The sequence below is a fragment of the Vibrio sp. 1167 genome, from assembly GCF_033340375.1.
Lineage (GTDB): Bacteria > Pseudomonadota > Gammaproteobacteria > Enterobacterales > Vibrionaceae > Vibrio > Vibrio alginolyticus.
Window position 1 is genome coordinate 1 of the sequence record NZ_JAWOWK010000017.1, and the last position, 57,671, is coordinate 57,671.

Annotated in this window: 51 protein-coding genes (1 of these 51 running past the window's edge); 18 read left to right on the forward strand and 33 right to left on the reverse strand. The window is 46.2% G+C overall.

Annotation, left to right across the window (positions count from 1 at the left end; genetic code table 11):
* Window positions 1-883: 883 nt before the first annotated feature.
* A complete protein-coding gene (locus R7Z78_RS21890) occupies window positions 884-2,455 on the forward strand; it encodes an ABC-F family ATP-binding cassette domain-containing protein (RefSeq protein WP_104975665.1) in 1,572 nt (523 codons plus the stop codon).
* Complete coding sequence (locus R7Z78_RS21895; RefSeq protein WP_104975664.1) at window positions 2,452-3,609, forward strand: MFS transporter; 1,158 nt, start codon at window positions 2,452-2,454, stop codon at window positions 3,607-3,609. Before R7Z78_RS21890 ends, R7Z78_RS21895 begins: the two co-directional genes overlap by 4 nt.
* 74 nt (window positions 3,610-3,683) lie before the next feature.
* Here R7Z78_RS21895 and fis read toward each other — a convergent pair whose 3' ends face one another.
* From fis to R7Z78_RS21940, 9 genes are all read right to left on the reverse strand, one after another.
* Complete coding sequence (fis, locus tag R7Z78_RS21900; RefSeq protein ID WP_000462885.1) at window positions 3,684-3,980, reverse strand: DNA-binding transcriptional regulator Fis; 297 nt, start codon at window positions 3,978-3,980, stop codon at window positions 3,684-3,686.
* Between the two features lie 23 nt (window positions 3,981-4,003).
* Complete coding sequence (gene dusB / locus R7Z78_RS21905; protein WP_005382505.1) at window positions 4,004-4,972, reverse strand: tRNA dihydrouridine synthase DusB; 969 nt, start codon at window positions 4,970-4,972, stop codon at window positions 4,004-4,006.
* Window positions 4,973-5,111: 139 nt separating this feature from the next.
* The gene (gene prmA / locus R7Z78_RS21910; protein WP_005382507.1) at window positions 5,112-5,999 is read right to left on the reverse strand and encodes a 50S ribosomal protein L11 methyltransferase; all 888 of its coding nucleotides are present in this window, start codon (window positions 5,997-5,999) and stop codon (window positions 5,112-5,114) included.
* 165 nt (window positions 6,000-6,164) lie between these two features.
* Window positions 6,165-7,508: an acetyl-CoA carboxylase biotin carboxylase subunit gene (gene accC / locus R7Z78_RS21915; protein WP_005382509.1), complete on the reverse strand. Its 1,344-nt coding sequence runs from the start codon at window positions 7,506-7,508 to the stop codon at window positions 6,165-6,167.
* Between the two features lie 14 nt (window positions 7,509-7,522).
* Complete coding sequence (accB, locus tag R7Z78_RS21920) at window positions 7,523-7,984, reverse strand: acetyl-CoA carboxylase biotin carboxyl carrier protein (protein WP_005386355.1); 462 nt, start codon at window positions 7,982-7,984, stop codon at window positions 7,523-7,525.
* A gap of 61 nt (window positions 7,985-8,045) precedes the next feature.
* Window positions 8,046-8,495: a type II 3-dehydroquinate dehydratase gene (gene aroQ, locus R7Z78_RS21925; RefSeq protein WP_005382360.1), complete on the reverse strand. Its 450-nt coding sequence runs from the start codon at window positions 8,493-8,495 to the stop codon at window positions 8,046-8,048.
* A 303-nt stretch (window positions 8,496-8,798) separates the two neighbouring features.
* Window positions 8,799-10,751: an acetate--CoA ligase gene (gene acs, locus R7Z78_RS21930; protein ID WP_005386359.1), complete on the reverse strand. Its 1,953-nt coding sequence runs from the start codon at window positions 10,749-10,751 to the stop codon at window positions 8,799-8,801.
* A gap of 237 nt (window positions 10,752-10,988) precedes the next feature.
* Window positions 10,989-11,618: a 3'-5' exonuclease gene (locus R7Z78_RS21935; RefSeq protein ID WP_005382363.1), complete on the reverse strand. Its 630-nt coding sequence runs from the start codon at window positions 11,616-11,618 to the stop codon at window positions 10,989-10,991.
* Between the two features lie 33 nt (window positions 11,619-11,651).
* Window positions 11,652-13,478 (reverse strand): DUF294 nucleotidyltransferase-like domain-containing protein, encoded by a 1,827-nt coding sequence (locus R7Z78_RS21940; protein WP_017821769.1) that lies wholly within the window; start codon window positions 13,476-13,478, stop codon window positions 11,652-11,654.
* A gap of 233 nt (window positions 13,479-13,711) precedes the next feature.
* Here R7Z78_RS21940 and R7Z78_RS21945 point away from each other — a divergent pair, with 233 nt between their 5' ends.
* Both R7Z78_RS21945 and R7Z78_RS21950 read left to right on the forward strand, forming a co-directional pair.
* A complete protein-coding gene (locus tag R7Z78_RS21945) occupies window positions 13,712-14,899 on the forward strand; it encodes a 3-phenylpropionate MFS transporter (RefSeq protein ID WP_042523701.1) in 1,188 nt (395 codons plus the stop codon).
* Window positions 14,900-15,043: 144 nt separating this feature from the next.
* The gene (locus R7Z78_RS21950) at window positions 15,044-18,475 is read left to right on the forward strand and encodes a PAS-domain containing protein (RefSeq protein ID WP_054577283.1); all 3,432 of its coding nucleotides are present in this window, start codon (window positions 15,044-15,046) and stop codon (window positions 18,473-18,475) included.
* Window positions 18,476-18,565: 90 nt separating this feature from the next.
* Here R7Z78_RS21950 and R7Z78_RS21955 read toward each other — a convergent pair whose 3' ends face one another.
* The 5 genes from R7Z78_RS21955 to R7Z78_RS21975 form a co-directional block, all read right to left on the reverse strand.
* The gene (locus R7Z78_RS21955; protein WP_104975663.1) at window positions 18,566-19,951 is read right to left on the reverse strand and encodes a class II fumarate hydratase; all 1,386 of its coding nucleotides are present in this window, start codon (window positions 19,949-19,951) and stop codon (window positions 18,566-18,568) included.
* A 17-nt stretch (window positions 19,952-19,968) separates the two neighbouring features.
* Window positions 19,969-20,346 (reverse strand): hypothetical protein, encoded by a 378-nt coding sequence (locus R7Z78_RS21960; RefSeq protein WP_005382370.1) that lies wholly within the window; start codon window positions 20,344-20,346, stop codon window positions 19,969-19,971.
* 199 nt (window positions 20,347-20,545) lie between these two features.
* Window positions 20,546-21,028 carry a hypothetical protein gene (locus R7Z78_RS21965; protein ID WP_005382371.1) on the reverse strand — a complete coding sequence of 161 codons (483 nt, stop codon included), beginning with the start codon at window positions 21,026-21,028 and terminating at the stop codon, window positions 20,546-20,548.
* A gap of 108 nt (window positions 21,029-21,136) precedes the next feature.
* Window positions 21,137-22,864, reverse strand: a complete 1,728-nt coding sequence (locus R7Z78_RS21970) for a sodium:solute symporter family protein (protein ID WP_005382372.1) — start codon at window positions 22,862-22,864, stop codon at window positions 21,137-21,139.
* A gap of 12 nt (window positions 22,865-22,876) precedes the next feature.
* The gene (locus R7Z78_RS21975; protein WP_005382373.1) at window positions 22,877-23,140 is read right to left on the reverse strand and encodes a DUF4212 domain-containing protein; all 264 of its coding nucleotides are present in this window, start codon (window positions 23,138-23,140) and stop codon (window positions 22,877-22,879) included.
* Window positions 23,141-23,660: 520 nt separating this feature from the next.
* Here R7Z78_RS21975 and R7Z78_RS21980 point away from each other — a divergent pair.
* Complete coding sequence (locus R7Z78_RS21980) at window positions 23,661-25,412, forward strand: potassium/proton antiporter (RefSeq protein ID WP_005382374.1); 1,752 nt, start codon at window positions 23,661-23,663, stop codon at window positions 25,410-25,412.
* On the opposite strand, the gene R7Z78_RS21985 is transcribed toward R7Z78_RS21980, so the two are convergent.
* The 4 genes from R7Z78_RS21985 to aspA form a co-directional block, all read right to left on the reverse strand.
* Window positions 25,409-26,038: a response regulator gene (locus R7Z78_RS21985; protein WP_005382375.1), complete on the reverse strand. Its 630-nt coding sequence runs from the start codon at window positions 26,036-26,038 to the stop codon at window positions 25,409-25,411. The two genes, R7Z78_RS21980 and R7Z78_RS21985, sit on opposite strands and share 4 nt — an antisense overlap.
* 193 nt (window positions 26,039-26,231) lie before the next feature.
* On the reverse strand, window positions 26,232-28,064 hold the full coding sequence (locus R7Z78_RS21990; protein WP_062730812.1) for a protein-disulfide reductase DsbD: 1,833 nt from the start codon (window positions 28,062-28,064) through the stop codon (window positions 26,232-26,234).
* A gap of 161 nt (window positions 28,065-28,225) precedes the next feature.
* The gene (locus tag R7Z78_RS21995; RefSeq protein ID WP_005382378.1) at window positions 28,226-29,533 is read right to left on the reverse strand and encodes an anaerobic C4-dicarboxylate transporter; all 1,308 of its coding nucleotides are present in this window, start codon (window positions 29,531-29,533) and stop codon (window positions 28,226-28,228) included.
* Window positions 29,534-29,709: 176 nt separating this feature from the next.
* Window positions 29,710-31,161 (reverse strand): aspartate ammonia-lyase, encoded by a 1,452-nt coding sequence (aspA, locus tag R7Z78_RS22000; RefSeq protein ID WP_005382379.1) that lies wholly within the window; start codon window positions 31,159-31,161, stop codon window positions 29,710-29,712.
* Window positions 31,162-31,591: 430 nt separating this feature from the next.
* Between aspA and R7Z78_RS22005 the strand changes: the two genes are divergently transcribed.
* Window positions 31,592-32,110 (forward strand): FxsA family protein, encoded by a 519-nt coding sequence (locus R7Z78_RS22005; RefSeq protein ID WP_005386383.1) that lies wholly within the window; start codon window positions 31,592-31,594, stop codon window positions 32,108-32,110.
* 70 nt (window positions 32,111-32,180) lie between these two features.
* Here R7Z78_RS22005 and trmL read toward each other — a convergent pair whose 3' ends face one another.
* The 4 genes from trmL to R7Z78_RS22025 form a co-directional block, all read right to left on the reverse strand.
* A complete protein-coding gene (trmL, locus tag R7Z78_RS22010; RefSeq protein WP_005382381.1) occupies window positions 32,181-32,660 on the reverse strand; it encodes a tRNA (uridine(34)/cytosine(34)/5-carboxymethylaminomethyluridine(34)-2'-O)-methyltransferase TrmL in 480 nt (159 codons plus the stop codon).
* A 136-nt stretch (window positions 32,661-32,796) separates the two neighbouring features.
* Window positions 32,797-33,405, reverse strand: coding sequence for a superoxide dismutase (locus tag R7Z78_RS22015; RefSeq protein ID WP_005382382.1), 609 nt, complete (start codon window positions 33,403-33,405; stop codon window positions 32,797-32,799).
* Window positions 33,406-33,579: 174 nt separating this feature from the next.
* The gene (cpxA, locus tag R7Z78_RS22020) at window positions 33,580-34,974 is read right to left on the reverse strand and encodes an envelope stress sensor histidine kinase CpxA (protein WP_054579327.1); all 1,395 of its coding nucleotides are present in this window, start codon (window positions 34,972-34,974) and stop codon (window positions 33,580-33,582) included.
* The gene (locus R7Z78_RS22025) at window positions 34,974-35,663 is read right to left on the reverse strand and encodes a response regulator (RefSeq protein ID WP_005382384.1); all 690 of its coding nucleotides are present in this window, start codon (window positions 35,661-35,663) and stop codon (window positions 34,974-34,976) included. The genes cpxA and R7Z78_RS22025 overlap by 1 nt, the downstream gene beginning before the upstream one ends.
* Before the next feature lie 190 nt (window positions 35,664-35,853).
* On the opposite strand from R7Z78_RS22025, the gene R7Z78_RS22030 reads away from it, so the two are divergent.
* The 3 genes from R7Z78_RS22030 to pfkA all read left to right on the forward strand — a co-directional run bounded on the left by R7Z78_RS22030 (window position 35,854) and on the right by pfkA (window position 38,632).
* A complete protein-coding gene (locus R7Z78_RS22030; protein WP_005386388.1) occupies window positions 35,854-36,366 on the forward strand; it encodes a CpxP family protein in 513 nt (170 codons plus the stop codon).
* A gap of 111 nt (window positions 36,367-36,477) precedes the next feature.
* A complete protein-coding gene (gene fieF / locus R7Z78_RS22035; protein WP_025768809.1) occupies window positions 36,478-37,386 on the forward strand; it encodes a CDF family cation-efflux transporter FieF in 909 nt (302 codons plus the stop codon).
* A gap of 283 nt (window positions 37,387-37,669) precedes the next feature.
* A complete protein-coding gene (gene pfkA / locus R7Z78_RS22040) occupies window positions 37,670-38,632 on the forward strand; it encodes a 6-phosphofructokinase (RefSeq protein WP_005381521.1) in 963 nt (320 codons plus the stop codon).
* Between the two features lie 90 nt (window positions 38,633-38,722).
* On the opposite strand, the gene R7Z78_RS22045 is transcribed toward pfkA, so the two are convergent.
* Window positions 38,723-40,105 carry an MATE family efflux transporter gene (locus tag R7Z78_RS22045; RefSeq protein WP_053303027.1) on the reverse strand — a complete coding sequence of 461 codons (1,383 nt, stop codon included), beginning with the start codon at window positions 40,103-40,105 and terminating at the stop codon, window positions 38,723-38,725.
* Between the two features lie 240 nt (window positions 40,106-40,345).
* Here R7Z78_RS22045 and R7Z78_RS22050 point away from each other — a divergent pair, with 240 nt between their 5' ends.
* The 3 genes from R7Z78_RS22050 to R7Z78_RS22060 all read left to right on the forward strand — a co-directional run bounded on the left by R7Z78_RS22050 (window position 40,346) and on the right by R7Z78_RS22060 (window position 43,238).
* Window positions 40,346-40,636, forward strand: a complete 291-nt coding sequence (locus tag R7Z78_RS22050; protein WP_005381516.1) for a co-chaperone GroES — start codon at window positions 40,346-40,348, stop codon at window positions 40,634-40,636.
* Window positions 40,637-40,713: 77 nt separating this feature from the next.
* Window positions 40,714-42,360 (forward strand): chaperonin GroEL, encoded by a 1,647-nt coding sequence (gene groL / locus R7Z78_RS22055; RefSeq protein WP_104975662.1) that lies wholly within the window; start codon window positions 40,714-40,716, stop codon window positions 42,358-42,360.
* A gap of 314 nt (window positions 42,361-42,674) precedes the next feature.
* Window positions 42,675-43,238: a VC2662 family protein gene (locus R7Z78_RS22060; RefSeq protein ID WP_005381507.1), complete on the forward strand. Its 564-nt coding sequence runs from the start codon at window positions 42,675-42,677 to the stop codon at window positions 43,236-43,238.
* A gap of 100 nt (window positions 43,239-43,338) precedes the next feature.
* Here the strand turns inward: R7Z78_RS22060 and R7Z78_RS22065 are convergent, their stop codons facing one another.
* Together R7Z78_RS22065 and epmB are read right to left on the reverse strand one after the other, a co-directional pair.
* Complete coding sequence (locus R7Z78_RS22065) at window positions 43,339-43,836, reverse strand: MgtC/SapB family protein (protein WP_005381504.1); 498 nt, start codon at window positions 43,834-43,836, stop codon at window positions 43,339-43,341.
* A 95-nt stretch (window positions 43,837-43,931) separates the two neighbouring features.
* Entirely contained in the window at window positions 43,932-44,954 is a 1,023-nt protein-coding gene (gene epmB, locus R7Z78_RS22070; protein WP_104975661.1) for an EF-P beta-lysylation protein EpmB, read from the reverse strand.
* Window positions 44,955-44,986: 32 nt separating this feature from the next.
* On the opposite strand from epmB, the gene efp reads away from it, so the two are divergent.
* Together efp and R7Z78_RS22080 are read left to right on the forward strand one after the other, a co-directional pair.
* Window positions 44,987-45,553, forward strand: a complete 567-nt coding sequence (gene efp, locus R7Z78_RS22075) for an elongation factor P (protein ID WP_005381500.1) — start codon at window positions 44,987-44,989, stop codon at window positions 45,551-45,553.
* A 267-nt stretch (window positions 45,554-45,820) separates the two neighbouring features.
* Window positions 45,821-47,224, forward strand: a complete 1,404-nt coding sequence (locus tag R7Z78_RS22080) for an SPFH domain-containing protein (protein WP_005386397.1) — start codon at window positions 45,821-45,823, stop codon at window positions 47,222-47,224.
* A gap of 102 nt (window positions 47,225-47,326) precedes the next feature.
* Here R7Z78_RS22080 and frdD read toward each other — a convergent pair whose 3' ends face one another.
* From frdD to frdA, 4 genes are read right to left on the reverse strand one after another with little or no spacing between them, the layout of a single operon-like run.
* Window positions 47,327-47,704 (reverse strand): fumarate reductase subunit FrdD, encoded by a 378-nt coding sequence (frdD, locus tag R7Z78_RS22085; protein WP_005381493.1) that lies wholly within the window; start codon window positions 47,702-47,704, stop codon window positions 47,327-47,329.
* A gap of 11 nt (window positions 47,705-47,715) precedes the next feature.
* Window positions 47,716-48,099 carry a fumarate reductase subunit FrdC gene (gene frdC / locus R7Z78_RS22090; protein ID WP_005381491.1) on the reverse strand — a complete coding sequence of 128 codons (384 nt, stop codon included), beginning with the start codon at window positions 48,097-48,099 and terminating at the stop codon, window positions 47,716-47,718.
* A gap of 2 nt (window positions 48,100-48,101) precedes the next feature.
* Complete coding sequence (locus R7Z78_RS22095) at window positions 48,102-48,860, reverse strand: succinate dehydrogenase/fumarate reductase iron-sulfur subunit (protein ID WP_085570086.1); 759 nt, start codon at window positions 48,858-48,860, stop codon at window positions 48,102-48,104.
* On the reverse strand, window positions 48,860-50,659 hold the full coding sequence (gene frdA / locus R7Z78_RS22100; protein WP_104975660.1) for a fumarate reductase (quinol) flavoprotein subunit: 1,800 nt from the start codon (window positions 50,657-50,659) through the stop codon (window positions 48,860-48,862). Before frdA ends, R7Z78_RS22095 begins: the two co-directional genes overlap by 1 nt.
* Window positions 50,660-51,094: 435 nt before the next feature.
* Here frdA and epmA point away from each other — a divergent pair, with 435 nt between their 5' ends.
* The 4 genes from epmA to R7Z78_RS22120 all read left to right on the forward strand — a co-directional run bounded on the left by epmA (window position 51,095) and on the right by R7Z78_RS22120 (window position 54,208).
* Window positions 51,095-52,066 carry an elongation factor P--(R)-beta-lysine ligase gene (gene epmA / locus R7Z78_RS22105; RefSeq protein WP_104975659.1) on the forward strand — a complete coding sequence of 324 codons (972 nt, stop codon included), beginning with the start codon at window positions 51,095-51,097 and terminating at the stop codon, window positions 52,064-52,066.
* A gap of 9 nt (window positions 52,067-52,075) precedes the next feature.
* The gene (locus R7Z78_RS22110; protein WP_104975658.1) at window positions 52,076-52,450 is read left to right on the forward strand and encodes a VanZ family protein; all 375 of its coding nucleotides are present in this window, start codon (window positions 52,076-52,078) and stop codon (window positions 52,448-52,450) included.
* A 21-nt stretch (window positions 52,451-52,471) separates the two neighbouring features.
* Window positions 52,472-53,107, forward strand: coding sequence for a TetR/AcrR family transcriptional regulator (locus R7Z78_RS22115; protein WP_005381480.1), 636 nt, complete (start codon window positions 52,472-52,474; stop codon window positions 53,105-53,107).
* Window positions 53,108-53,251: 144 nt separating this feature from the next.
* Complete coding sequence (locus R7Z78_RS22120) at window positions 53,252-54,208, forward strand: acetyltransferase (protein WP_104975657.1); 957 nt, start codon at window positions 53,252-53,254, stop codon at window positions 54,206-54,208.
* Between the two features lie 73 nt (window positions 54,209-54,281).
* Here R7Z78_RS22120 and R7Z78_RS22125 read toward each other — a convergent pair whose 3' ends face one another.
* From R7Z78_RS22125 to secB, 4 genes are all read right to left on the reverse strand, one after another.
* Window positions 54,282-55,427, reverse strand: coding sequence for a murein hydrolase activator EnvC family protein (locus R7Z78_RS22125; protein WP_169643939.1), 1,146 nt, complete (start codon window positions 55,425-55,427; stop codon window positions 54,282-54,284).
* A gap of 27 nt (window positions 55,428-55,454) precedes the next feature.
* Window positions 55,455-56,276: a serine O-acetyltransferase gene (cysE, locus tag R7Z78_RS22130; RefSeq protein WP_005381475.1), complete on the reverse strand. Its 822-nt coding sequence runs from the start codon at window positions 56,274-56,276 to the stop codon at window positions 55,455-55,457.
* Window positions 56,277-56,354: 78 nt separating this feature from the next.
* Complete coding sequence (gene gpsA / locus R7Z78_RS22135; protein WP_005381474.1) at window positions 56,355-57,392, reverse strand: NAD(P)H-dependent glycerol-3-phosphate dehydrogenase; 1,038 nt, start codon at window positions 57,390-57,392, stop codon at window positions 56,355-56,357.
* A 195-nt stretch (window positions 57,393-57,587) separates the two neighbouring features.
* On the reverse strand, window positions 57,588-57,671 hold the 3' portion of the coding sequence (gene secB / locus R7Z78_RS22140) for a protein-export chaperone SecB (RefSeq protein ID WP_005386410.1). It continues 381 nt past the right edge of the window; only the last 84 of its 465 coding nucleotides appear in the window; its start codon lies off the right edge, out of view — the gene reads right to left on this strand; the stop codon is at window positions 57,588-57,590.

The window sequence follows — 57,671 nt, forward strand, 5'->3', positions numbered from 1 at the left end:
ACCTTAAACCCACTTTCGTATTGAAACCTTGCATCGAGAGGCCGGCTTCCCTCTGGCGATGCTTTCTAAGCCCTGTTATGAGTGAAGTGGAACTCAGTTTTGTGTGGTTTCTACTGAACCGGGTCCTAGTATCGAGCGCTAGTTCTCAGCCCTTGTGCTTACTTACCAAAGCTTCCTTTATTATTACCTGGAAAATTTATTCACTAGGTTATGTTATTTTCGGGGGAGATTTCTCTGCTTTAGATGTTTTGATTTAGCCATAGGCGCTTATTAATATAAACTCAGCGCATTTAAAACTTTCCAAACATGGATTTTGTTTTGTCGACCTATTTAAGCCAGTGTCTTAAAGTATATTCGCTACTTCTTCCCTCTAACCCTCTCCAACCTTCAAAGCCACCACTACGTACGTATAACGTGAGCGGTATAGGTGCTTTCATAGCTGTGTTTGCTGAGTAAGCAGTTCACCTGGCACATTGACTGAGGAAAAGTCTTCTTTCTGTGGACCTTCGTGTAAGTCACGATAGTTTTAATAATTATCTGGTACTTTTTATTCTAAAGGTGTACGCTTCACATCGAATATTTTTTCGACAGTAAATCATGTTATATCTCTTGTTTAAAAGCTTTGTAAGAAGGCTGAACTCCGTGCAAAAAACGCGATGAAGTGTTGCTCGGAGTCTTAAATTAATCTTCATCAGGTGTTTTATGTGTGGGTAGCTTCGCTGAAGTTATACGCAGGAGCTTGTACACCTGATAAAAGAGAAGAGATGGCCGGTGATATTTCATCATCGGCCTTTTTGTATCTGTTAAGCAGCTACAAAGCATTACCCAGTATTGAAATAAGGGCCGGTATTGATCACCGGCCCTTTTTTATTTGGTTGAAAACATGAGTATTTTACAAGTTAAAAATTTGTCTTATCAGATAGCTGATAAGACGTTATACAACAACGTGACCTTTCGTATTAACGTGGGAGAGAAAATAGGTATCACCGGAGCGAATGGCGTTGGAAAAAGCACCTTATTAAAATTGCTTTTCGGTGAATTATCTGCAGATAAGGGCTGCATTGAATGGTTACCAAACCTTGAGGTGGGGTATTTAGAACAACATTTTAAGATCGATAATGTGCTGACAGTTCATGAGTGTTTAAAGGGCTCTTTTGAGAGTTTATACGCTGCCGAGCAGAAGCTTTGGACTTTGTATCAGGCGATGACCGAGTCTCACTCTACATCTCTTTTAAGCCAAGTCGCTCGGCTACAGGCATATTTAGAAGATGAAGACTTCTATGCAATTAATACCAAAATTGAACGAGTTGCTGTAGGTCTTGGTATTTATCAATTTGGCTTAGATACACCGCTTGTCTCGCTAAGTGGTGGTCAAAGACACAAAGTCCTTTTAGGCAAGTTGTTACTTCGCAACCCCGATGTGTTAATTCTTGATGAGCCGACAAACTATCTTGATGCTCCGCACATTGAATGGCTAGTCGCGTTTCTCAATGATTACATTGGCACCGTTTTACTGGTTTCTCATGATATTGATTTCCTTAATCAAGTAGCGACCAGTGTTTGTGATATTGATTATCAAACGGTTCGAAAATACAGCGGTACTTATGTCAAAGCAATGCAGCAAAAGCAGCACGACGGTGCTTTATTAGAAAAGCAATATAAGGCTCAGCAAAGTGAAATTCGAAAGTTAGAGAAATTTATTGCCCAAAATGGTGCAGGAGTTAACGCCAGTCTTGCTAAAGGGCGTAAGAAGAGACTGGATAAAATCGAACGTATTCAACTGAATCATGTAGAGAAAGTATCGACGTTTGACTTTGCTTACCAGCCCATTGAGCAACCGAATGTGATTGACGCAAAAGCGTTGATGATCGGTTATCAGCAGCCTCTGCTTCCAGTATTTGATATCACGTTAGCGCGCGGGGAAAAGTTGGTTGTTGCTGGCTTTAACGGCGTGGGTAAGTCGACCTTACTTAAAACCCTGATGGGGAAGATCGAGCCACTCTCTGGTGAGGTGGTATTGGCAAAAGGTGCAATGATTGGTTATTTTTCTCAAGATTTGTCTTGGCGCCATCCTCAGAACACGCCTGAACAGGAGCTGTGCTCTTGTGCGCCAACAATCTCAAGCAAAGAGTCACGCAAGCTATTAGCTCGCTTTGGGATCACGGGGGATAAGACGCAGCGCCACTTAGATACATTGAGCGGTGGTGAGCAAACTCGGGTGAAACTGTGTTGTTTATCGGTTCAGAAATGCAATGTTTTGCTGTTGGACGAACCAACAACACATTTGGATAGCAGCAGCAAAAATGCGCTTAAAGAGGCTCTCCAGCGCTTTTCCGGTAGCGTGATTGTGGTATCTCATGAGAAGGCATTTTTGCAATCTTGGCCTGATAGAGTTTTAGATATTTCGTTGCTCACTTGTGCTGAATCGAAAACAGAACAGGAGGTGGAGCTATGATGCAGTCCATGATCCTATTTCTCGTTGCTTTTCTTGTTGGTGCTGATGAGTTGATGCTTGGATCTATTCTTGAACCCATCGGAAATGATTTAAGTGTTCAACCGAGTCAGGTTACCTTATTTATTACGGCATATAGTTTAGCCATAGCAATTTGCACTCCTTACTTGGGCCGTTTATCAGACCGAGTTGGGCGTATTCGTATCATGGTGCCTGCTTGCTTTGTATTTGGGGTTGCGTCTATTACGACGGGCATAGTTCATGATTTTGAACTTGCTATTGCAACTCGAGTGATCACTGGTATTGCAAGTGCAGGCATGTTACCAATTGCATTCGCGTTAGCGGGAGACGCGAAGGGTAATAGAGCGATGCGTCAAATTGTGATGGTTCAGGCGGGATTAACGCTAGGTATGATAACTAGCCCGGCGATCGGAGCATTGTTGACCCAGCTTTTATCATGGCGTGCCGCTTTTATTATTTTGGGCGTGGCGGCTCTTTTTGTCGGTGCCATGAGCGTAGTGTCCATGAACAACAAGCATAATGAGTCCAAGAAGTCAGATACTCTGCCACCTATCACAGACGTCATTCATCTTCCAGGCGCGTTGAGGGCGATTCTAGCGATGTGTTTAGGCCTAGGGGGAGGTATTGGTGTATTTAACCTGATAGGCCTTCATATTCGAGATACCAGCGAGTTGGCGCTCGGTTGGGTGGGCGCTATTTATGCTGCTCTAGGGATCGTGAGTGTGGTTGGAAATATGTGCGTGGGGAGAGCTTGCCGTTGGCTTGGTAGCTCTCGAGCTGTTATGCGAGTGGCTTTAATGGTGTGCATACCTTGCAGTGCATGGGTGTTCTCAAGTGAGATGAGTACGGTTACCGCTTATCTTCCAGCTCTAGTGCTCTGGTCTCTTGCTGGAGGGGTTGGTTCTCCGGCATTACAAGCACATATCGCAAGCTTATCTGATGAACATCGAGGTGTGTTAATGTCTTTTGGAATGAGTATGATGCACTTTGGTGTCGCGATTTGGTCTGCCTTGGCGGGCTTCGCGTATTCTGTAGGCAATGAATGGGTCGCTTTCGTGGCTTTGCTATTGTTTGGCTCAGCAGTAGTTATCTTAAAGCCAGTTGGTAATACTGAACAAAGTGAGCGTTATTCGTAGTGTTTTAGTAGATAAAGAAAAGCCGTTACCTAAAAAGGTAACGGCTTGTTCCAAATACTTTTTGAAAAACGGTCTTAGTTCATGCCGTATTTCTTAAGTTTCTTGCGAAGAGTACCGCGGTTGATACCCATCATAGTTGCTGCGCGAGTTTGGTTACCGCGAGTGTACTGCATGATAGTATCTAGTAGTGGCTGTTCAACTTCAGCTAGAACTAATTCGTATAGTTCTGTTACTTCCTGGCCGTTTAGTTGAGCAAGGTAGTTTTTAAGAGACGCTTTAACAGAGTCACGTAAAGGCTTCTGAGTAATCTGGTCTTGTGACGTTACTGTAGTTACTGTTAATGCTTCTGAAGTCAGATTTTGTTCGAACATATTCGGTCTAGCTCTTCTCTTAATTATGATGCAACGTTATCAAAATAACCTTCTAACGCCTCAATTTGCAGCGGAGCTGCGTCGATAGCGTTGAAGGTACGGCGAAACTCACTTGCCTGTTCATGCTCTTTCAGGTACCACCCAACGTGCTTGCGCGCGATACGTGGACCTAAGAACTCCCCATAAAACTCATGCAGAGCATTTACATGACCAAGCATAATGGTTTTCACTTCCTCAGTTGGAAGTTCCTCCATTGTGGTGCCGTTTTCCAAATAGTGATGGATTTCCTGGAAAATCCAAGGACGACCCTGGGCAGGGCGTCCAATCATTAAAGCGTCCGCACCGGTGTACTCCAGTACAAATTTGGCTTTCTCCGGGCTATCGATATCACCGTTCGCGATAACCGGAATTGAAATCGCCTCTTTTACCGCTTTAATGCTGTCATATTCGGCCTCACCTTTGTACATACATGCTTTCGTTCTGCCATGCAGAGCAAGAGCTTGTATGCCGCAGTTTTCGGCTAATTTAGCGATCTGGACACAGTTCTTGTTGTCTGTATCCCAGCCAGTTCGAGTCTTTAACGTTACAGGAACGTCCACTGCATTCACGACCGCTTTCAAAATCTCTTCGATAATGTTTGGGTATTGAAGCAGAGCAGAGCCCGCTAGCTTCTTATTCACTTTTTTTGCCGGGCAGCCCATGTTGATGTCGATGATTTGTGCACCGTTCTCAACACTGAATTGAGCTGCGTCCGCCATAAGCTGTGGATCGGAACCCGCAATCTGTACAGAGCGAATGCCCGATTCGCCCTCGTGTACCATGCGCTGTTTCGACTTTGACGTTCCCCATAGTTTTGGGTTAGCAGACATCATTTCACTGACGGCCATTCCCGCACCATAGCGAAGACACAACTCGCGAAACGGTCTATCCGTTACACCAGCCATAGGGGCTACGATTAGATTGTTCTTAAGTTGATAGTTTCCGATTTTCAAAACGTCATCACAGTTCTGTACCAGCAAGGGCGCGCATTTTACGCATTTTTTCACTGCGTGAAAAGACTAATATTTGAGCATTTACAAATTGTTTTTGTAAATTGTATGAATTTCAAACAATTAGCTCTGAAAACCTTGTCTAGCCTTGCTTACGACCAGAGATGCGACACCATTCACTTTGCTCAACAATCGGGTCAATGTGAAGCTCGTCACGGTAATAGTTCGCAACATCTTCAGCTTGAGTGTCTAATACGCCGGACATAGCGAGGTCGCCATTTGGCTTAACTAGTCCTTTGATGATAGGTGCAAGTTCACGTAAAGGTCCCGCAAGGATGTTGGCCACAACGACGTCAGCGACGAGACCTTCTGGTTGATTTTGCGGTAAGTAAACTTCTAGTTTGTCTGCAACGCCATTACGCTCAGCATTGTCTTTTGAAGCAAGCAGGGCTTGAGGATCAATGTCGATCCCTATCACTTTTTCAGCGCCCAGTTTGATCGCTGCGATCGCAAGAATACCTGAGCCACAACCGAAGTCGATAACGGTCTTACCGCTTAAGTCCATGCTTTCTAGCCACTCAAGACAAAGTGCTGTTGTAGGGTGAGTACCCGTACCGAATGCAAGGCCTGGATCCAACATAACATTAACAGCGTCAGGATCTGGAATGTCGCGCCAGCTTGGACAAATCCATAAGCGTTCACCAAATTTCATTGGGTGGAAGTTTTCCATCCATTCGCGTTCCCAGTCTTTATCTTCAAGCTGTTCTACTTTGTAAGCAAAATTGTCAGCCAGCATATTGCTCGCTTTAATTTGGTCGATGATGAAGTTAGTGTCTGCTTCTGCATCATACAGTGCCAGAATATCAGTATCGCCCCATAAGCGAGTTTCGCCAGGTAGAGGTTCGAATACAGGTGTATCCTGCGCGTCTAAGAATGTAACAGACAGCGCGCCAGTCTCTTCCATTAGCATATCGCCGATTTGCTCAGCGTTTTCATTGGTCGCGTTGAGTTTGATTTGAATCCAAGGCATTGGTTTTTGCTCTTAAAGTGAATGAAGTGGCGCAGAGTTTACCAGAACTCTACGATTTGTTTGAGTATATACCCAAATAAGCCGATTTATATGTTGAGCCGTTCGCGTACATATAAAACAAAAATGCCCACGGGAGTGGGCATTTTTTAAGACGTTTGCTTAGGTTTATTGTAAGCCAAGCTTCTTCTCTAGGTAGTGGATGTTTGCACCACCGTGTTGGAAGTTTTCGTCATTCATGATGGAGAATTGCAGTGGTACGTTAGTTTTGATGCCTTCGATGATCATCTCACCCAGTGCGTTCTTCATACGTGCAATCGCTACATCACGGTTCTCACCGTAAGTGATAAGTTTACCAATCATTGAATCGTAATGAGGTGGTACTGTGTAGCCTGTGTAGATATGAGATTCCCAACGTACACCCATACCGCCAGGAGCGTGGAAACGCTCGATCTTACCCGGAGATGGTAGGAAGCGCTCAGGGTCTTCTGCGTTGATACGACACTCAATCGCATGGCCACGGATCTTAATATCATCTTGAGTGAATGACAGAGGCTGACCCGCTGCAACACGAAGCTGTTCTTTGATTAGGTCGATGCCAGTAACCATCTCTGTTACTGGGTGCTCTACCTGAATACGAGTGTTCATTTCGATGAAGTAGAACTCACCGTTCTCGTATAGGAATTCAAACGTACCTGCGCCGCGGTAACCGATCTCGATACATGCACGAGTACAGCGTTCACCGATGTACTTACGCATTTCTTCGGTGATACCAGGTGCTGGAGCTTCTTCCACTACTTTTTGGTGACGACGTTGCATTGAACAGTCACGCTCACCAAGGTGGATTGCGCCGCCTTGACCGTCAGCAATAACCTGAACTTCAACGTGACGAGGGTTTTCTAGGAATTTCTCCATGTAAACCATGTCATTGTTGAACGCCGCTTTTGCTTCAGCACGTGTCATTGCAATGGCTTGGATAAGGTCTTTCTCTGCTCGAACAACACGCATACCACGACCGCCGCCGCCGCCAGATGCTTTGATGATTACTGGGTAACCAATGCGCTTAGCAAATGCTTTGTTTTTCTCTTCGTCATTGTCTAGAGGGCCGTCAGAACCCGGTACACAAGGAACGCCTGCTTTCTTCATTGCATTGATAGCAGATACTTTATCGCCCATTAGGCGGATAGTGTCTGCCTTTGGACCAACGAAGATGAAACCACTGCGCTCAACTTGCTCTGCGAAGTCTGCGTTCTCAGACAGGAAGCCGTAACCTGGGTGGATAGCCACAGCACCAGTCACTTCTGCTGCAGAAATGATGCGTGGAATGTTTAGGTAGCTGTCGATACCACGAGCAGGGCCGATACATACGGTTTCGTCTGCGAGTAGTACGTGCTTAAGATCGCGGTCCGCTGTTGAGTGAACAGCGACGGTCTTAATACCTAATTCTTTACAAGCGCGAAGAATACGAAGTGCAATTTCACCTCGGTTCGCGATGACTACTTTGTCTAGCATAAGGCAAGCCCCGCTTATTCGATTACAACAAGAGGTTGGTCGAATTCAACTGGTTGGCCGTCTTCAGCTAGGATTGCTGTAACAACGCCAGATTTGTCCGCTTCGATTTGGTTCATCATTTTCATTGCTTCAACAATACATAGAGTATCGCCAGCATTTACTTTCTGACCCACTTCTACGAATGCTTTAGAGTCTGGGCTTGGAGAGCGGTAGAAAGTACCAACCATTGGAGAAAGAACTTGGTGACCTGCAGGTGTTGCTGCTGGAGCTTCTGCTGCTGGCGCTTCCGCTACTGGTGCCGCTGCTACTGGAGCAGGTGCCGCCGCTGGAGCTGCTGCGTAGTGAATTGGTGCTTGAGGGGCTGCAGTGCCATGACGGCTGATGCGCACTGACTCTTCACCTTCAGAGATCTCTAGCTCAGCAATGCCAGACTCTTCAACTAACTCAATTAGCTTCTTGATTTTACGAATATCCATCTTTTCTTTCTCTTTTATCTTGTGATTAAGACAACCCTCGTAGGGTTGCAGAGTGTTAGGGTTACTTTGCCTGTAGCTTATTGATCGCTGCAGACAGAGCAAATTCATAACCTTGTGCGCCTAAACCGCAAATCACACCCTCTGCTTTATCTGACAGGTAAGAGTGATGACGGAATGGTTCACGTGCGTGCACATTTGATAAGTGCACCTCAATAAATGGGATGGCGACGCCAAGTAATGCATCTCGCAGCGCCACACTAGTATGAGTGAAAGCCGCTGGATTGATGATGATGAAGTCAATCTTGCCATAGGCAGCGTGAATGGCTTCAATCAGTTCGTACTCTCGATTTGATTGTAGGTGTTCCAGTTCTACCCCAGCGTTATGGGCTTGCTCTGTAAGAGTATCCACAACTTGAGCTAAGGTACTGTGACCATAGTGTGTCGGTTCGCGCAGACCCAATAGATTAAGATTTGGTCCGTTTAGAACAAGAATCCGTGACTTTGCAGACATTGTGTTGCTATCTTCCCTTATCGTGAGTGGAACGTTTATATTCCCAAATATACGATAGTTCAGCACGATTTTTTTGTTAAAACCGAGCAAATTTTAAAAAATCGCCCAAGATTATAGCTAATTCATAGCAATTAGCAGCAATTTACTGGTCTAATCTCCTAATAGCCACTCTCGTTTCTGTAACCAAGTTAACAAAAACAACATAATTGCCATATTTTTTGTGTGGCCAATTTGTGCACTAAAGCAAAAAACCGCCATGAGTGATGGCGGTTTTTAAAGTGCTTTTAAAACAGTTGGTTGAATTTATGCCAATTCTGCTTTCTCTGCGATAAGTTTATCTACAACGCTCGGATCGGCAAGCGTTGATGTGTCTCCGAGGTTGCTAGTATCACCCGTTGCAATTTTACGCAGGATTCGACGCATGATCTTACCAGAACGAGTCTTCGGTAAGGAATCCGTCCAGTGCAGTACATCTGGTGTTGCAATTGGACCAATTTCTTTACGCACCCAATCTTTCACTTCTTTGTGTAGCTCTGCTGACGGGAATTCACCATCGTTCAAGGTAATGTAAGCGTAGATAGCTTGGCCTTTGATATCATGCGGAATGCCCACAATAGCGGCCTCAGCAATTTTATGATGTGCGACAAGAGCCGATTCTATTTCAGCGGTACCCATGCGGTGACCCGACACGTTTAGTACGTCATCAACACGGCCCGTGATCCAGTAGTAACCGTCTTCGTCACGACGAGCCCCATCACTAGTAAAGTACATTCCCTTAAAGGTTGAGAAGTAGGTCTGTTCAAAGCGCTCGTGGTCGCCATAAACAGTACGCATCTGACCTGGCCATGAATCAAGGATCACCAAGTTACCTTCTGCTGCGGTTTCTTCAATGATGTTGCCCATGTTATCAACCAGTGCAGGTTGGACTCCGAAGAATGGTCGAGTTGCTGAGCCTGGTTTTAAATCTGTTGCGCCTGGTAGTGGTGCAATTAAGATACCGCCGGTCTCTGTTTGCCACCAAGTATCAACGATAGGCGAGCTCTCGTTACCAATCGTTTTGTAGTACCACTCCCACGCTTCAGGGTTGATAGGCTCACCTACTGAACCCATCACACGTAAGCTTGAACGAGATGTCCCTGCTACCGCTTCGTTACCTTTTGCCATTAGTGCACGAATAGCGGTTGGCGCAGTGTAGAGAATGTTCACTTGGTGCTTATCAACCACTTCACTCATACGAGCCGTGCTTGGGTAGTTTGGAACACCTTCAAACAGAATGGTTTTGGCCCCGTTCGCTAGTGGACCATAAATTAGGTAAGTATGGCCTGTAATCCAGCCCACATCCGCGGTACACCAGAAGGTTTCTCCTGGTTGATAATCGAAGACATATTTAAAGGTCATTGCCGCGTAGACGAGGTAACCGCCTGTAGTATGTAGTACGCCTTTAGGTTTACCTGTCGAGCCAGATGTGTAGAGGATGAACAGCGGGTCTTCGGCTTTCATCTCTTCTGGTGGGCAAACGTCAGAAACGTTGGCTGTTGCTTCGTGCCACCAAACATCACGGTGTTCATGCCATTCAACATCACCACCTGTACGTTTAAGCACGACGACTTTATTGATGGTTTTTACGTCTGGGTTGGTTAGTGCTTCATCCACGTTCTTTTTCAGTGGAACAGCGCGTCCGCCACGTACGCCTTCGTCTGCGGTGATCACGACTTTAGCGTCAGAGTCGATGATACGGCCGGATAGCGCTTCTGGTGAGAAACCGCCAAATACTACGGTGTGAACCGCACCAATACGGGTACAAGCGAGCATAGCCACTGCAGCTTCTGGCACCATTGGCATGTATAGACACACCACGTCGCCCTTGCGTACGCCTTGCTCTTTCAATGCGTTGGAGAATTTACACACTTCTTTGTGCAGTTCGTTGAAAGTGAGTGTTTTGTCGTCGGCTGGATCATCGCCTTCCCAAATGATGGCGACGTCATCCCCGTGTTCTGCAAGATGACGGTCAATACAGTTAGCCGAGACGTTCAGTGTGCCATCTTCAAACCAGCGAATATCAACATGGCCAGTGTCGAAAGAAGTGCTTTTTACTTTGGTGAAAGGTTTGATCCAATCAACGATTTTGCCGTGTTCGTTCCAGAAGCCCTCTGGATCGGTTACCGACTGCTGATACATGGCTAAGTAAGTATCATTATCCGCGTGTGTATGAGTTTTAATATTTTCTTTTACCGGATAAACGTGGGCTTCGCTCATGGCTTCTCTCCTTGTGCCTTATTTCTCGGCCTTACACCAATCTAGATAAGATTTTGAATATATTTTTGTAGGGCTGTTTTTTGGTTCTAAATAACTTGGTCGTGGTAATGACGACGTTGTGCTTATAACTGTCAGTCACCGCGCGTATTTCCACAATTAGACTTTAGGATGAGAGTGATAGAAGCGCCGGGAAATCGCTGAAACAAAAGTATTTCTGGGAGCTAGGTCAACTGATTTTTATGTATACGGTGCGGTTAGGTTGGGTAAATCGCCTTTCGTTAAGCGGACAAAGACCAAAGCGGCAGAAATCGCGTCTTGCAAGGCGTCGTGTTTGTCTTGGATAGGAAGTTCGAGGTGTTTACAAATGGCATCCAGACTTAAGTCGAAATAGGCATTCGGCAAATGTCGTTCCAACTTATCGTGATAAATCTGACTGACCTCGATGAGTGGGTTAGGAAGTGGGAAGCCAAGTTGCCTCAGACAAGCAAGGTCTAAGATCTTTTTATCGTAACGAATGTGATAGCCCACAAGTGGTCGGTTGCCGATAAAGTCGAGCAGCTCGAGCAGCGCCTCTTTTTCACTGATGCCATCGACTAAGTCTTGGTGGCGAATTCGATGGATCTTGACCGAGCCAGAGTCGAGCGATTGCGGCGCGCGTAAGCGGACTTCAAATGGTTGACTGGTGATGATGCGGTTGTCGATGATCTTGGTGGCTGCAATAGTCACCAGCTCGGCGCGATTTGGGTCAAGGCTGGTGGTTTCGCAGTCAAGAGAGACGTATTCTGTTTTATCTGGCGTGCAAAACAGCGACTGATAAGGCGAGCCTTTCAATTTGTAATGCCAGTATTTGCGTTGTAACCAGTTCATTGCTTACGCCTCTGTGATTTATGAAAATCAGGGTTAATCACGAATTTGATAATGGAAGCCTAAAAATTGCTTAAATTTCTTCACCACATGTAAGCTGTGGCGAAGCAAATCACGCTCAGTTCTATCCAGTTGTTTAATATCAATGTTATTCAACGCTTCTTGCTTTTTGAGTTGCTGATTGAGGCGAAGTTTAAAGAACAATTTCAGTGCTTCGTTGAGATTATCTGCCGTTTCGGATTCTAAGATGCGCTTATTTCTCAGAGCTTCAATGCGCTCAAACGTGTTCTTCTCCTCAATGGCATATTCCAAAGACAAGGTGCGAATGCCGTGTACAATTGGGAAAATACCGCCGCGTTTAATGTCCAATCCGTCTTTAGCACTTTTTACGTTGCCAAATAGAGTTAGGGGCACAGAAAACTGCAAGGCAGGGCGAGTAAAATCAGACAATATCAACATGCGATCTTTCATTGTGTCACGAAGATGCGCCGCAATTGGAGCCAGCAGCTCGCAATTCCCAGCAACAGCATGGGCGTCACTGAAAATGGCTAAGTCCATGATTTGTTCTGGTTCGGCTTTAGCTATCCAGTGGTTTAGGGTGCTTATCCATTCTTGCTGTGTTTTGACCCACTTCGGGTTGTTAACCATCACTTTGCCAAGGCAAAGTGGATAACCGAGCTGTTGTAGGGTGTGTGTGAAGGATTGCATCACTTGTTCGCAATGAGGCCATTCCAGACCATCTTGAATAATCAGGGCATTGTCTTGATCAGTTTTGAGAATTTGCTCTCCTCGGCCTTCAGAGCCGAGTACGATCAAGCAACAATGGTCGTGCAAGGCTGGTGGTATCACTAACTCGAACGCTTTCTCGATAATTTGTTCGTTTACGGCTGAGATAAGCTCCATGATGAAGCGAGTGCGGATGCCGTTTTTCAATAAGCTCTCGACCAATTGACGTTGGCGGTTTGAGGCCAAAGCGAGCTCTTCCACGCTGCTTGCTCGAGCAATACTGAGCGTTAACACGTGAGAGTGGGTTGAGAATGCGCTGAGAATTTGGGTCATATCCAGCATGCCGACAGCTCTGTTGCCTTCACATACCATGAGGCGTTTCATTCTATTTCTGGTCATTGTGATCATGGCGTTGAATAGAAAGTCTCCATCATCAACGTGATAAACAGGAAAGCTCGCGATCTCACCCACTGGTGTGTCGAGCGCGCAACCATCTATCATCACAGAATGCAGCATATTAGTACGAGTCACTATTGCGTACGGGTGGGCTGATGGCCATTTTTCCAATCGTGGATCATCGCCATGGAGTTGAACCAATGCAGCGTCAATCCCATTTTCTTTTAAGGAACGTGTTACCTCGTTAATTGGTGTATTTGGTTCAAGGATCATCGGTGGGTGATAAATGCTGCGGTCAACTTTAGTGAGAATAAACTCCGCTAAGTTTTGCTGTTGATGGGCCGCTTCGATGAGCTCTTGCCGTTTCGATAAATTGTTATCGAAATAGGCTGCAAACTGGCCATTTTCGTTGTAAAGGGCAAGGAAAATTTCTTTCGGCAGTAGGTAAGAGAGCGTGTCCTCAAGCGCGATGTAGTGATGACGTACCTTGTCTTCAAGTAACGAGCGTACATCGAACATATCGTCGTTGGCATAATGTGCGAACACTTCCTGTTGATCGTTGGAGCGCTCTTCTACCGCGCCTTTGATCAGAATATGTAAGTGGGGGTTCTTCTGTCCGCAGGATAAAATAACATCTCGAGCTCGATAGTAGGCGACGTCCAGAGACGATCGCAGTCGCGTTTGTTGTGCTTCAGTTAAGCGATCGAACGGTGGAGATTGCATGTTAAATTTGTCAGGCATGAGAACACCCAATAATGATGGAAGGAACACTCTCTAAGTCTGACAAATTTCTTACCGGAAGCCAGACGACTTTGGTCTAAATTACGATGTTTTCGCTTGAAGATGCCAAATGTCGCAAAGTTAGTATTCCATCGAGGAAACGATAAGTTTCTTATTCTTCCCTTTTTATAATACGCATGGCGATCCATAATTCCCGGCTCGAACGTTGGTGTTCCCGTTTTAGGATATTAGTAATGTTGAAACCTTCTCCGTATGGCTGGATTTCCCAGTACTTTCTCGGATTCTTCTTTGCGTATGGCGTGTATCTGCCATTTTGGTCACTTTGGTTTAAGGATCAGGGCGTATCTTCGACAGATATCGGTTTGCTGGTCGGGTTAGGCCTTGCGACACGTTGTGTTGCCAATATCGTGATCACCCCACGAGTACACAAAGTCGAACATCTTATGCCTGCTTTACGTTGGTTGAGTTTCGCTGCCCTCCTTTTTGTTGGATTTCACTTTTTTACGGGTGGTAGCTTTTGGTTAATGGCACTAGCGACAGTGTTGTTCAATCTTTGTTGTGGACCGATTATTCCGTTGTCGGACGCGATGGCAAATTACTACGCTCGCCTGAAAATGCTCGATTATGGCCGCACGCGGCTATGGGGTTCGATCGCCTTTATCGCAGGCTCGACGGCAGTGGGCTACCTGGTGGCTGAATTTGGCTCCGATATGATCTTGTACACTGCGATGTTCGGCGTGTTTATCTCGTTGCTGTTTGCTATGCGACCGACTAACCCAATGCCTGTAACGCACGGTGGGCAAAGCGCAGAACGTCCAAAGCTGACCGCTCTTTTGACCGACAAGCCGATACTAAAATTCTTAGTGTTGGTGTCACTAATTCAGGGCAGTCATGCGGCTTACTACGGCTTTAGTGCGATTCACTGGAAGGCCGCTGGTCACTCGGAAGATGTCATTGGCTACTTGTGGAGCTTAGGAGTGGCCGCAGAAGTGGCAGTGTTTGCATTGAGTAAGCGCTTATTCGTAGGTTGGTCAATACGCGCGCTGTTTATTGCTGCTGCCGTTGGTGTAATGATGCGTTGGGGTATTACGGCGTCGACAACATCAATTATTGCTTTGGTGGTTGTTCAACTATTGCATGGTGTGACTTTCGCTACCGCACACATTGCCGCGATCCAATATATCCAAAACTCCGAAGAAAATAAGATCGTAGCGTTGCAAGCGTTGTATAACGCGATTCCGTTGGGCGCATTTATCGCGTTAATGACCGTATTGAGTGGCTGGGGTTATGAGCACTGGGGATCGCTTGTGTTCTGGGGCATGGCCGCGATGGGGTTATTGGCTCTGTTCATCAAGCTTGATTCGCAAGACCCACATCAGGTGGTTGATGTATCAGACAAGCCACTTGAAACACAGAATTAGACTTATGTAACAAAGGTTAAAAACTAAGCTTTGTCTCCGTTATCAAAGCAGTGTTAAATGAAACCTCTCCCTCATGGAGAGGTTTTTTTATTCTCTTGCTTTAAAAGTAGCAAGAAAGGCAAGAAAGGCAAGAAAGGATATCGGATGCAAGGATGGCTGGTGGTTCCCGTTTCTTTAGCGTATTTGGGAGCTTTATTTATCATCGCGTGGTACGGCGACATTCAGAAAAGGTGGCTAGCGCGCTGGCGGCCTTGGATTTATAGCCTTTCCATTGCGGTGTACTGTACATCGTGGACCTTCTACGGCACGGTCGGGCAGGCCAGCAGTAATCCTTGGTCTTTCTTGCCTATCTATATTGCTCCCATTTTAGTGTTTACCATCGGATGGCGCGTTTTAGCTCGGCTTATTTTGATTGCTAAACGGGAACACATCACGTCGATTGCTGACTTTATCGGAGCACGCTACGGTAAATCCCAAGGTTTGGCCGTGGTTGTTACGCTCATAGCGGTTGCGGGAATTTTGCCGTACATCGCTTTACAGCTGCGTGGTATCACTATGGGGCTTGAAATCATTGCTCCGGAGCTGGCTACTGATTTTGGTTATCAAAACGATAGCGTGTCGTGGTTTGTTGTGGTCGCATTGGCGATTTTTACGATGCTATTCGGTACCCGCCACATTGATAACACGGAACACCATCGTGGGATGATGATGGCAATTGCCTTCGAATCCATTATCAAACTGCTGGCTTTTTTAGTGGTTGGTGTTTTCATTGTTTGGTTGGCGATGAACACCGAGAATTTGAGCTTAATTGATGTTGCCGCACAGACGTATCAGTCACCAAATATCCCGACTATATTGATTCATACTGTACTCACGATGCTGGCGATCGTTTGCCTTCCGCGACAATTCCATACGATGGTTGTGGAAAATGAACGTGCTCAAGATTTGCACGTGGCTCGTTGGTTGTTCCCCATTTATCTGATCTTAATGGGGATTTTTGTTTTACCTATTGCGTGGGTAGGGCAAGGTCTCTTGAGTGGCGCTTCGCCTGATACTTATGTCATCAGTGTGCCGATGTCGGTAGGGGCGAGTGAAATCGCCTTACTTGCGTTTCTAGGCGGTACTTCAGCGGCAAGTGGCATGGTTATCGTATCGACGATTGCCTTAGCGATCATGGTCTCGAATGACTTGGTTATGCCATTGCTATTGCGTCGCATGCGACTGACGCAGCGTAACCATCACCATTTTTCTGAATTATTACTGCGGATCCGCCGTGGTTTGATATTAGTTTTGTTGATTGGCGCGTGGTGTTTCTATCAAGCGTTGGACACTATTCATTCACTGTCTGCTATCGGCTTTCTCTCGTTCGCGGCTATCACGCAATTCGCTCCTGCGCTGGTTGGCGGTATGTATTGGCGTCAAGGGAATAAGAAAGGTGTGTATGTTGGCCTCGCGGTGGGTTTTGCTACCTGGTTGATTACGTTAATGAGCCAAACAGACATGCTTGCCGGAGACGCCAGTAATAACTTCCTGATCTGGTTGATTACGCCACCAGAGGTATTGGCTAGTTTTGATATCGCGATTTCAGATTGGGGGATGATCCTCAGTGTGGTCGCTAATGCAGTGTGTTTTGTTGTGGTTTCTATGGCTACCCGACCAAGCCTAAGTGAGCGCTTACAATCGGCATCATTCGTTGGTACACCGCTGCCTGAAAGCGAAAATATGAGTCTGTACCAGAGCCGCGTTACGGTTGCAGAACTGGAAATGCTAGCGTCTAGATTTGTAGGACGAACGCGAGTTAAAGCGGCGTTTCAAGCCTACTGGAGCCAGCAACGAGAAGAGTTGATGCCGAATCAACAAGCGCCATCTTCTCTGATTCGGCATACGGAGCGTGTGCTAGCAGGGGTATTTGGAGCATCTTCTGCTAAGTTAGTACTTACTTCCGCTCTGCAAGGAAGAAACATGCAGCTTGAAGAGGTGGCGACTATCGTCGATGAAGCCTCTGAACTGTACGATTTTAGTCGGGGTTTACTCCAAGGCGCGATTGAGCATATTGGACAAGGTATTGCGGTCGTCGATAAGCAACTACGCTTGGTAGCGTGGAACCAACGCTATTTAGAACTCTTTGAATTTCCGCCAGGCCTGATTCAAGTAGGTCGACCGATTGCGGATGTGATTCGGCACAATGCAGAGCAGGGGTTGTGTGGCCCTGGTGACCCTGATGACCACGTTCGTCGCCGTGTTTATCACCTTGAGCAAGGGACTCGGCACACCTCTTCTCGGGTTCGTCCCGATGGTCGCGTGATAGAGGTGCAAGGTAACCCAATGCCAGGTGGTGGCTTTGTGATGAGCTTTACCGACATCACCGTATTCCGTGATGCAGAGCAAGCACTGAAAGACGCCAACGAGACATTGGAAGAAAGGGTACGTCTGCGGACTCGAGAATTAGAACAACTCAACAAGCAGCTGGTGGAAGCGACGCAGCGCTCTGATTTGGAATCGAAGTCCAAATCACGGTTCTTGGCGGCAGTAAGCCATGACTTGATGCAACCGCTCAACGCGGCGCGTCTATTCGCATCTTCACTATCGGAAGTCGCCAAAGACAGCGAAGCCAAAAAGCTGTCAGCACACATTGAAAGTGCTTTAGAGGCTGCCGAAGACTTAATTGGAGATTTGCTGGATATCTCGCGTTTGGAATCGGGCAAGTTGGAAGTCAACGTGCATGGCTTTGCGTTAAATGATGTGTTATCGAATTTGAATGCTGAGTTTAGTGCGTTAGCCAAACAGCAAGGTATAGAGTTCACCATGATTCCGTCCTCACTCATGGTTAAGTCGGATCCCAAACTGCTGCGCCGTGTGGTGCAAAACTTCCTGACCAATGCGTTTCGTTATAACCCGAATGGCAAAGTCGCACTCGGTGTTCGCCGCGTGAAAGGGCGAGTGCGTATTGATGTATGGGATAATGGAGTGGGGATTGAAGAAGAGAAGCAGCAAGAGATTTTTGAAGAGTTTAATCGCGGAACTCAAGTTCGTTCCGACCAAGGTCTCGGACTTGGTTTGGCGATTTCGAAAGGAATTGCTCAGGTACTTGGGCATGAAATTTCGATGCGCTCTTGGGTTGGAAAAGGCAGTGTTTTTTCCATCACCCTAGATAAAGCTGATCATGTTCAGCCTCATCCAGTTCACGTGGCAATGAGTAAGCAATCTGAACTTGGTCATCTGAGAATCCTATGTGTCGATAATGAGCCTGACATTCTAGTCGGCATGGAAAACTTACTTTCCCGATGGGGCTGCGATACACGAGTTGCGATTGATTTAGTTGAAAGTCTACAAGCGCTTGAGGATGGTTGGATTCCGGATGTAATTTTCTCCGATTACCGACTTGATGATGGTCGTACTGGTTTAGAAGTGCTACAGCAATGCCGCCTGAGATTAGGCCACAGCTTTGAAGGCGTCATCATCAGTGCAGATCGTACCGATGATATGCTTGATGGCATCAAAGCAAATGGGTTCAGCTTTATTGCTAAGCCAGTTAAGCCGCTTAAGTTGCGTTCGGTGCTCAATCGAGTCGCTTAGGATTGGAGTGTTTGAAAAATCGCTATAAAAGAGACCTCCGAATGGAGGTCTCGATGTTTGTAATCTTAGTTGATAGGCTGAGTTTGCCGTTTATTCTGCGACGCCGCCTTGGGTCAGTTTGGCTGGATTAAGCAATCGCTCTAGTGTGGCTCTATCCAAATCAGTTTCTTCTTCCGCGACATCAATAATCGCGCGTCCCTGTTTGTAGGCTTTTTTCGCGACTTCTGCCGCTTTTAGGTAACCAATGACCGGGTTGAGAGCCGTGACCAAAATAGGGTTTTTGGCGAGTGCTACATCCAAGTTATCTTGGCGAACTTCAAACGTCGTAATGGCTTTGTCAGCTAAAGCGGTTGCGCTGTTAGAGAGTAACTCGATGCTCTCCAATACGTTATGAGCAATAACTGGCAGCATGACGTTAAGCTGGAAGTTGCCCGCTTGGCCTGCGACGGTAATGGTGGTGTCATTACCAATGACTTGCGCTGATGCCATCGCTGCGGCTTCTGGGATCACAGGATTTACTTTGCCAGGCATGATGGAAGAACCCGGTTGCAAGCCTTGTAATTCAATCTCACCTAAACCAGCCAATGGGCCTGAATTCATCCAACGAAGATCGTTTGCGATCTTCATGATCGCAACTGCTGCTGTTTTGAGCTGTCCCGACAGAGCGACGATCGCATCTTGACTGCTTAAATTGAAAAAGAAGTTATCACTGGCCGTGAACTGAATACGAGTTGACTGGGTTAGGTTGCTAGCGAATAAGTCTGCAAAGCGTGGATCGGCATTGATCCCCGTTCCAACCGCCGTACCACCTTGGGCTAAGGCTTTTACAGCAGGAAGTGCTTGTTCAATCGCTTGTTTTGCGTGCTCGATTTGGAACTGCCAACCGCCAAGTTCTTGAGCAAAGGTAATTGGCATCGCGTCCATTAAGTGGGTGCGACCGGTTTTTACAACATCTTTCAATGCTTGCTGTTTAGACTCTAGTGTTTGGCTGAGGTGTGACAGTGCCGGGAAGAGCTGTTTTTCAATGGCTAATGCTGCGCTAACTTGAATGGCCGTCGGTACCACATCGTTGCTGCTTTGCCCCATGTTGACGTGATCATTAGGGCTGACAGTGCCGCCTAGATGCTGGGAGGCCAGTGTTGCAATCACTTCATTCGCATTCATATTTGAGCTAGTGCCTGATCCCGTTTGGAACACGTCAATTGGGAATTGCTCAATATGATTGCCTTCGATAATTGCTTGAGCTGCGTCAGCAATCGCGTTGGCAATATCTCCTTCAAGCAGCCCTAGCTGTGCGTTGGTGAGTGCCGCAGTCTGCTTGATGTGTGCTAACGCTTTGATAAAACCAGATGGCATTTTATGTTGACTGAATGAGAAGTTATCGACGGCGCGTTGAGTCTGGGCTTGGTAGAGAGCATCTGCAGGGACCGTTACTTCGCCCATACTGTCAGTTTCTATGCGGAATTCGGTGCTCATGGTAGGGATCCTTTTGGTTAATCGAGTGAGATTTGAATCAGGCGTAATTGTTGTTGTAGTGCGAGAAATTTCACGTCGCCTTGTTCAAACTGGTAGTAATAGCGTTTGAGGCAGAATAATGGCGTATGGATAGAATCGAGACAGACACGACGGAAGATACGACTGCGAGTTGAGTCTTGAATTGCGTCTAGTAAATGGAAATAAACCTGACGTAAAAACAGCTCACACAACAATAGATTTTCTTCATCGGCATCGTGTTCATAACAGGAAGACAACACCATTCCCCAATGAATATAGTCATGAATCACGTCTGGCTCAAAGCCATGTGGTGCGGCGAGAAGGAATCTATCTTGGGCTTTAAAAAATGCGTTAAAGATGTCCCGTTTGTTGTCCATAACCACCTCTCATTGAATGTAATGATAATTATTATCAATTAACTTGTGGGTTGGCAACCCTTTTTAGAGTAAGAGGTTGTTGAAGAAAGACTTACGGAAACAAAAGCCGACGCAAAGGCGTCGGCTGAGTAGGAATTCATTTATGCTAAGTGAAACTAATTCAATGTCGTTTGAAGACCGGTGAATTAGCTTGTCACCGTTATTCAGTAAATAAGGTTTCGTACTTCACAAATGCGGTTTGTGTTTCACCATAATATAGTGTGCCGCCTGATTGAATGACGACTCTTAACCAGCTTTCTGCAGATGCAGGCTTTGGTAAGGTGATGTACCAGCTTTGGCCTGCTTGATCGGCGGGCTTCATATCAATCGGTTGAGCGTTTTTCTCTTTGTCACTCACAATAGAAACTTTAACCCCTTCTAGTGGGTAAGCGGCGTTGAGTGACAATTCTAAGTTATTTTTAGTGAGTTTTTCAGAGCGAAATTTCACTTTAAAATCGCCATTTTCCATATCACACAGACCACTGGTGTAACGACAATTAGACTTACTCGCGAGTTTGTAAGTTTCCCCTTCTTGCGCCGCGTGGGGTTTCTCGCTGAGGGCCATATCGGTACCGAAGTAAGCGATCAAAGAGAGAACTGGCGCAATCAGTAGAGCGAGAATAAAGTGCTTGTTTTTGAACATCTTGGCTTCCTTGCAACGACATACTGCGAATATGGTAACTGAAAAGTGAGAATAAAAAAGCCCCGGACGGCTGGTTCCAAACGGGGCTTTTGTGGTTTTGATTAGTTTTTAGTGATCCACTGCACTACCAGCACCTACTGGTACGCGAACGTGTTCGACTAGGTCTTTTACTTCTTGTGGCGTTTCTGCAGTTACTTTGGATACAGCGAATGCAACAATGAAGTTAAATAGTGCGCCGATAGCACCAAACGCGTTTGGCTCAATACCTAGGAACCAGTTTGTTCCCCAGCTTTCTAGATATTTCCAATCAGCAACGAAAAGAATGCCTTTGTGTTGGAATACGTAGAACAGCGTAATACTGATACCCGCAATCATACCGGCGATTGCGCCTTCTTTGTTGATGCTCTTGCTGAAGATGCCCATCATCAATGCAGGGAAGATGGATGAAGCGGCAAGACCAAAGGCGAGTGCTACCGTACCTGCGGCAAATCCAGGCGGATTTAAACCGAGATAGCCTGCGGCTGCTATCGCTACTGCCATTGATATTCGACTAGCAAGTAGCTCTTTTTTCTCGGATATGTTCGGATTGATAACCCCTTTGATTAAGTCATGGGAAATAGCTGAAGAAATGGCGAGTAGTAAACCTGCTGCGGTAGATAGTGCAGCTGCAAGACCACCTGCTGCCACAAGTGCAATCACCCAGTTTGGTAGTTTAGCGATCTCTGGGTTAGCCAATACCATGATGTCGTTATCAACGCGCAGTTCGTTGGTGGACGCATCTGAAGTGTATTGGATATTGCCATCGCCATTTTTATCGTCAAAACCGAGTAGTCCAGTTGTTTCCCAGTTTTTGAACCACGCAGGACGCTCGTCATACGCTAGGTGCTGACCCGGAGCTGGATTTACCGTATTCATTAGGTTGAGGCGAGCCATCGCTGATACCGCTGGTGCAGTAGTGTAAAGGATTGCGATGAAGATCAGAGCCCAGCCTGCTGATGTACGTGCGTCGCGAACCTTCGGCACGGTAAAGAAACGGATAATTACGTGTGGTAGACCGGCAGTACCAATCATCAGTGACATGGTGTAGACAAACATATTAAGTGTGTCGCCACGTACTTGGGTCGTGTATTCACTGAATCCGAGTTCGGTCACAACTTGGTCAAGCCGATCGAGTAGATAGACATCGGTACCAGCCATGGTACTCCCCAGACCAATTTGTGGGATTGGGTTACCAGTGAGTTGCAGAGAGATAAAGATTGCAGGGATAGTGTAAGCAAGAATGAGTACGCAATATTGAGCAATCTGCGTGTAAGTGATGCCTTTCATGCCGCCAAGAACCGCGTACATGAAAACGATACACATACCAATTAATAGGCCGGTGGAGTAATCCACTTCTAAGAAGCGACCAAACGCAACGCCCACGCCTTTCATCTGACCGATAACATAAGTCACTGATGCGATGATAAGACAAACAACCGCTACGATACGTGCTGTGTTGGAGTAAAAGCGTTCACCAACAAACTCTGGCACCGTAAACTTACCAAATTTGCGTAGGTAAGGCGCTAGCAACAGCGCAAGCAGAACGTAGCCACCAGTCCAACCCATTAGAAATACTGAGCCGCCATAGCCCATGAAGGCAATTAAGCCTGCCATTGAGATAAACGACGCTGCGGACATCCAATCGGCTGCGGTTGCCATACCGTTTGCAATCGGGTTTACACCGCCACCAGCAACATAAAACTCTTTGGTTGATCCGGCGCGAGCCCAAATAGCAATCCCGATGTACAGGATGAACGTGGCGCCAACGACCAGGTAGGTAATAGTTTTCAAATCCATCTGAGTGACTCCTTATTCGTCCACGCCGAATTCACGGTCAATTTGGCGCATCTTCCATGCGTAATAGAAAATAATTCCTAGGAAGGCATAGATGGAGCCTTGTTGAGCAAACCAGAAACCGAGTTTGTAGCCGCCTAGTTGAAATTGATTTAGTACGTCGACAAATAAAATGCCGCAGCCGAAAGACACGACGAACCAGATGACCATTAGGCCGATCATGAGCTTCACGTTTTTGTCCCAATAGGCTTTGGCTCTTTCTTCGCTTTCAAATGCCATTGCCGTCTCCTTACGATTGGTATTGTTGTTAATGAAATGTTTCAATATGTACATTAGCAAGGTGTTGGCAATAACTCTTTTCAACTTTAGTCGGGGTGTTAAAAATGAAGAATCCCCATGCTATGGGCTTTTGCAGCGAACAAAGGGGTAAAATGTTATGTTAATAAACTGTTAAGTTAGCCAAAGGTCTAAAGGTTGATTGGATAAACAAGCATGATTAAGACGGGCCATTAATCTTTTCTTCATTGAACTTGGAGATGCTGTGTAAATATTGGTGGTGATCTTGTGGCTCTTAAAGAGAGAAGGCGTAGATAAGAAAGCTCTCAAGTAATTTATTTACATAAAGTTTTCGCATCAAATCACCGTTTTAACGCACAATAAAGTAATATAACTGAGTCATTCTCGTACAACCTCGCATTTTGAGACGGTGTAAAGGGGAGGCAGATTAGGGCATTACCTCATTAACGAAGTAGCCTTGCTCATCACAATTATTATCGTTTTTCATTAAGGGAGGGTGAGAATGGACGCAGACACCATTAACAGTTTTTTTCTAATAGGTGCGTTGTTAATCGCACTTAGCGTTCTTTTAAGCCCAGTGTCTTCTAAGTTGGGAATCCCAATTCTTTTGGTATTTTTAGCCGTTGGAATGCTGGCGGGGGAAGACGGCTTAGGCGGCATCTTATTCGATAACTTTTCGATCGCTTATTTGGTTAGTAACCTCGCATTAGCCATCATTTTGCTTGATGGTGGGATGAGAACGCGGGTCGCCAGCTTTAGGGTTGCGTTATGGCCCTCGGTCTCTTTGGCGACATTTGGCGTTGCGATCACCACCATTTTGACCGGGCTGATGGCAACGTGGTTATTCGACTTAGATTTATTGCAAGGCATATTGGTTGGTGCGATTGTTGGTTCCACCGATGCTGCCGCGGTCTTCTCTCTACTCAAAGGTCGTAGCCTGAACGAACGTGTTGGTTCAACGCTGGAAATTGAATCCGGCACCAATGACCCAATGGCGGTGTTTCTGACCGTAACTCTGATTGCTATTTTAGCGAACCCTGGCGCTGACTTAAGTGCGGGCTTTTTGGCGTTCAGTTTTCTTAAGCAGTTTGGTATCGGCGCGTTACTTGGCTTCGCTGGTGGCTGGATCTTATGGAAAGTTATCAATCGCAATCAATTACCAGATGGGCTGTATTCTATTTTAACGGTCAGTGGTGGCTTGCTTATTTTTGCTTTATCTAACACTTTGGGTGGCAGTGGTATTTTGTCGATTTACCTCGTTGGTCTTTTATTAGGTAACCGTCCAACACGCAGCCGCCACTCTATTCTTCATGTTTTAGATGGTATGACGTGGCTAGCTCAAATTGGTATGTTCTTGGTGCTTGGCTTGTTGGTTACACCATCTAATTTACTCTCTATTGCGTTGCCAGGTCTTGCGCTTGCCTTCGGGATGATTTTGTTTGCCCGACCAATCTCAGTTTGGATTGGTTTACTGCCATTCAAGAGTTTCACGCCACGTGAAAAGTGGTTTGTCTCTTGGGTAGGATTGCGTGGCGCTGTACCTATCATCCTCGCGGTATTTCCAATGATGGCAGGGTTGCCAGATGCTCAACTGTACTTCAATTTGGCATTCTTTGTAGTAATGGTGTCTTTGATAGTACAAGGGGGCACGTTGACTAAGGCGATGTCTCTTGCAAAGGTCGAGCTACCTTCTAAGCCTGAGCCAATTTCGCGTACGGGTGTAGAGATTTACCCGACCAGTGAGTGGGAGCTGTTTATCTATAGACTTAAAGCAGATAAATGGTGCATTGGTGAGCCATTACGTAGTCTTTCGATGCCGGAAGGAACGCGTATCGCCGCTGTATTTCGCAGTAAAGAGCTATTGCACCCATCCGGCAGTACGCGTCTTGAGGAAGATGATACCTTGTGTGTATTAGCACAAGAAAAGGATTTAGATGCACTGAGCTTACTGTTTAGTGAAGCCCCAGAGAAAGCGTCGCTAGCGCGATTCTTCGGTGACTTCTTCCTCGATATTGAAGTGAAGCTTGCCGATATTGCCGTGATGTATGGTTTGAATCTGGGGGATGAACCGCTGGATAAAAGTTTGAGAAACCTTGTCGAAGAGCAATTAGGTAGCACGCCAGTATTGGGAGACCATTTCGAGTGGCAAGGTTTGCATTGGATCGTCGCTGATGTTGTTGATCAGCAGGTCACTAAAGTCGGTATCCGATTGCCAAACGAAAAAAGTAAGTCTGACGATAAGACGTCAATCTAGTCGCTCATTTCCGTCAGCATAATCACGGCTTGCGTGCGGTTCTTTACACCGAGCTTACGGAAAATCGCTGTCATGTGCGCTTTTATGGTGGCTTCTGAAACATTCAATTCGTAAGCGATTTGCTTGTTCAGCAAGCCATCGGACAACATTCCCAACACTTTATATTGCTGCGGTGTTAGCGCAGCAATCTTTTCCGCTAAGTCATTACATGCCGCGTTATTGGTGATCAACCCTTCAGGGAAGTATGGGTCGCCATTCAGCACTTGATTGAGCGCGTTCACTAATTCGCGCATGTCGCTGGACTTGGGAATAAAACCAAATGCACCATGGCTTTTCACCTGCGTCACGATCGCCGGCTCTTCACTCGCTGAAACGACGACGATAGGTAAATCTGGATGCTCTGCTCGCAAATGAATCAAGCCAGACATACCATTTGCTCCTGGCATTTTGAGATCCAATAGCACTAAATCTGGCTCTTCCTCTCGCTCCAACAAAGCCAGAAGTGCGTCGAGTGAGTCCGCTTCCAGCAAATTTGCACCACTAATAGCCATGTGGATAGATTGAAACAAGGCATTCCGGAAGAGTGGGTGATCATCTGCAATAATGATGGTGTAGGTCGAATCCATGACGTTAAACACTTTTGACTATTTCGTTAAATTTATTATTGTCCAGCTTTGAGAGAGTGGACAATATTTATTCGCTAAAAGTCTGAACCAAATCGACTTTTATTAGGAAAATTGCATATAAACGCAATGTTCTTATTCAAATCTGAGCAATAAAAACGCCAGTGGACATCACTGGCGTTTGAATATCTGGTTATCAGAACTGCTTGATATGCTCTAAGAAAGGCTCGGCTTGCATAAAGCCCGTCAAACGAGCGTTTGAAACGTGTTCACCACTGGCATCCCAAAACTCAATTGTTGGTAAACCAAGCACACTCATGTGCTTCAGTAGTTCGATGTCTTGCACTTGGTTTTTGGTCACGTCCGCTTGCAGAAGAACGAAGTCTTGCAGTTTGGCTTCGACGCTTGGGTCATGGAAGGTGTACTTTTCAAACTCTTTACATGCTACACACCAATCGGCGTAGAAATCGAGCATGACGGGTTTACCTGCCGCTTTCGCAAGTGCCAGTTGTTCTTCAAGCTCCGCCACGTTAGCAATGCGAGTAAAGCTAACAGTGGCTTGCTGAGTTTGTGTTGTGCTGTTGCCAAACCAGTAATTTAAGATAGGTTGTGCTGAGGCTAGCAAACCTAAGACGGCGATTATGCCCACGGCACTTTGTTTCCAGCCACCAAACTCTAGACTGTTTTTGATGTGGTATAGCCAACCAAAAGCAGCAATACCCAGTGCTGACCACAGAATCGTTGACCACATTTCTGGCATGATACGTTCTAGTAAGAAGATAGGTGCGGCAAGCAGAATAAAGCCGAAGAGTGTTTTCACTCGGTCCATCCAACCACCTGCTTTTGGTAGCAGTTTGTTGCCGAAGACCGCAACAAGAATCAGCGGAATACCCATGCCCATCGCCAGCGCGTATAACGCGATACCACCGGTAAGCAAATCGCCGCTTTGTGCCACGTAAAGTAGCGCACCAGATAGAGGTGCCGTGGTACATGGTGAGCACACCAAGCCAGATATTGCCCCCATTGCAAACACGCCAGCACTGCTGCCGCCTTGCTGTTTGTTGCTGAGGTTGTTTAACCACGTTTGAACGCTGCTTGGTAGCTGCAATGAGTACAGACCAAACATAGACAAAGCGAGTGCGATGAACAGTACGCTCAAACCAATCAGCACATAAGGGTGTTGCATTGCCGCTTGGAACTGCATACCTGCAGATGCCACCACAAGGCCGAGTAGGGTGTAAGTCAGCGCCATGCCTTGCACGTAGACGAATGACAAGCCTAGCGCGCGGCGTTGGCTTAGTTTGCCACTGCCAAGCACTATGCTGGTCAGAATTGGGTACATCGGCAGCACACAAGGTGTAAACGCCAAGCCCACACCAAGCGCCAAGAACAGAAGTGGTGTCCACCAGTTATCAGCAAGGTTGGCTGCAAGGCTATCTTGCTGTGTTACTGGCGCTGATGGTGTGTCACCAGACGTAGATGATTGCGCCGCTGGTGGCGTTGCTGTTGGTGCCTGTTCTGCTTTTGATGCAGTTGTCGCCGTTGTTGAATCTGAGTTCGACGAAGTAAACGCGTTGATAGGAATCACGCGAGTTTCTGGCGGGTAACAGAAGCCTGCTTTCGCACAACCTTGGTATTGCACCACCACGCGCGCACCGTCTTGCCAATCATGCATTGGTACATTAACGAAGAGAGGTTGAGTATAGATATGCACGTCACCAAAGAATTCATCTTTATGCGGTGTGCCGTCTTCCATTTGCAGTTCGCCTAGCGATACTTTCTCACCAGCTACAGACAAGCGCTCTTGATATAGGTAGTACCCGTCACGTACCTGCCAATCGAGCATCAATTTGTCATCTTGCTGGTAGAAGTTAAATGGAAACGCCTGATCAACTGGAACAAAGCTGTCGCTGCTGCTACCAAAACTGTTGTTCTGGCTACTGTTAAACTGGTCTTTGCCAAATAAAGCTAAAGACGGAGTGGAAAAGGTAATGAGCCCTAAGAGTAAAACGGAAAGTAATGCGCGCATAAAAGAGTCAATTCATCTTAGATAATTGCCGTTAGTGTAACTCAATCAGACCCGGAGGCGAGTCAATAAGTTTCATGAAAATGAAGATTTATTGAGCATAAATCAAGACAACAGGCAATAAAAAAGGGAGCCGAAGCTCCCCGAGTAAGACTCTGTTTCTACTAGATCAGTAGACCACCGAATGCGAAGCCAAGTGCTACCGCAGAAGCGATGGTTACCACACCAGGTACAAAGAATGGGTGGTTGAATACGTACTTACCGATACGAGTTGAACCCGTGTCGTCCATCTCAACCGCGGCAAGTAGCGTTGGGTAAGTTGGCAGTACGAATAGCGCACTTACTGCTGCGAAAGATGCAACTGCGGTAAGTGGTGCCACACCGATAGCAAGTGCTGCTGGCATTAGCGCAACCGTGGTTGCACCTTGAGAGTAAAGCAGCATTGAAGCGAAGAATAGAACAAGTGCTAGCATCCATGGGTAGTCTGCTAGTAGCGCACCCGCAACTTCTTTGATGCCGTCAACGTGCGCGTTAACGAACGTAGAACCTAGCCATGCCACACCAAGAACACACACACACGCTGTCATACCAGAGCGGAATGTTGCTGCTGCTGGGATTTTGCCAGCATCGATTTTACAGCTCATTACGATAGCTGCCGCAGCTGCTAGCATTACCGTCATGATAGCTTCGTTACGGCCTAGAGCAGGGTTCTCGATAAGGCCAACAGAGCCAGAAATTGCTGCTGCGTAACACACGACAAATGCGATTGCGCCTAGGAAGATGAATGTCGCTTTCTTCGCTGTTGGTAGGATTTCGCGTTTTGCTTCTGTATTTAGCTTGATTAAGCCTTTTTCTAGACGCTCTTGGTATTCAGCATCGTCTTTTAGCTCACAGCCCATGAAGTTCGCCACGAACGCACCGATCATGCACGCGATGAACGTCGTTGGGATACAGATTGCTAGTAGTGTTAGGTAGTCAACGCCAAATGGGTGCAGCATTGCCGCGAACGCTACAACAGCCGCTGAGATTGGTGATGCGGTGATAGCGATTTGCGATGCTACGACCGCGATAGACAGTGGACGAGAAGGGCGCACGCCTTGGCCTTTCGCTACTTCTGCAATCACTGGCAAAGTAGAGAATGCCGTGTGGCCAGTACCCGCCATTAATGTCATTAGGTAAGTTACGATAGGCGCATAAAAGGTGATGCGCTCAGGATGCTTGCGCAAAAAGTTTTCAGCAACTTGCACCATCCAGTCTAAACCACCAGCTACTTGCATTGCTGCGATAGCGGTGATTACAGACATGATGATCAAAATTACGTCAACGGGAATGTAAGCTTGGCTTGTTGGTACGCCCAAGATCAAAGACAACGCAATGACCCCTGCACCACCGGCAAAACCAATGCCGATACCACCGATTCTTGCCCCCAAATAGATGAAGAGCAGAACCACGAAGAGTTCGACCATGACCATATTGATACCTCTTTAGTTTTTTATTTGATTCTGATTTTTTGAACACTCAGGAACAGGAGTAAATGCTCAGAGAATGAGAACCTAGTGGTTTAGCGGCAATAAAAGCATATAAAAAATGTGGTTAACCGTATGAGAGCCTAAAAAAGGGGCCTGAGTGGCCCCCTTCGGATTCGTTATTACTCGTAACGTTTTGCTTTGTAAGTAGGATGCATGAAGTTTTCTACTGACAAGATTTCATCAAGCTCCTCTGCTGTAAGCAGACCGCGCTCTAGCACGACTTCACGAACACTTTTACCAGTTTCCGCACAAATCTTACCTACGATGTCACCTTCGTGGTGGCCGATGTATGGGTTTAGGTAAGTGACGATACCGATAGAGTTGTAAACGTAGTTTTCGCAAACTTCTTTGTTCACAGTGATGCCGTCGATACATTTATCACGTAGGTTCACACACGCGTTGTGTAGTAGAGAGATAGACTCAAACACACTTTGTGCGATAACTGGTTCCATTACATTTAGCTGTAGCTGACCGCCTTCTGCTGCGAAAGAAACCGTGTTGTCGTTACCGAGAACTTTGAAGCAAACTTGGTTTACTACTTCTGGGATAACTGGGTTTACTTTAGCTGGCATGATTGAAGAGCCTGCTTGCATTTCAGGTAGGTTCAATTCATTTAGACCCGCACGAGGACCAGAAGAAAGTAGACGAAGGTCGTTACAGATCTTCGATAGTTTCACTGCTAGGCGTTTTAGCGCGCCGTGAGTCATTACGTATGCACCACAGTCAGACGTTGCTTCGATAAGGTCTTCTGCTGCAACAACGTCAAGGCCTGTTACTTCCGCTAGGTGTTTTACTGCAAGTGCTTGGTAGCCAGTTGGTGTATTTAGACCAGTACCGATTGCGGTTGCGCCTAGGTTGATTTCTAGGAGGAGTTTAGATGTGTAATCTAGAGCACGAATCTCTTCGTTTAGTGTTACCGCCCACGCATGGAACTCTTGACCTACTGTCATTGGTACTGCGTCTTGAAGCTGAGTACGGCCCATTTTCAGTACATCTTTAAACTCAACGGCTTTAAGTTCGAATGCGCCTTTTAGGTACTCAATTGCTTCCATTAGCTTATGTACGCTGTTGTATACCGCAATACGGAAACCTGTTGGGTACGCACAGTTGGTTGATTGGCTCTTGTTTACATGGTCATTTGGGTTAACAAATTCGTATTGGCCTTTCTCTTTACCCATCAACTCAAGCGCAACGTTTGCGATCACTTCGTTCGTGTTCATGTTAACTGAAGTGCCTGCACCGCCTTGGAATACGTCTGATGGGAACTGATCCATACACTTGCCAGTTTCTAGGATCAAATCACACGCTTCGATGATGTAGTTTGCAACGTCTTTTGGAATAGCGCCAAGTTCTTTGTTTGCTAACGCTGCTGCTTTTTTGGTCATTACCATGCCGCGTACAAATTCTGGTACGTCAGAGATGGTCATATTGGAGATGTTGAAGTTCTCGATCGCACGTAGCGTATGAATACCGTAGTACGCATCTGCAGGGACATGACGTTGACCTAATAGATCTTCTTCAATACGAGTGGCTGGGTTTGCTGTTTTTGGAGCATCAGATAGGGTAGCCATAGCAGGATCCTTAGATGATAATTCTGATAATAAAGTTATTTATTAGCCATTTCTGCAATCTAGAATCCATTCATCAGAATTTTTGGCTGGAAAATCCGTCCTGACTTATGTGGCACATGATACTGCACCTAGCGCATAAAAATAGTAACTAGATCACCTTTTTCGTTTTTCATGAGTCAATAATTTGCAAAGTATGAACGGGTTATTAATAACCCTTTATGGGTACTCGATTTTCCTCGACAAACATGAGTTTTTAGAGTTCGAAATTAGCACTTTAAAAGCACGAAAAAATCGGTATGCAATTGAATGAACGCGCTCCCGCTACTTTGTCTAAAAGAGAAGGAGACCAGTATGAACACGCTTTTTTACAACGATTCGTTTGAGCTTAGTCTGCTTTTACCATTACACTGAATTAAACAAAGGAGGGCGTGTGTTTCCTATCTTATTATTAGCGTTTATTTTTGTTCCGATCATTGAAATCGGCTTATTTATTCAGGTGGGCGGCTTTTTAGGTTTATGGCCGACCATTGCACTAGTCTTAATCACGGCATTTGTTGGTGCATCGTTGGTTCGTAGCCAAGGTATACAAACACTGATGTCAGTACAGGGGCGTCTTGAACAAGGTGAAATTCCAGCCCAGCAAATTTTTGAAGGCGTAATGCTAGCGGTGGCTGGCGTGCTACTGTTAACCCCGGGCTTTATGACCGATGCCCTTGGTATGTTGGTGTTGCTTCCTGCGCCACGTGCCGCGATAGCTAAATACTTGATGAGCAAAATGGTGGTGAAAACCATGCATGGCGGTGGCTTCCAAGGTGGTTTCTCTAACCAGGGGCCATTTGAGCAAGACCCGTTCCGTCGTGACCCATTTGATTCCCAGTCAGATAATGGCAAGACCTTCGAAGGGGAATACGAGCGTAAAGACGATGATGATCGCAACAAGCTCAACTGATTGAGTTAGACAGTAAAGAAAACAAAAGGGCGCATCAAGCGCCCTTTTCTGTATTTGGAATTCGTGCTGCTTACAATGCGCCTTCAAAGCCCATTTGACGCCATGCTTCAAAAGCAATGATCGCAACGGCATTCGAAAGGTTTAGGCTGCGCGCATCTGGCATCATTGGAATGCGAATACGCTGCTCCATTGGCAAGCTATCGATGATTTCAGCAGGCAAGCCACGAGTTTCTGGACCAAACATCAAAACATCACCCGCTTGGTATTGTGCATCAACGTGGTGACCTGTGGTTTTGGTGGTGCAGGCAAACAATCGATAGTTACCTTGCTTCTCTTTCTCTAAATACTCTAAGAACGCTTGATAGTTTTTATGGCGTGTTACGCGAGCTAAATCATGGTAATCCAAACCAGCACGGCGGACTTTTTTCTCTTCAAGATCGAAACCCAGAGGTTCAATTAAGTGAAGGTTTGCACCGCAGTTGGCGCATAGTCGAATGATGTTGCCGGTGTTCGGCGCGATTTCTGGTTCGTATAAAGCGATATCAAACATGGTATTGAAATAGAGTTGGTCAAAGAGAAGGGCAGTATATACCCAAGTCACCGAGAGATGCGAGATTCAGCAAAATTGACCTGGGTATGAAAGCAGGCATTAGCGCGGATGTTAATACCGTAAGTAGCGATGCTCTTTATAAGAGAGCGTGAGCATAGTTTTCTTCAACTGCTCGCCAGTTGACGACGTTCCACCACGCATCAATATATTCTGGGCGACGGTTTTGGTAGCTGATGTAATACGCGTGCTCCCACACGTCTAATGCGAGGATTGGTTCACCGCGCACATCCACTACGTCCATCAGAGGGTTGTCTTGATTACTGGTGGACGTAATGTGAATCTCACCATCTTTTACGATCAGCCATGCAAAGCCAGACCCAAAAGTATTGATGGCAGCTTGGGCAAACGCCTCTTTAAATTGCGCAAAGCTACCAAATTTATCGTTAATTGCTTGAGCAAGCGCGCCTTGAGGCTCTCCGCCACCGTTTGGTGACATGCAATTCCAATAAATGATGTGGTTGTAATAGCCGCCACCATTATTACGTACTGCTGGACTGAGCTTAGAGATATTGTCAAAGATCTCGTCTAATGACTGAGTTTCGAGCTCGCTCCCTTCAACGGCATTTACAAACTTATCAAAGTACGTCTTGTGGTGTTTGCTGTAATGCACTTCCATGGTTTTCGCGTCGATGTACGGCTCTAGTGAATCGTACGGGTAAGGCAGAGCGGGAAATGTATGTGACATAGTAAATCCTCCTTAATTGGAAAATTCACTTTAATGCTAACGATAATTATTATCAACTTTGATCTTTGTAAGGGTATTCTAAGAAGCCTCACCAATTTCTAAAGTGAGGGTGGGGCTGTGAATCACTCACTCTAGAAATATGGTGCGAATTATTGTTAGTTCATCAAATTGAGACTAACAATTGATCGGTAAGGTGATACTCATACGCAATCCGCCTAAAGGACTTCGGCTGGCTGCGATCGTGCCACTGTGCTGGCGAATGGCACTTTCGGTAATGGTTAGGCCGAGACCTGTGCCGCCAGAGTGGCGATCGCGTGCCGTGGAAACGCGATAGAACGGGCGAAAAATCGCGGCCAGTTCCTCTTCTGGTACACCTTCTCCATTATCGTCAACCGTGATACGAAGCGTATCGTCATCGGCTTTGATGTCGATTTGTACCTCATCTTTTCCGTAGTAAATGGCGTTACGAACGATATTTTCCACCGCACTCATCAGCAGTTTAGGGTTACCGGAAATATTGCGCTTAGGTAATTCTGAATAGTGTAGCTGTTTGCCCATTTGCTCTGCTTCAAACTGCGCATCTTTAATGATTTCTTCCCATAAACTTTCTAGTGGCTGTGTTTCGCGAGTCATATGACTGTTCGCCTGCATGCGAGAAAGCTCTAATAGTTCACTGATCATCTGTTCCAAGCGCTGCGCTTCGGTATCGATACGAGTCAGTTCTGGGCTTTCGCCTTGTTTACGCGTCGCTAATGCGCTTGCCATGCGCAGACGAGTTAAAGGTGAGCGCAGCTCGTGAGAGATATCGGATAGCAAACGTTGTTGTCCTGAAATCATTTGATTAACCGCTTCGACCATCTGGTTGAAGCTGCTGCCTGCTTGACGAAATTCCGCCGTACCTTTTTCTAAATTTGGGTCTGTGACAAATTCACCTTTCGCCACACGTTGAGCAGCTGCTTCAAGACGACGTGCAGGCTGACTCAAAGCCCAAGCAAGCCATAACAGCAATGGTGTACTAACCAGCATGACCGCAAGCAAGAGCTGGAATGGGTGATCAAACAGACGCAGGAGTAGAGGTGGTGGCTCATTCCACTTGAAGCCCACGTACATCAAGATATCGGAACCTGCCAAAGTGATAGGAATTGGGCCCGCAATCATGTATCGACCATACAGCTTCTGCTTTGGATTATTGTAATCTTCGATACTGGTGACAAAGTTTTGCATGGCACGCAATTGAAAATTGCTGCGTTTTTCTGTCGTAAGAACATTACCGCTGTAGTCAGAAAAAAAGACTCGTGGGCGAGGGTCGTGCTTGCCGTGGCGGTTGCCCTCGATACGAAAAAGTATGCGGCCTAAATCAGTTTGCTGGCTGTATTTTTGTTGGATTGAGTCACGCGTTTCTACCATACGTTTGTAGTGTTCTTCTGGAATATCGCGAGCTTTGCGTGGGTCCAAATGTGGCAGTGATAGCACGGCTATCAATACTAATAACATGGTGAACCAAAAAATGGCAAAGATGCGTCCATACAGGCTATTGATGTTTGGCAGTTTGATGCGTGATAGGTGCATTAATCCTCCTCAAGCAGCATGTAGCCACGACCACGCAGGGTTTTAATTCGCGGCTTGCCATTGCTTTGATCTGGTAATTTTTTACGTAAGTTCGAGACATGCATATCGATAGCGCGATCAAAAGCAGCGAGTCGTTTACCAAGCACATCTAAACTCAGTGTCTCTTTGGTCAGCACTTGTCCTGGGTTTTGTACGAAGTGGGTGAGTAGCGCAAACTCGGTTGCCGTGAGGTCGAGTAGCTGTTGCTCACAATACGCTTCTTGCTTACCGGGATAGAGGCGGATTTCTTGATACTCAATGCAATCGCTGTTTTTGGTATTTTTTTGTGTGCTGCTAGTGCGGCGTAAAATCGCACGGATACGCGCCAACAGCTCTCGGTCACTAAAAGGTTTTGGTAAATAATCATCCGCGCCCAGTTCCAAGCCGATCACGCGATCAATTTCTTCCCCTTTAGCGGTCAGCATCAAGACGGGAGTTTCCCAATTTTCACGTAAGCGTTTCAGCGTTTCCATGCCATTGAGTTTTGGCATCATGACATCCAACAAAATCAAATCAATCTTATCATTGATCGCGGCTAAGCCGGCTTCACCGTCATTTGCTTCGCTGACGTCAAACCCTTCGAAACTGAGTACTTCTTTTAATAAGCTGGTTAGCTCGATATCGTCATCGATTAAAAGAATGTTTGCCATGGGGGCACCTATAGTAAGTTACCGATAGCCTAATATTACATTGGAATGATGCGCAACGAAGAGGAGAAAAATCACTCTTTACGATTCTTTACGCTCCCTATACGTCGCTTTACCTAGCGGGTCGTATTCTATACTCAAGCGCTGTGAGAACAGCTCAGAAGAACCACTCACCTGTGTAAGGAATCGTATTATGAAGTCTGCAAAAAAACTTGTGTTAGCTGCTGTTGTTCTACCTCTTACTCTTGGCGCCGCAAGCGCATTCGCTTACGGTGGTAAAAACCATCATAAAGGTCCTCGTGACGAATGCGGCATGGGTATGGACCGAGGTGTCATGCGTCAACTAGACCTGACTGATGCACAAAAAGATCAGCTAAAAGAAATGCGTGAAGCAAACAAAGCAGAAATGAAAGCAAAATTCGCTGATGGCAAAGAAGCACGTATGGCTGAGCGTCAAGCGCATCACGCAAAAGTACAATCGCTTTTGCTGGCGGATAACTTTGATGAAGCTCAAGCTAGCGAATTAGCAAAAGAGATGGTTGAGCGCCAAACGGAACGTCGCGTGCAAATGCTAGAAAGAAAGCACCAAATGCTTAGCGTATTAACACCTGAGCAGAAAGCGAAATTTGTTGAGCTACAAAATGAACGTATGCAAGAGTGTGGCGACAGAATGCACAAGCGCATGGAAAAGTCGCGCAATAATTAAGTCATGAATTGATGTTATATAAAGAGGCAGCCATTGGTTGCCTCTTTTTGATCTGGTTATTTCATGGTCATTCAATATACTCAACGTATGGTTTTAGTTAACTCTTTGATTATGAAACAGCAATACGCACGTTTAGTTACGACCGCCGCTTGGACTGCAACCATTGTGGCGACGCTTCTTCTGATAGTAAAAGTCATCACGTGGTGGGTAACCGGCTCAGTGAGCTTATTGGCGTCATTGATTGACTCCATGTTAGATATCGCGGCTTCGGTTGTGAATCTTGTGGTGGTTCGTTACGCCTTACAACCGGCAGACCGCGAACATACGTTTGGACATGGTAAAGCTGAGTCCTTAGCGGCCCTAGCCCAAGCAATGTTTATTTCGGGCTCGGCAGTATTTTTGATTCTTAACGGGATTGACCGATTTTTCCGCCCACATGCTTTACACGCACCGGAGTTAGGTGTGTATGTATCGCTGTTTGCGATTGTGGTCACACTTGGCTTGGTGATGTTCCAAAAACATGTGGTTCGCGTGACGGGGAGCCAAGCAATAGCGGCGGATTCTCTGCATTATCAGACTGACTTGTATATGAATGCTGCGATCATGGTTGCTCTGGGGCTCAGTTATTTTGGAGTGACTCAAGCGGATGCTGTGTTTGCGATTGGTATTGGTGTCTTCATTCTTTATAGCGCTTTCAAAATGGTAAGCGAAGCGATTCAAACCTTACTTGATAGAAAGTTGCCCGATGAAGAGCTTGAGCAAATTAACCAAGCTTGTTTGAGCGTAAAAGGGGTATTGGGCGTGCATCAGTTACGCACGCGAATGTCCGGACCGACGCGCTTTATACAGTTGCATTTAGAGCTAGACGATAACTTACGATTAATTGAGGCGCATTACATCGCTGATAAAGTGGAAGATAATTTATTGGCTCTTTTTCCTGATGCGGACGTATTGATCCATCAAGATCCATTGTCTGTCGTTTTCGGACCAGAGAAAGAGCAGAAAGCGCAAGATTGGTAGGCTTGAAAAATCCATCAGTGCCCGACGACAAACAGGTACTTATTGACTATCTTTCCATCAATACTTATTAAGATTCGTGATCCTGATATGAATCAACAAAGTTTTATAGAGAAACTGTAATACTCTTACATAAGTAGAAAAGTTACATAAAAAAGTGCGTTTTCATTGGTAATCCTGTAGAGGAAATGTAACATAACGCACAGTTCTGGATTATGCAGGTTGCTTGGTAACAAGGGGCCTAAAAGAAAATTAAATAATTGATTGCCAAAGATCGAGGGTGAGCATGATTAAGAAGATCGGTGTTTTAACAAGTGGCGGTGACGCACCTGGTATGAACGCTGCGATACGCGGCGTAGTACGTACAGCACTATCCGAAGGATTGGAAGTATTCGGTGTGTACGACGGCTACCTAGGCCTATACGAAGGCCGCATCGAGAAGCTAGATCGTTCTAGCGTTTCAGATGTGATCAACAAAGGTGGTACGTTCCTAGGTTCTGCACGTTTCCCTGAATTTAAACAAGTGGAAGTTCGTGAAAAAGCGATTGAGAACCTGAAAAAACATGGTATCGATGCACTAGTGGTAATCGGTGGTGATGGTTCGTACATGGGTGCGAAGAAACTGACTGAAATGGGTTACCCATGTATCGGTCTTCCGGGCACAATCGACAACGATATCGCAGGTACGGATTACACTGTGGGCTACCTAAGTGCACTAAACACCGTTATCGATGCAATCGACCGTTTACGTGATACTTCTTCATCTCACCAACGCATTTCAATTGTAGAAATCATGGGCCGTCACTGTGGTGATTTGACTCTGATGTCTGCAATTGCGGGCGGTTGTGAATACATCATCACTCCGGAAACTGGTCTAGACAAAGACAAGCTGATCAGCAACATCCAAGATGGTATCGCTAAAGGTAAGAAACACGCGATCATCGCGCTTACTGAGCTAATGATGGATGCTAATGAACTAGCACGTGACATCGAAGCCGCGACAGGTCGTGAAACTCGTGCAACAGTACTTGGTCACATCCAACGTGGTGGTCGTCCAACTGCATTTGACCGCGTACTAGCATCTCGTATGGGTAACTACGCTGTTCACCTATTGATCGAAGGTCATGGTGGTCGTTGTGTAGGTATCGTGAAAGAGCAACTTGTTCACCACGATATCATCGATGCAATCGAGAACATGAAGCGTCCAGTACGCAACGATCTATACAAAGTTGCTGAAGAGTTGTTCTAAGCAAGTTTGAAATAGATAAACAAAACCGCGGCTTTCCGCGGTTTTTTTGTATTTGAGAATCAACAAAAAGAAACTAGCGATAGACGAGTGTTAAGACACGCTGCTCTGCTCTATGAGCGTTAATTTTCGCTCGCGCAGCGCAAACAAGTAGCCCAGTAGCCCACCCAACGTATTCCCAACCGCGATACCGATAAACAAGCCTTCAATACTGTAGATTTGGCTCCCGATCCACGCCGATGGCAAGGTAAAAATGAACAGCCGCATAAAGCTCCACTGGAATGCACGCAATGGCTTGTGCATCGCATTCAAACCACTGACTAACATCATTACGATGCCTTGGAAGCCATAACTAAATGGCACCACCAGTAAATAATGCCAAAGCAGGTTTTTCACCGCATCTTCCTGAGAAAACAGCGCAGCCAGAGGAATGCTCAGTGGCACCATCATCAAGAAGATAAACCCTTGGAATACCACTGCAAAACGCATGCTAATAAATAAACCGGAAAAGGCTCGTTGCGGTTGTTTGGCTCCTAAATTTTGTGCCATAAACGGTGTGAGGGCAGAGGTCAGCGACATCAATACTAAAATCAATATAGACTCAATACGCTGCGCTGCGCCGTAAGCAGCAACCGCCGCTGTACCATGGTTGGATAACAGCATCATCAGAATGGCACCGGACAACGGATTCATCGCGTTTGATAGCGCAGCAGGGGTACCAATTCTTAGTGTCTGTTGCCAGTCTTGTTTCAGCAAAGCCCATTGGGGTTGAGCAAGCAATTTTTCCCTTTTAACTAGCACATAGAATGAGCCACATAAAGCACCTAACCAGCTAAAGGCACTTGCTATGGCTGCGCCTTGAATGCCAAGTTCCGGAAAAGGGCCATAACCGAAAATCAACAATGGATCGAGCATGCCATTAATCAAACCAGCCAACATCATGACTTTTGCTGGTGTTTTTGTGTCGCCAGTAGCTCGGATAGCACTGTTGCCCGCCATTGGGATCACTAGCAGAGGAATGGTGAGATACCAGACCTGCATATATTGCTCAATAAGAGGGATGAGATCATCAGACGCACCAAGAAAACGAAACAATGGCGCAATGGTGGTAAAGCCAATAGAAGACGCGATAGCCACAAGTAACACGGCTAACAACAAACCGTGGGTGGTGAACCGAGCAGCTTGTGGTGCATGACCTTGCCCAAGCAAGCGACCAATATTGGTCGATAGTCCCATCCCAATCCCCATCGTAATGCAGTTAACCGCAAAGGTGACAGGGAAGGTATAGCTGATAGCCGCTAGCGCTTGAGTGCCAAGCAACGAGATAAAAAACGTGTCCACCAAGTTAAACATCAAAATTGCGATCATGCCCATAGTCATGGGGACGGTCATTTTCCGCAGCGTTTCAGGAATGGGTGCGGTCAACAAACCATGCTTATCGGTCGCTTGGGGTTCCAGCTTGTTATTTTCCTGCATGTGTGACAACTATCTGGTGAGCAAACTGCAAGGATACAAGAAAGCGAGATGCCGAGCGAGTGAGCATTTCTAACGCAAACCGTTGCCTAGTTGTTCGTTATTTTAACTAAGTCACAAAAATTTTGTGCCACCCCCTTGGGATCGCTGCTTCGACCCCTTATATAGGGATCACGTGTCTGGGGCTACAGTCCCTAAGGACAATTATCAAATAAACATGGAAATTTTCAGGAGAGACGACCGATGAACATTCGTCCATTACATGACCGAGTTATCGTTGAACGTAAAGAAGTTGAATCTAAGTCTGCTGGTGGCATCGTTCTGACTGGTTCTGCTGCAGAAAAATCGACTCGCGGTGTTGTTCTAGCTGTGGGTAAAGGCCGCATCCTAGAAAACGGCACCGTACTGCCACTAGACGTTAAAGTCGGTGATACCGTTATCTTCGCTGAAGGTTACGGTACAAAAACTGAAAAAATCGACGGTAAAGAAGTGCTTGTCATGTCTGAAAACGACATCATGGCGATCGTTGAATAATAGCAATCATTGAGTAATTTTTTGCTCAGATTCAATTACGAAATTACACACAAAGAATTTTAGAAAGGAAATCAAAGATGGCTGCTAAAGACGTTAAATTTGGTAATGACGCACGAGTTAAAATGCTGGAAGGTGTAAACGTTCTGGCTGACGCAGTAAAAGTAACACTGGGTCCTAAAGGACGTAATGTCGTTCTAGACAAATCTTTTGGTGCACCAACTATCACTAAAGATGGTGTATCAGTAGCGCGTGAAATCGAGCTGGAAGATAAATTCCAGAACATGGGCGCACAAATGGTTAAAGAAGTTGCGTCTAAAGCAAACGACGCAGCGGGTGACGGTACAACAACAGCAACGGTACTAGCGCAATCTATCGTTAACGAAGGTCTAAAAGCAGTCGCAGCGGGCATGAACCCAATGGATCTTAAGCGTGGTATCGACAAAGCTGTTGCCGCGGCAGTTGAGCAACTAAAAGAGCTTTCTGTTGAATGTAACGACACAAAAGCGATCGCGCAGGTTGGTACTATCTCTGCAAACTCAGACGCAAGCGTAGGTAATATCATTGCAGAAGCAATGGAGCGTGTGGGTCGTGATGGCGTTATCACGGTTGAAGAAGGTCAGGCGCTACAAGACGAGTTAGACGTAGTAGAAGGTATGCAGTTCGACCGCGGTTACCTGTCTCCTTACTTCATCAACAACCAAGAATCAGGCAGTGTTGATCTAGAAAACCCATTCATTCTTCTTGTTGATAAGAAGATCTCAAACATTCGTGAGCTTCTTCCAACGCTAGAAGCTGTCGCGAAAGCATCTCGTCCATTGCTTATCATTGCAGAAGATGTAGAAGGCGAAGCGCTAGCAACATTGGTTGTGAACAACATGCGTGGCATCGTAAAAGTTGCAGCTGTGAAAGCACCTGGCTTCGGTGACCGCCGTAAAGCAATGCTACAAGACATCGCTATCCTAACTGGCGGTACTGTGATTTCTGAAGAGATCGGTCTAGAGCTAGAAAAAGTTGCACTAGAAGATCTAGGTCAAGCGAAGCGTGTTTCTATCACGAAAGAAAACACGACTATCATCGATGGTATCGGTGAAGAAGAGATGATCTCTGGCCGTGTTACTCAGATTCGTCAACAAATCGAAGACGCAACTTCAGACTACGACAAAGAGAAACTACAAGAGCGCGTAGCTAAACTGGCTGGCGGTGTTGCAGTAATCAAAGTCGGTGCAGCGACTGAAGTTGAAATGAAAGAGAAGAAAGATCGTGTAGAAGATGCGCTAGCCGCAACTCGCGCAGCGGTTGAAGAAGGTGTTGTTGCTGGTGGTGGTGTTGCACTTATCCGCGCGGCATCTAAGATTGCTCACCTAAAGGGTGACAACGAAGAACAAAACGTTGGTATTCGCGTTGCACTACGTGCAATGGAAGCGCCAATCCGTCAAATCACGAAGAACGCAGGTGAGGAAGACTCAGTTGTTGCGAACAACGTGAAAGCGGGTGAAGGTAGCTACGGCTACAACGCGGCAACAGGAGAATACGGCGACATGCTAGAAATGGGTATCCTAGATCCAACTAAAGTTACTCGTTCTGCACTACAATTCGCAGCATCGGTTGCAGGTCTGATGATCACAACTGAAGCGATGGTTACTGACCTACCGCAAAAAGACGCGCCAGCGATGCCTGACATGGGCGGCATGGGTGGCATGGGCGGTATGGGCGGCATGATGTAAGCTAGCTTATCTCATCGCTCTATGGAAGCCCTTATAGCGGAAAGATAACCGACCAAACCTTTAAAAGTCGAGGCAGATGCCTCGACTTTTTTATGCGTGTCACCCGAGAAACATGACGTTCTGGAGTGGCTTATCATGAGATTTTTGAGCGTAAAAAGCGCCATTTCAGAAGCAAAAAATCGAAGAGAAATATTTTTTCTTTTGAGTCAGATGGTTAAATCTGACCTATTGCTAACACTTTTTGAACGGGGACAGAGCAAAATCTGAACATTACACTATGTTGTAAATTGTTGCTTCCCATCATGGAGATGAAAATGAAAAAGCTTATGACGTCATTGGCGGTTGCAGCCGCTATCGCATCACCTGTTGCTTTTGCCGACAGTACACCTGTGATGTTCTCTACTATCGATAACACAAACGCACCTTCTAATTCTTCAGTTGGTGGCGTTCGTTTAGCTGTGCTGCATGGGCAGGTAAATGAGGTTAAAGGTGTCGACTTTTCACTGCTTGGTATGTCAGAAACGGATCGTACGACAGGTGTGAACTTCGGTCTGTTTTTTGGCGCAGCAAAAGTAAATCAAGAAATGAAAGGCGCGTCTTTAGGCTTAGTTAACTGGAACCAAGGTCAGACGACGGGTGTTAACTTGGGTGCTGTTAACATTACGAACAACGTAAAAGGCTTGAACTGGAGCGCGGTGAACTATTCTGAAGGCTACACCATGGCGGATGTGGGCTTAGCGAGTATCTCTAAGAAGTCTAATTTCCAGTTTGGTTTCTTCAACATGACCGATCAAATCGATGGCGTGCAAATTGGTCTTTTGAACTGTGCGGATAACGGTTTCTTCAAGTGTTTCCCACTCATCAACTTTGCTAAGTAATCCCTGAGAAAGTCAGAATCTTTATATACAGAAAGCCCTCGATGTTCGTCGAGGGCTTTTTAATTACAGATGGGATGAAGCGAGTTTCTCGGAGCGTTAACTATTTAATTAATCGTGATGAAGTTTTGCGTTGTTGAATTCTTTGATGAACACCGCGGCGTAATGCTTTGATGTGGTTTTCTGCTTTATCCACACCTAACAACACGGTTAATGTCAGGAGAGTAATAACCACCGACTGCGTTAAATAACCCAAACCTATCATCAAACCTAAACCTGCTAGTACCCATATTACAGCCGCGGATGTTACGCCATGGATTTTTCCATCAAGTGTCATCATAACGCCAGCGCCTAAGAAGCCGACGCCAGTAATGATCTGACCAAGCACTCGTGCTTGATCAAGTGTATTTGGCGATAACGACACTGCCATCGACATAAACAGGTAGGTGCCTGAAATAATTAATATTGCTGTGCGAATGCCAACCGGTTTACCACGAGTTTGGCGCTCTATACCGATCATGAGCCCATTAATGGCGCAGCATAGTAGGGCAGGCCAACTGAATGGGCCAAGATCGAAAATTTGTTCGAATGCTGTATGCATCTTGACCTCCAAAAGTGCGGAGTATGCATAGACTTACCGTGCAAAGCGAACAAAAATAATCAATCTAGACGACAAATTTAATTGAGCGTCAGAGCTTATTCTAAATGCAAATCCAACGGCGTTTTACTTGGCCTGCCACCAATTTCTCGTGTGAGTTTTGGCACCAGATAACCCGATACACGCGTGATGAGTCCGCGCATAATAGCTCTCGCTTCTTCGTCCGAAATAAAGTAGTGCGCTGCGCCTTGCACCTTATCAAGAACGTGGAGGTAATAAGGCAAGATACCCGCGTCAAATAAGGCCTCACTTAATGCCACTTGAGCTTCTACCGAATCATTCACGCCTTTCAGCAGAACGCCTTGGTTTAGAAGCGTAACACCCGCTCTTTTGAGCTTGAACATCTGCTCAGCAAATTCGTCATTGATTTCGTTAGCATGGTTGATGTGAGTGACGAGGATGATTTGTAACCTTGATGCTTGCAGCAGTTGGCATAGTTCATCAGTGACTCGAGCAGGAATCACCACAGGTAAACGGCTATGAATACGCAGACGTTTGATGTGAGGAATATGAGCAATGTGCTCTAAAAGCCAATGAATCTCATCGTCTTTTGCCATTAATGGATCACCACCTGAGAAGATGATTTCGTTCAACTCTGGTTGTTGTGCCATGTACTCTAAGCACTTGGTCCAGGCTTGTTTCCCGCTTTTGTTCTCTTGATAAGGGAAGTGACGACGAAAACAGTAACGGCAATTTACCGCGCAGCCACCTTTGACAATCATCAGGGCGCGGTTGCGATACTTGTGTAGCAGGCCAGGGACTTCATTGTCCTGCTCTTCCAATGGATCATTGGAGTAACCCGGATGCACCTCAAATTCGTCGCTCAGTGGTAAAACCTGACGTAAAAGAGGGTCTTTAGGGTTGCCTTTCTCCATCCTATCGACAAAACTTTGCGGTACACGCTGTGCAAACAGCTTGCGCGCGGCAAACCCGTCTTGCCACGGTGAAGGATCAATTTCCAGTATTTCGAGCAATTTTGCAGGATCAGAGATCCCATTCGCCAACTGTTTGAGCCAGTTTTGCTCAACAGATTCGACTTTTCGGGTTATTATGTGCGGCATTGAATTTAGCTCTAAGAATGTAAGAGGAAAAAATGGCTACAGTTAGCACCAATGAATTTAAAGGCGGTCTTAAGTTAATGCTTGATAACGAGCCTTGTGTAATTCTGGAAAACGAATACGTTAAACCAGGTAAAGGCCAAGCGTTCAACCGTGTTAAAATTCGTAAACTTCTTTCTGGTAAAGTGCTAGAGAAAACATTCAAGTCTGGTGACACTTGTGAAGTGGCAGACGTAATGGATATCGACCTAGATTATCTATATTCAGACGGCGAATTCTACCACTTTATGAACAGTGAAACGTTTGAACAGATCGCAGCGGATGCAAAAGCGGTAGGTGAAAACGCTAAGTGGTTGGTAGAAAACAACACTTGTATGATCACTCTTTGGAACGGTAACCCAATTACTGTTACTCCACCAAACTTCGTTGAGCTAGAAGTTGTAGACACAGATCCAGGCCTGAAAGGTGATACTCAAGGTACTGGCGGTAAACCAGCGACGCTATCAACTGGCGCTGTTGTTCGTGTTCCTCTGTTCATCTCAATTGGTGAAGTGATTCGCGTAGATACTCGTACTGCTGAATACGTAGGTCGTGTGAAGTAAGCACTTTATATGATTGTTAGAAAGGTCGCTTCGGCGGCCTTTTTTATTGCCTGTGATTCTTCTCTTTTAATCCCTCTGCGTAAAACATCGATATCCTCCGCAAATTTTTGATGATTTTGTATTATTCGTAAAAATCTTATTTATTCCATGAATCTGTCGATTATTCCTTAATGTAACATTTTGATACATTAGTACTTGTTGCTGAGTTGCATAGCAATCTGATTTTTATCGATTTAACTCAGTAACAATCCAAAAAAGGAGAACAAAATGGAAAGCAGAGGTTTAGGAAGGGGTTTAAAGGTGGAAGAAAGACGTCAGTTACTACATAAAGGATTAAAAGCAGCCGTATTTGGCGTACCGCTGTTGGCAATAGGCTTAACGATTAATAGCTCGGTGCTGATGACCGATGCGGGTTACAGCTACGTGCATCAGAATAATATTACTGGTGAGTTGGATGTGTTTACTGAACCTGGCATTCATTTTCGTATGCCATTTCTGTCCAAAATCACCAAGTATGACCAAGTGATCACCGTGTCATTCGGTAACAGCAAGGGCGAAGATTTTTATCAACGCCTTGATGCGATTCAGGTTCGATTTGCCGACACCTATATTGGTCAGATCCCCGTAACATTCCGCTTTAAGCTCAGTAATGATCCTGAAGCGGTGAAGAAGATGCACAAAGAGTTCCGCAATAACAGTAACTTGATCGATGCGCTGCTTGTAAAGAACGCACGTAACGTAACGGTGATTACCGCGACCCAATACACGGGTGAAGAGTTTTTCCAAGGTGGTTTGAACCAGTTCAAATCGAAACTTGGCGATCAGTTACGAGAGGGGATTTATCTGACAGAGCGACGTCAGGTTGAAGTGGAAGAGTTGGATCTTGCGCCTGTTGGGGCGAATCAAGCCAATCCGAACCAATTACAGCGCACCAATCAACTGGTATGGAAAACTGTGCCAGTCGTAGACAAAACCGGGCAACCAATTCGTCAAGACAATCCGTTACAACAATACGGTATTCAAGTGACGCAGGTGACCATTGGTGACCCGCAGCCAGAAAAGCAATTAGATCAGTTATTGGCAGATAAAAAGCGTCTAGTGGCGGATCGTATTCGCGCGATTCAGGAACAAGAAACGTCGAAAGCACAGGCAGAGACCGAGCAGTTACGCAAAGAGATTCAACGAACACGTGAGGTGCAAGACGCTCAGCGTGGTAAAGAACTCGCAATTATTGCTCAGCAAAAAGAAGTGGAAGTTGCACGTCAGATTGCAGAGCGTGAAATCGTTGAAGTGGAAAAAACCAAACGACTTGCTGAAGTCGAGAAGGAGAAAGAGCTAGCTATCGCAGAGGCTAACTTAGCGATTCAAAAAGCGAACGCACTTTCTGCTGAGTTTGAAGCGAAAGCGATATTAGCGAAAGGTCGCGCAGAATCTGAAGTCCTTAAAGGTAAGTATGCGGCGTTAGGAGCAAACCGTGAAGTTTACTTGGCAGAATTGAATCGAGACGTAGCGAACTCGCTGTACAACAATTTGCAAAACTTCCAAGTTCAGATGCCACAAAATTACATTGGTGGAAGTGACGAAACGGGCTTGAAAACAAACCTAGATGTGATTACTGGCTTTGGTGCTCTGGGTCTTATGGACCAGACAAAGAAGGTCGCACAGCAATAAGATCATGGGTGGTCAAAAGCTTAAAAAGCAAAAAGATCATAGGTAACCCAAAGCAATAAAAAAGCTGGCATTTAGCCAGCTTTTTCTTTTTTGGTCAGTCTCTTAAATCATGAAGATAAAGATAACTGCTAGTGCAGTGATGAGGCCTGCAAATGCATAACATGCAATTTTACCAATCACACCAGTGTGGAATTTAAGGTCGTGCATGCCGTGGTGTACACGGTGCATTGCATGCCACATTGGCAATGCTAGCGTGCCAATGATGAATAGCGCACCGATGATGCTGGTTGCGAAGGCAGAGACACGCTCGTAGCTCATCGCTTCTGCGTCAATCACGCCTAGTGGTACCAAGATACCTAGCACAAGAACGGTGATTGGCGTGATCATCGCGAACCAAGTACCACCTGCGCCAAACAGACCCCACCAGATTGGCTCATCAGAACGTTTTGGTGATGTGTTTACACTATAATTCGGTTTCATTGCTCAGCTCCTTACACCACGATGAGAACGATCAGTGAGATGAACGCAACCGCGGCCCACTGAGTCAATACGATGATCTTCTTGTCCACTGGTTTGCCTTTCAAACGAATTGGCATTACTTGTGGCATCATGCTGAAGAAAGTTTGAGCGTGGAATAGGCTACCGAGTAGTGCAACGATGTTGATTGCGACTACGATTGGGTTCGCCATGAACGCTAACCAACCTTGCCATGCTTCAGGACCTTTCACCAAGCAACCTAAACCGAAAGTTAGGAACAGAGTGAATAGAATTAACGGAAGCACCGTAGCTTCACGTAGCATGTAGAAGCGGTAGAAAGGATGGTTCTTCCACCAAGTGCGTTTTACTTCACGAACGTAAGGTTTACGATTGCTCATCCTTATGCCTCCACTTTCTTTGGTGAACCATCAGGTTTCAACATAGCAATCACGAAGTCCATAGAAGACTCCACTTTGCCTTGGTTTACTGCCGCTGCTGGGTCAACGCTCTTCGGACAAACTTCAGAACAGTAACCAACAAACGTACAACCCCAAGCACCGTTTTCACCGTTGATAAGCTTCATGCGCTCATCTTTACCGTTGTCACGGCTGTCTAGGTTGTAGCGGTGGGCTAGCGTTAGTGCAGCAGGACCGATGAACTCTGGGTTAAGACCAAACTGAGGACATGCTGCATAGCACAGACCACAGTTGATACAGCCAGCGAACTGCTTGTATTTCGCCATCTGTTCTGGCGTTTGCAAGTTCGTACCGTCTTCTGGTTTACGATCGTTACCAATGATGTATGGTTTGATTGCTTCTAGGCGCTCGATGAATGGCGTCATATCAACAATCAAGTCTTTCTCGATTGGGAAGTTCGCTAGAGGCTCGATAGTCACACCGTCTGGGTAGTCACGTAGGAAGCTCTTACAAGCAAGTTTCGGTACGTTGTTCACCATGATGCCGCAAGAGCCACAGATCGCCATACGGCAAGACCAACGGTAAGACAGATCTTTGTCTAGGTGGTCTTTGATGTAACCAAGTGCGTCAAGTACAGACATGGTTTCATCGAATGGGACTTCGAATGTTTGCTTGTATGGTTCTGCATCTTTTTCTGGGTCGTAACGCAGGATGTCTACTTTTTGAATGCGATTTGCTGACATTATGCTTGCTCCTCTGCGTTCTTCTCTTCAGCCGCGGCTTTTTCTGCTGCTTCACCGTATAGACGAGCTTTTGGTTGTGACTTAGTGATGGTCACATTGCTGTAATCGATACTTGGTGCTGACTCTGGCTTGTAGAACGCAAGTGAGTGTTTTAGGAAGTTCACGTCATCACGTTCTGTACAACCGTCGTCTAGACGTTGGTGCGCACCGCGAGATTCTTTACGTAGAATCGCAGAGTGAACCATCGCTTCTGCGACTTCTAGGCCGTAACCCACTTCGATTGCGTATAGAAGGTCTGTGTTGAACACTTTACCTTTGTCTTTGATGCTGATGCGTTTGTAGCGTTCTTTCAACTCAGTGATTTTGTCGATAGTCGCTTGCATCAAATCTTCTTGGCGGTAGATACCACAACCCGCTTCCATGGTGTGACCCATTTCCGTGCGGATCTCTGCCCAGTTTTCGTCGCCTTCTTGGTTCATCAGTTTCGCGATGCGTTCTTCAGCTGCTTTTACTTGTGCGTCAATTGCCGCGTCGTTCCAGCCTTTGAATTCTGCCGCGCGTTTCACTGCGTTTTCACCCGCTACGCGGCCAAATACCACGAATTCAGCCAGTGAGTTAGACCCTAGACGGTTCGCACCGTGAAGGCCAACAGATGCACATTCACCTACCGCGAATAGGCCTTTAATGCGAGTTTCACAACCGCCGTCCGTTTCAATACCACCCATGGTGTAGTGAACGGTTGGACGAATTGGAATTGGCTCTTTGGCAGGGTCCACGTTTACATAAGCTTTTGCTAGCTCACAGATGAACGGCAGACGTTCTTGTAGGTACTCTTCACCAAGGTGGCGAAGGTCTAGGTGCACCACGTCACCCAGTGGGTGTTTGATGGTGTTGCCTTTCTGTTGTTCGTGCCAGAAAGCTTGAGAAACTTTGTCACGAGGACCCAGTTCCATGTATTTGTTCTTCGGTTGGCCAACTGGAGTTTCAGGGCCCATACCGTAATCTTGTAGGTAACGGTAGCCATTCTTGTTAACGATGATACCGCCTTCACCACGACAACCTTCCGTCATCAGGATACCTGTACCAGGAAGACCTGTTGGGTGGTATTGAACGAATTCCATATCACGTAGAGGAACGCCGTGACGGTAAGCCATTGCCATACCATCGCCCGTTACGATACCGCCGTTGGTGTTACAGTGGTAAACACGGCCCGCGCCACCTGTTGCTAGAACAACAGATTTTGCTTTGATAGTAACAAGCTCGCCTTCAGACATGTGAATAGCAATCAGACCTTGAACTTCGCCTTCATCAACAAGCAGATCCACCACAAAGTACTCATCAAAACGTTTGATGTTGCTGTACTTCATTGATGTCTGGAATAGCGTATGAAGCATGTGGAAGCCAGTTTTGTCTGCAGCGAACCAAGTACGTTCAACCTTCATTCCACCAAAGCGGCGTACGTTGACTTCACCGTTCTCTTTACGACTCCATGGGCAACCCCATTGCTCCATTTGGATCATTTCGCGAGTCGCGTTCTCTACAAAGTATTCAACAACATCCTGTTCACATAGCCAGTCACCACCGCCAACAGTGTCGTTGAAGTGGTTGTCTAAGCTATCTTCATCCTTGATAACTGCTGCTGAGCCACCCTCTGCAGCGACCGTGTGGGAGCGCATTGGATAAACTTTAGAAATCAGAGCGACTTCTAAGTCTGGGTTTGCTTCAGCCGCTGCAATAGCAGTACGAAGACCAGCGCCGCCTGCGCCGATGACTGCGATATCTGTGGTGATAATTTGCACAGTTATCCTCCAGTGTGTGATTGCGGAAATCCGCTTGTTATTGTCATTACGAGGCGCTCCTTAAAAAGAACTCCCCAAAAGTAGTAGGGTTAGTGTAGATGAGCCACATGGCAGAAAAATTGATGTAATTGGGTTTTTGCTTCGGTAATGCACTTAAGGGCATAGAATTTATAGGTTATGTGACTGCTATCACGGCATCGAGGTTTTGGTCCTCAAGCATTAACATTAGGGATGTTAAACCCGTGTTGCGTGACATTAACCGCATGGATAATAGGATTTTAACTGAGTGTTTTTTGTTCTGCGGCACGAGTAATGCTTGCCTCAAATTGGCGAGCACATTAGTAAAAAGAAGAAGGGATATTCCTCTCTTCTTGAAGAGTAAAAAGCATGTAGAATGAGACTTTCCTCGCTGAATTAAAGTTTGAGAGACTTGTTATGCAAACCAACTGGCAACCTACTGCTTCCATTGACCAACTTCGTCAACGTGCGACGTTAATCGCGTCGATTCGACAATTCTTCGCTGACCGACAGGTGATGGAAGTCGATACGCCAGCCATGAGTCACGCAACCGTGACTGACATTCATTTGCATACTTTCCAAACCGAGTTTGTTGGCCCAGGCTATGCCGATGGCAGTAAGCTGTTTTTTATGACCAGCCCAGAATTCCATATGAAGCGCCTTTTGGCTGCGGGTAGCGGTTGTATTTATCAAATCAACAAAGCATTTCGTAATGAAGAGAATGGTCGCTACCACAATCCTGAGTTTATGATGTTGGAGTGGTATCGCGTTGGCTTTGACCATCATAAATTGATGGATGAAATGGATGACCTGTTGCAGCTGGTATTGAAGTGTGGCGCAGCGCAGCGCATGACGTATCAGCAAGCCTTCATTGATGTGTTGGGTGTGTGTCCACTGGAAGGCTCGATGACTGAGCTGAAAGCGGCGGCAAGCAAGCTGGGTTTGAGTGACATTGCTGAGCCAGAAGAAGATCGCGATACGCTGCTGCAACTACTATTTAGCGTGGGAGTAGAAAACAAAATTGGTCAGGACGTGCCGGCTTTTGTGTACGACTTCCCTGCATCACAGGCGGCGCTTGCGAAAATCAATCCTCAAGATCATCGCGTCGCGGATCGTTTTGAAGTGTACTTTAAGGGGATAGAGCTGGCGAACGGATTTCATGAACTGGATAACCCGAAAGAGCAATTAGCGCGCTTTGAACAAGATAACGCAAAGCGTATCGAAATGGGTTTAAAACCACAGCCGATCGATTATCATCTGATCTCTGCACTGGAAGCAGGGTTGCCAGATTGTGCAGGGGTCGCGTTGGGTATCGATCGTTTGATCATGCTGGCGCTAGGCTGTGACCACATTGATCAAGTGACGGCCTTTCCATTTCCAATTGCATAAGGACGTCCAATGAACCTGACGGCTGCGCGTTTCGTCATCTTTAGCTACGCCATACTGATCGCTTTTTTATCTCTGAGTTCAGGTGAACTGCAAGACTGGGGCAATATCGCGTATCTCGACAAAATGCAGCACGCTATGGCGTACAGCGGCTTTGCGTTTTTAGGTTGTTTTTGCGTGTGGTGTTGGCGTCAACGTTGGGCGGTGGCGATTAGTATTTTGCTATTCAGCGCCGTTATTGAGTGGTTGCAAGGGTATGTAGGGCGACAAACTTCTTGGTTAGACCTTGTCGCCAACTCAACTGGCATCTTAACTGGTCTGTTATGTTACCGGATTTGGAGCCTCTATCGACCTAGGTTGGTGAAGTCGCTATACTCGATTCGTTAATGAAGAGGGAACACGATAACAATGAAAACGCGCGACAAAATCGTCTACGCGGCACTGGAGTTGTTCAACCAACATGGTGAGCGCAACATCACCACCAATCACATTGCCGATCACATCGAAATTAGCCCTGGTAACCTGTATTACCATTTCCGCAATAAGCAAGAAATCGTTCGCGAGATCTTTGCGCTTTATTCAGCAGAACTTTTAGAAAGATTTACCCCTATTCAAGGTTCGCAAGAGAGCCTGACTATGCTGAAGAGCTACCTAGACTCTATTTTTACCTTGATGTGGAAATACCGCTTTTTCTACGCAAACTTACCAGAAATCTTGTCACGAGATGAACAGCTACACGAACAGTACATCGATGTGCAAGAGAAGCTGCAAGCGAACCTCATTGCTATTATGCAAGAGTTCGTAACGATGAAGCTGTTGAATGTCGATCAACAACAGTTGAAGTCATTGGTATGTACGTTGCACTTGATTGCGTGTAGTTGGTTGGCGTATCAATCCGCGATGGCTTCAAAAACCAACATTACCGAGCAAATGGTGAAGCAAGGGATGTTGCAGATGCTTAATGTCGTTAAGCCATTAGCAACTGAGCAGGGCTTAGAGCAGCTACTGTTATTAGAAGATGCGGTTAGCAATCTACACAGTTAAACGTCAAACTGCTTAATATTTCGAGAGTCACTCTCATTTTCGAGTCGTGGCTCGAGTTGACTTGTCAAATATGCCACGCACAATAGTCCCATACGCTAAAAACCCTTGCAGGGATAAGATTCTCGATAAAGGAACTATCGCCCCATGAATTACGACATTTTTAATGGTGATGCTGATGGCATCATTGCTCTTCTACAATTGCGTTTGGCTGAGCCTGTCGATGCCCAGTTAATAACCGGTGTAAAGCGCGACATCAAGCTGGTGGAAAAAGTAGACGTGCAAGCGGGTGATGAGCTGACTGTGTTAGACATTTCGATGGAAAAGAACATGGCAGGTCTAGAGCAAGCTTTGGCTCAAGGCGCGCACGTCTTTTACGCCGATCATCACAAAGCGGGCGACATTCCTCAGCATGGTAATTTGGATGCGCACATCGATCTCGATGCCAACATGTGCACGGCGTTGATTGTCGATAAGTTGCTTGATGGGCGTTTTCATGACTGGGCGATTACGGCGGCTTATGGCGATAACATGATTGCTAAAGCCGATGAGTTAGCGAATAACGCGGGCTTGTCGCAGCAACAGAAAGAGCAGCTAAAAGAGCTGGGTACTTTAATTAACTACAACGGCTACGGATCGAAAGTCGAAGATTTACACTTTCACCCTGCGGAGCTGTACCGAGCTTTGCTGAAGTACACATCACCATTTGAAGCTATTGAAGATACGGCCTCGCCATACTACCAATTGCAATCGGCTTACCAACAAGACATGGAGGCGGCTCTCGCAGTGCCTGCCATGCATGAGAGCGGTAAGCTGAAGTTGTTTGAGTTACCAAACACGGCGGCATCACGCCGAATCAGTGGTGTTTATGGCAACTGGCTAGCAAACCAAACCCCTGATTCTGCGCATGCGGTACTTACTGAAAATGCAGATGGGACTTATACGGTTTCACTCCGTGCCCCATTAAACAATAAACAAGGTGCCGTTGCCGTGTGTGGTCAGTTCCCGACAGGTGGGGGGCGAGAGGCGGCGGCAGGAATCAACGCGTTAAGCAAAGATGATGTGAATGCTTTTATTGATGCGGTAGAAACCTACTACGCATAGCGTTTTCCAAAACATGAATACAACAAAGGAGCCGAGTGGCTCCTTTTTTATGACAAGTCAATAAGTCAGATAATCAGCGCTTTAACCAATATTTCGGATTCTGCGCTTCACTATTACGACGAATTTCAAAGTACAGCGATGGTCTGTCTTGACCACCTGTATCACCCGCGAGAGCAATCACTTCGCCGGCGGTGACTCGATCGCCTTCTTTTTTAGTTAACGCTTGGTTGTAACCATAGAGGGTCATGTCACCTTTTCCGTGGTCGAGCAGTACCACTAAACCGTATCCGCGCAGATACTCAGCAAATACGACAGTACCAGGATAAACGGCTTTCACTTGTTGACCATAGTTGGCAGACAGCACCATGCCCTTCCAGTTTACCTGCCCGGTTTGTCGCGTACCAAAGTTGTGTAACACACTGCCTTTGAGTGGCCAAGGCAACTTACCGCGCTGTTTGCCGAGTCCGTCCATTGGCACCGCATTACGCTTCGCTGCTTTGGCGATCTCTGCTTTTAAACGGGTTTCGTTGCGTTGCAGCTCGGCTAAGTAGCGTTTGTCATTCTTGATACTGCTCTGAATTTTATTCAGGGTTTGCTTACGCTTGGATTGTGTACTCGCTAGCGCTGTACGTTTTTCGGATTGCTGCTTGAGCAGAGTCTCGATTTGCTCTTTTTCTAGCTCGAGCTGGTTTTTGTTGTGCGCTAATTCTTGGGTTATTTTGGTGATCGCATCAATCACTTCAGCACGTGCTTTAGCTAAATGCTGGAAGTATTGGCTCATGCGGTCTTCTTCCACACCTTGATTTAACAAGTGACCATTGGCCTTCGCTCGCTCGGTTACGTAATACGTTTGCAGCAGCTGTTTGAGTTCTTCTTCTTGCTCTTGACGCTGTGCTTCTTGCAAGGCAATTTTCTCTTCCAGGTTTTCTATGTTTTTGTCTGCTTGTGCGAGGTTAGACTTGGTTTGTCGTATTTCACGCTCAAGCTTAGAAATACCAAGCTCTTGATCTTTTAGTGACTTCTGTAACTCATTGAGCTGCTTTTCTTGGGAAGAGAGCGATTTGCGCTGACGGCTTATCTCACTGGATACGCCTTTGAGCTCTTGCTGACTCACAGCAGAGGAGGTAATGGGATAAGTGGCAGATAAAGCACAAGTTAATAAAATAGCCGAGCGTAGAACAGGGTGATTTTGTTTTCGCACTTGAGAGTTACCTACCACGTTGTTGTCAAAAAGGTTTGTTGACGATTAAATACCATCTCCATGGATAAAGCTTTGCGACTTGCCGTTAAAGCCTTGATCCATATCGAGAGAGGGTTTGTCCGTTTTTGGACGTCCGACGATTTTTGCAGGCACGCCAGCCACCGTTGTGTGAGGAGGCACGGCTTGCAATACCACAGAGCAAGATCCGATTTTCGCGCCTTCACCGACTTCGATATTGCCAAGAATCTTTGCACCAGCTCCGATCATCACACCCTCGCGAATTTTCGGGTGACGATCACCGCATTCTTTACCAGTACCACCAAGGGTGACATCTTGCAGTATAGACACGTCGTTTTCGACCACGGCAGTTTCACCAATCACGATGCCTGTTGCATGGTCGAGCATGATACCACTACCAATGCGCGCTGCAGGGTGAATATCGACCTGACATGCTACCGAAATCTGATTTTGTAGGTAAGTCGCAAGAGCGTGACGACCTTGCTTCCACAGCCAGTTTGCTACTCGGTAGCCTTGCAGTGCGTGATAGCCTTTTAGGTACAGCAATGGCATTGAATACATTGAAACAGCAGGGTCGCGATTGACCGTGGCACAAATATCACAAGCCGCACCGTCAGTGATGGTTGGATCAGCCGCAAAGGCTTCTTCAACCACTTCACGCACAGCCATCGCTGGCATGGAAGCGGTGTTCAATTTGTTAGCCAGAATATAACTCAGAGCGGCACACAAACTTTCATGCTTGATAATGGTGGCATGATAGAAGCTTGCCAGCATAGGCTCTTGTTCTGACATTTCACGGGCTTCTGAGACAATTTTGTTCCAGACTTTTTGTTTTTCGCAGTGTTTCATTCTCAATATCCAGAGTGGTTCTTCCGTGACCCGACAACTTCAATTTTTCTCAGATGAGCTGCAAAGGGCGGTAGATTGCTACTTTCCTTCGGCTTTTTTGTCACGAGCAAGTAAATCTTGCGCTGCTAAGCGCGCATCTTTTCCTTGATACAATACTTGATAAATTTGATCAACTATCGGCATCTCAACACCCATACGTTGAGAAAGTAGCCATACTTCTTTTGTATTGCGGTAACCTTCAACCACTTGACCAATTTCTTCTTGAGCCGTATCAACGTCTTTACCTTGGCCTAATGCCAAGCCAAAGCGTCGGTTACGTGATTGGTTATCGGTACATGTCAGGACAAGATCGCCTAAACCCGCCATGCCCATAAAGGTTTCTGGCTGTGCACCCAGCGCAGCACCAAGGCGACTCATTTCAGCCAAGCCACGAGTAATTAATGCAGTACGGGCATTGGCGCCAAAACCGATACCATCAGACATACCCGCACCAATCGCAATAACGTTTTTCACAGCGCCACCCAATTGCATACCAATAAAGTCACTATTGGCATATACGCGGAAGGTTTTGCTACAGTGGATTTTTTCTTGTAGATCCGCAACAAATTCAGAATCTGGAGACGCAACAGAGATTGCAGTCGGCATACCCATTGCGAGCTCTTTCGCAAACGTTGGGCCAGACAATACTGCTAGTGAGTAGTTTTCACCGATAATGTCATAAGCGACGTCTTTCAGTAGGCGCCCCGTTTCAGGTTCAAGCCCTTTGGTTGCCCAACAGATGCGAGAGTCTTCGCGCAAGAATGGTTTACAGCTGTTTAGCACGATGCCAAAGACATGGCTTGGAACCACAACCAACAAATCTCGGCTTGCTTGAACGGCTTTTTCTAAATCCGATTCAATGATCAAGCTTTCAGGGAAATCAACACCTGGTAAGAAGGCATGGTTAGCTCGGTCTGCTTCTAGGCGAGCCATGTGCTCTGGCTCGTGTCCCCAAAGGACAACGTTCGCGCCGTTACGAGCGAGTGAGATTGCCAAAGAGGTGCCGTATGAGCCTGCGCCAATCACAGTCATTGCGATGTCTTTACCGTAAGCATTGTTTGTATTTGCTTGTGTCATGCTACCGCCTAATTGTCTTGCTACTAGTAGAATCTAGTTCCTAATCGTCAAATTTTACGCCTTCTGGCGATTAGGAACTAGGAACTTTTGTCAGAAATAAAAAATGCACATTGCATCGGATGGTAGACGCTCTGTGCATTTTATTTGATTCGGTGACGTCAGCACTGTGGCTATTCGTCACTTATAAAACGTGAATTACGCTTCAGCTTCGCCTTGTTGAGCTTGCTGTTGTAGGTAGTTCATGAATAGCGCGTCAAAGTTTACTGGCGCTAGGTTCAG

What these genes read in the sequence shown, in the direction of transcription:
- cpxA (WP_054579327.1), bottom strand. Translation starts at nt 34,974, where the DNA reads ATGCACCTATCACGCATCAAACTGCCAAACATCAATAGCCTGTATGGA.
- R7Z78_RS21965 (WP_005382371.1), bottom strand. Translation starts at nt 21,028, where the DNA reads ATGTTCAAAAACAAGCACTTTATTCTCGCTCTACTGATTGCGCCAGTT.
- fieF (WP_025768809.1), top strand. Translation starts at nt 36,478, where the DNA reads ATGAAACAGCAATACGCACGTTTAGTTACGACCGCCGCTTGGACTGCA.
- R7Z78_RS21970 (WP_005382372.1), bottom strand. Translation starts at nt 22,864, where the DNA reads ATGGATTTGAAAACTATTACCTACCTGGTCGTTGGCGCCACGTTCATC.
- groL (WP_104975662.1), top strand. Translation starts at nt 40,714, where the DNA reads ATGGCTGCTAAAGACGTTAAATTTGGTAATGACGCACGAGTTAAAATG.
- R7Z78_RS21960 (WP_005382370.1), bottom strand. Translation starts at nt 20,346, where the DNA reads ATGGACAACAAACGGGACATCTTTAACGCATTTTTTAAAGCCCAAGAT.
- epmA (WP_104975659.1), top strand. Translation starts at nt 51,095, where the DNA reads ATGCAAACCAACTGGCAACCTACTGCTTCCATTGACCAACTTCGTCAA.
- R7Z78_RS22095 (WP_085570086.1), bottom strand. Translation starts at nt 48,860, where the DNA reads ATGTCAGCAAATCGCATTCAAAAAGTAGACATCCTGCGTTACGACCCA.
- R7Z78_RS21955 (WP_104975663.1), bottom strand. Translation starts at nt 19,951, where the DNA reads ATGAGCACCGAATTCCGCATAGAAACTGACAGTATGGGCGAAGTAACG.
- gpsA (WP_005381474.1), bottom strand. Translation starts at nt 57,392, where the DNA reads ATGACACAAGCAAATACAAACAATGCTTACGGTAAAGACATCGCAATG.
- R7Z78_RS21945 (WP_042523701.1), top strand. Translation starts at nt 13,712, where the DNA reads ATGTTGAAACCTTCTCCGTATGGCTGGATTTCCCAGTACTTTCTCGGA.
- R7Z78_RS22030 (WP_005386388.1), top strand. Translation starts at nt 35,854, where the DNA reads ATGAAGTCTGCAAAAAAACTTGTGTTAGCTGCTGTTGTTCTACCTCTT.
- accB (WP_005386355.1), bottom strand. Translation starts at nt 7,984, where the DNA reads ATGGATATTCGTAAAATCAAGAAGCTAATTGAGTTAGTTGAAGAGTCT.
- R7Z78_RS22120 (WP_104975657.1), top strand. Translation starts at nt 53,252, where the DNA reads ATGAATTACGACATTTTTAATGGTGATGCTGATGGCATCATTGCTCTT.
- R7Z78_RS21975 (WP_005382373.1), bottom strand. Translation starts at nt 23,140, where the DNA reads ATGGCATTTGAAAGCGAAGAAAGAGCCAAAGCCTATTGGGACAAAAAC.
- pfkA (WP_005381521.1), top strand. Translation starts at nt 37,670, where the DNA reads ATGATTAAGAAGATCGGTGTTTTAACAAGTGGCGGTGACGCACCTGGT.
- frdD (WP_005381493.1), bottom strand. Translation starts at nt 47,704, where the DNA reads ATGAAACCGAATTATAGTGTAAACACATCACCAAAACGTTCTGATGAG.
- cysE (WP_005381475.1), bottom strand. Translation starts at nt 56,276, where the DNA reads ATGAAACACTGCGAAAAACAAAAAGTCTGGAACAAAATTGTCTCAGAA.
- R7Z78_RS22065 (WP_005381504.1), bottom strand. Translation starts at nt 43,836, where the DNA reads ATGCATACAGCATTCGAACAAATTTTCGATCTTGGCCCATTCAGTTGG.
- efp (WP_005381500.1), top strand. Translation starts at nt 44,987, where the DNA reads ATGGCTACAGTTAGCACCAATGAATTTAAAGGCGGTCTTAAGTTAATG.
- R7Z78_RS21990 (WP_062730812.1), bottom strand. Translation starts at nt 28,064, where the DNA reads ATGCGCGCATTACTTTCCGTTTTACTCTTAGGGCTCATTACCTTTTCC.
- trmL (WP_005382381.1), bottom strand. Translation starts at nt 32,660, where the DNA reads ATGTTTGATATCGCTTTATACGAACCAGAAATCGCGCCGAACACCGGC.
- prmA (WP_005382507.1), bottom strand. Translation starts at nt 5,999, where the DNA reads ATGCCTTGGATTCAAATCAAACTCAACGCGACCAATGAAAACGCTGAG.
- R7Z78_RS22015 (WP_005382382.1), bottom strand. Translation starts at nt 33,405, where the DNA reads ATGTCACATACATTTCCCGCTCTGCCTTACCCGTACGATTCACTAGAG.
- R7Z78_RS22080 (WP_005386397.1), top strand. Translation starts at nt 45,821, where the DNA reads ATGGAAAGCAGAGGTTTAGGAAGGGGTTTAAAGGTGGAAGAAAGACGT.
- R7Z78_RS21950 (WP_054577283.1), top strand. Translation starts at nt 15,044, where the DNA reads ATGCAAGGATGGCTGGTGGTTCCCGTTTCTTTAGCGTATTTGGGAGCT.
- R7Z78_RS21935 (WP_005382363.1), bottom strand. Translation starts at nt 11,618, where the DNA reads ATGAACTGGTTACAACGCAAATACTGGCATTACAAATTGAAAGGCTCG.
- R7Z78_RS22110 (WP_104975658.1), top strand. Translation starts at nt 52,076, where the DNA reads ATGAACCTGACGGCTGCGCGTTTCGTCATCTTTAGCTACGCCATACTG.
- R7Z78_RS22045 (WP_053303027.1), bottom strand. Translation starts at nt 40,105, where the DNA reads ATGCAGGAAAATAACAAGCTGGAACCCCAAGCGACCGATAAGCATGGT.
- R7Z78_RS21980 (WP_005382374.1), top strand. Translation starts at nt 23,661, where the DNA reads ATGGACGCAGACACCATTAACAGTTTTTTTCTAATAGGTGCGTTGTTA.
- acs (WP_005386359.1), bottom strand. Translation starts at nt 10,751, where the DNA reads ATGAGCGAAGCCCACGTTTATCCGGTAAAAGAAAATATTAAAACTCAT.
- fis (WP_000462885.1), bottom strand. Translation starts at nt 3,980, where the DNA reads ATGTTCGAACAAAATCTGACTTCAGAAGCATTAACAGTAACTACAGTA.
- R7Z78_RS22115 (WP_005381480.1), top strand. Translation starts at nt 52,472, where the DNA reads ATGAAAACGCGCGACAAAATCGTCTACGCGGCACTGGAGTTGTTCAAC.
- accC (WP_005382509.1), bottom strand. Translation starts at nt 7,508, where the DNA reads ATGCTAGACAAAGTAGTCATCGCGAACCGAGGTGAAATTGCACTTCGT.
- R7Z78_RS22025 (WP_005382384.1), bottom strand. Translation starts at nt 35,663, where the DNA reads ATGGCAAACATTCTTTTAATCGATGACGATATCGAGCTAACCAGCTTA.
- frdC (WP_005381491.1), bottom strand. Translation starts at nt 48,099, where the DNA reads ATGAGCAATCGTAAACCTTACGTTCGTGAAGTAAAACGCACTTGGTGG.
- R7Z78_RS21890 (WP_104975665.1), top strand. Translation starts at nt 884, where the DNA reads ATGAGTATTTTACAAGTTAAAAATTTGTCTTATCAGATAGCTGATAAG.
- R7Z78_RS22050 (WP_005381516.1), top strand. Translation starts at nt 40,346, where the DNA reads ATGAACATTCGTCCATTACATGACCGAGTTATCGTTGAACGTAAAGAA.
- R7Z78_RS21895 (WP_104975664.1), top strand. Translation starts at nt 2,452, where the DNA reads ATGATGCAGTCCATGATCCTATTTCTCGTTGCTTTTCTTGTTGGTGCT.
- R7Z78_RS21940 (WP_017821769.1), bottom strand. Translation starts at nt 13,478, where the DNA reads ATGCCTGACAAATTTAACATGCAATCTCCACCGTTCGATCGCTTAACT.
- aroQ (WP_005382360.1), bottom strand. Translation starts at nt 8,495, where the DNA reads ATGTCTGCAAAGTCACGGATTCTTGTTCTAAACGGACCAAATCTTAAT.
- R7Z78_RS22060 (WP_005381507.1), top strand. Translation starts at nt 42,675, where the DNA reads ATGAAAAAGCTTATGACGTCATTGGCGGTTGCAGCCGCTATCGCATCA.
- R7Z78_RS21995 (WP_005382378.1), bottom strand. Translation starts at nt 29,533, where the DNA reads ATGGTCATGGTCGAACTCTTCGTGGTTCTGCTCTTCATCTATTTGGGG.
- R7Z78_RS21985 (WP_005382375.1), bottom strand. Translation starts at nt 26,038, where the DNA reads ATGGATTCGACCTACACCATCATTATTGCAGATGATCACCCACTCTTC.
- epmB (WP_104975661.1), bottom strand. Translation starts at nt 44,954, where the DNA reads ATGCCGCACATAATAACCCGAAAAGTCGAATCTGTTGAGCAAAACTGG.
- aspA (WP_005382379.1), bottom strand. Translation starts at nt 31,161, where the DNA reads ATGGCTACCCTATCTGATGCTCCAAAAACAGCAAACCCAGCCACTCGT.